Genomic DNA, 57,671 nt, shown 5'->3' with positions numbered 1-57,671 from the left:
CCTTCCGTGGAAGTCCCGCTGGGGGACTTTTTCTGCAACGGCTTCGGCACCCGCTGTCTGGTCAATTCCTTGCCGATTGTCGTCAATCCGACGGGAGGCATGAACTGCTATTTTCCGATGCCGTTTCGCCAATCGGCCAAAATCACCGTCGAAAATCAGCATGCGGCCGATATCGGGGGATTTTTCTATCAATTCAGCTATACCTTGGTCGATCAGCTTCCGGAGGAGGCCGGCTACTTCCACGCGCAATGGAGACGGGAGAACCTGACGACGGAAGGCAAGGATTACACGATTCTGGACAACGTGAAAGGCAAGGGGCAGTACGTCGGCACCTACTTGGCCTGGGCAGCTCTGGAGCGTTACTGGTGGGGCGAAGGCGAAATTAAATTTTACATGGACGGAGACGAGGACTGGCCGACGATCTGCGGCACGGGAACGGAAGACTATTTCGGCGGAGCCTGGTGCTTCTACGAGAAAAGGGATGGAAAAACCGTAGAGGTGCCTTACAACACGCCGTATTTGGGCTATCCTTTCTACTCCAAGACGGATCAAACGCGCGCCGAGCAGTTCGGGGAGGACGCCGTTCCGATGCACGGGCTGTACCGCTGGCACCTGATGGACCCGATCCGGTTCGAGGAGGAGCTTAAAGTCACGATCCAGCAGATCGGCCATAACAGCCGGGATTTGTTCGAACGGACCGACGACGTCTCCTCTGTGGCCTACTGGTACCAGGCGGAGCCGCATGCTCCGTTCCCGGTACTGCCGCCGGCCGAAAGACGTTGGCCGAGATAACGGCCGGCGGAAGGGTGTCGACAAGCCACTTGCTCCCCGACATCAAGCGGAAATAACGATTCGATTCGACCGGTCGCGAAGCACACCCGGCGGCGCCTGTTGGCGTTCGCGGGTGTGCTTTTTATCGTCCGGGCCAACGGATGGAATGGACGCGTCGATTCGCTGCGCTGCTTGCAAAGATGAGGTATAATGAATGCGGGATAAGAGAGGTGAGAATCGCTGACTTGCGAAGCTCCTGCGCCTGCGGAAAAAGCAAGGCGACCGGATGCCGGAAGAAAAATCTTAGAGTCTGAGCGAAGGGCGGATAAGAGATGGGGACAAGGCTTTTTCAAGGATCGAAGTCGGAGACGAACGGTTCTCGCGCGCGCGGGAACGCGCAGGGGGCCTCCTCCGCGTCGCACGGCTTGCCGGCGGATCGGCTGCTGGCCCTGCAAGCGTCGATTGGCAATCAGGCGGCGATGGGCATGATGGAACAGGGTTCCTCCGGGCTTCCGGACAACTTGAGGAGCGGGATCGAGAAATTATCCGGCTATTCCATGGACGATGTGAAGGTGCACTACAATTCCGATAAGCCGGCTCAGCTTAACGCTCTTGCGTACGCGCAAGGGAGCGATATTCACATGGCTTCCGGCCAAGAGCAGCATTTGCCTCACGAGGCTTGGCACGTCGTTCAGCAGAGCGAAGGCCGGGTCGAACCTCATATGTGACCGGCAGTCCGCCGCCGGACGAAACGGCCGTCAGGGAGAAGGTGTCCTTGACGTTTTTTTATTTTTGCCCGGGTTTTCGTCGTTGAAGAGAGCGTGAACGGCACGCATGGCAATTTGGGTTAAACATCCCGCCTCATCTGTTAAAGATCCTCGAGCCAACGTCTACTAAAATAAATGTAAGCGCTGTATTAACGGAGGGGGAGTCCGATGTTCTATTCCATTCGAACGCAGCTGATCGCCATGATCGTCCTGCTCATCGTTCCGTTTGTGCTGATGGGCTACTTTTTCTGGAATCAGGCGGCTGCCGCATTGAGGGACTCCATCGAGACGACGACGGTGCAGACGATGAACCAGTACGCCGATTTCGTGGAGAGCGCGACGTCTCAGGTGCTGAATACGGCTAACCAGATTTTACGGAACGACGCGACGCAGAGCTGGATTGGTTCGCGAATCGAGGCGGCAAGCCCGTCCGAGGCGATTCAAATGAACATCAAGATGAGAAAATATTTCGACGCCGTGCTGAGCAACACCCCGGCGGTGTTCTCGGTCAACTTGTTTTACGGGGAATGGGATCTATGGAATCTGGACGGGGAAGAGTACCTCGGCACCGACTGGTACAAGGATTACCGGAACGAAGGCGCGCGATGGTCGTCCGCCCATTCCGACGATCGGCAGAACGGCACCTATCAGAACAGCGAGAGGGTGAACGCCCTCGTCTACCCGCTGTCCGATCTGCTGAACCTGCGGGAGGCCGGCGTGCTGAAGCTCAACATGAAAACCGCCTCGCTCCAGGAGCCGCTGGACAGGCTGACGCTGGGCAAGACGGGCAAGGTGTTTCTCCTTGACGTCAAGGGCGCTCCCGTTCTCGATCAGCATGCGGAGGAAATTCCGTCCGAGCTGCTCGCGCGGATTCGCTCTCCGGACTGGAAGGGGCGTCCGGGCACGCAAGTCTACCGGGACGGAGAACGCAGCGCCATCTATTTCTACCAGCAGATGGAGACGACCGGCTGGATCGTGGCGGGGACGGTATCGGAGAAGGAGCTGTTTCTGGAAATCACCCGGGCGAGGCACAACGTCATTCTCGTCGCCGCCCTGTTGTTCATCGTGGCCGTGTCGCTGGCGTTCTGGTTTTCGTCGGGCATCGCCAACCCGATCACGCGCATAGTGCGTTCGATGCGGTTCGTCGAGGAGGGCGATTTTCTGAAGGGAAACGCGGTCATGGCGCCGAGCAGAAGCAGGCAGAACGAGATCGGATTTCTGACGGTCAATTACTTGAAGATGGTGCAGCGCTTGAAGACCTACATCGAGACCGAATTCGCGCAAAACCTGAGGAGGCGCAACGCGGAGTACAAAGCGCTGCTGCTGCAGATCAACCCCCACTTCCTGAACAACACGCTGGAGGTGATCTCCTCGCTCGCCGCCCAAGGGCGCAGCGAGCATATCGAGCAGGTGGTGAGCAACCTCAGTCTGATGCTGCGCTCCTCGTTGCGGACGGACACCGAGCTCATCTCCGCAGTCGAAGAGCTCCGTATGATCCGCGCCTATACCTCCATTCTCTCCGTCTGCTACGGGAGCCGCGTCCGGTTCGAGATCGCGGACGACTCCGTTGCCGAACAGGTGCGGATGCCGAAGCTGCTGCTCCAGCCGCTCATCGAGAATGCGGTCAAATTCAGCGTCGGGCTCGTCGAGGTCGCGGTCGTCTCCATTCGCATACGCGAAACGGAGGAGGAGCTCGTCACCGTCGTCCGGGATAACGGCGTGGGCATGCCGGAGGAGGCGCTGAGGGATTTGCGGGCGGCGGCCGAATTGAAGGTGCCGCAGGACGTGCTGGACATTGGCGAGAAAGGGATCGGCTTCAAGAACGTGATTGCGAGAGGGAGAATGCACTACGGCTCCCGATTCGTCGTCGACATTCGCAGCGCTCCGGGCCAAGGCACCGAAATTACGATGACTATCCCAATCCAGAGGTGATCCGAGATGTATAACGTCATGGTCGTCGACGATTCTGCCGAGATCCGAACGGGCCTGAGGCTGAAGCTGGACTGGCGGGAATACGGCTTCGAAGTATCGTCCGAAGCGGCGAACGGCGCCGAGGCTTTGTCTTTGCTGGCGGACCGGAGAGTGCCGATCGTCATTACGGACATCCGCATGCCGGTCATGGACGGACTCGAGCTGCTGCAGCAGTGCGCGCTTCGCTTCCCCGAGACGAAGACGGTCGTCCTCTCCGGCTACGACGACTTCCCGCTCGTTCAGACCGCCATTCGCAAAGGCGCCAAGGACTATTTGCTGAAACCTGTCGTCAAGACGGAGCTTGCCTCCACTCTGCTGAAATTAAAGAGGGAACTGGACGACGAGAGGGAGCGGCTGCTGGCGAGAATCGTCCGCGAGGAGCCGCTGCCGGCCGAAGCCGCGGCGATGATGGCCGCATACGGCATGCCCGAATGGTCGCAGGAGAACCGCCCCGTCGTTTTCGCGACCTCAGAGCTGCGTATTCCTCCCGGCCGCCTGTCCGGCAGCGGCGCGTACGGGGCCTCCTTCAAGGAGGCTTACCGGCTGCTCGCGCGGGAAGTCGTCTCCCAATGGGAAGGCCGCATCGTTGCCTTCGCGGACGTTAATCTACCGGATCGGGTTCATTATATCGCTTCATCCGCAGCGTCGCCGGAGGAGGAGGGGGAGTCTCTGCTCTCCCGGTTTGCGGCGGATTTGAAGGAGAAGGTCGTTCGCTTCTTGCGGCTTGAGGTGGTGGTAGGCATCGGTCATCCCGTGCTCGGACCGGCGGAGTGGAAGGCGGGACTGGAGGCGAGCCTGCTCGCATTAAGCCGAAGCAGGCCGGAGCGGGTGTCGCAGACGGTGTTCGAAGGGACCGGAGGAAAGGAAGAAGGGCCGTCGCCCGCGCTGCTCAAGCAGTTCGTCCTGGCGATCGGGCAGGCTGACGAAGGCGGCGCCTTACGGGCGCTGGAGGCCATCTCCGAAGCGGGCGAGCAGGCGTCGGTGCAAGCCTTCTCCTTGTTCCTCATCCAGCTGTGCCTGGCGCTCGACGAAACCGTGCGCGAGCACGGGCTGAAGGAGCTTGACCTGCAGCGGATGCTGTGGCCGTACATCAATTCCGCCTGGGGGTGCGAGGCGCTGGACCGAATCGTCGGCAATATCCGCGATGTCTCCCTGCAGGCGATCGCGTCGTTGAAGCGTCACAGGGGCAGGGGAGGGGCGGAGGAGACGATCGAGGCGATCCGCGGCTATATGCACGGTCATTACGCGGAGGAGCTGTCGCTGTCCGCCATCGCCGAACGATACCATTACAACGTCGCCTACCTGTCGGATCTTTTTCGCAAGCTCACCGGCTGCACCTTCAGCGATTATTTGCTGCGCATCCGCATGGAGCACGCCTCGCGTCTATTGCGGGAAAGCGAGCTCAAGATCGCGAGCGTCGCCGAGCTGACCGGCTTCTCCAGCCCCGCTTACTTCAGCAACGTGTTCAAAAGCTACTACGGCGCAGGCCCCAACGAATACCGCAAGCGAGCCGCCGATCCTTCCTGAGCGAAGTCCAAAAATATTGCATCCCATCGTCCAAAACGGCTGTATGTAGCCGCGACAGCCGCCGTGCTATCCTGAATTCGCAGTCATCAATCTGATCTAAAGGCGGGATAACATGCTTAGGTTGCGAAGAACCATGACCGCGCTGCTGATCGTTTGCCTCGGCCTCGCGCTGCTGTCGGCCTGCTCGACGAAGCGGGCGGGAGAAGAAAGCCCTGGCGCGGGCGCCGCAAGCCCGGGAGCGAGCGCGGAACCAAACAAAGGGGACGGCAAGAAAGTAGAAATCCGGTATTGGAGGCACGACTTCGCTCCCGAGGTCCAGGCTCTCCAGAAAATGATCCAATCGTTCGAGGCGGAAAATCCGAATATCAAAGTCAAGATGGAGGTCATTCCTTACGGCGATTACGAAACGAAGATTCGCACGGCTCTGGCCGCGGGCAACGCGCCGGACGTGATCGGCCTGGACGGTCCGACGCTGGCCGCCTACGCCCATCAAGGCGCGGTCATTCCGCTTGACGCGTACTTCGAGGCCGACGGGAACAAGGAGGACATTGCGGCTCCCGTTCTGGCCAGTCTGACGTACAAGAACCAGATTTTCGCCGCTCCGCTTAACGATGCGAGCATCGGAATGTTTTACAACAAGAAACTGTTCGAGAAGAACGGCATCGAGCTGCCCTCCAAGGATCCGAACCAGGCGTGGACCTGGGAGCAAGTGCTGCAGGCGGCGCAGAAAATCAACGATCCGGCCAACAAAGTGTACGGCATCGATCCGGGCTGGGGACTGGGCGAAGGGGAAGGCTCGACGTTCGTCAAGCTGCCCTTCATCTGGCAGGCCGGCGGAGAGATTCTCAGCCCGGACGGAACCGAAGTGAAGGGCTATCTCGATTCTCCCGAATCGAAGCGGGCTTTGTCCTTCTTCTCCTCGCTGTACAACGAATACAAGGTCGCGCCGAAGGAAATTCCGCCGGAAGCGTTCGAGACCGGCAAGCTGGGCATCGTCGTTAACGGCCCTTGGGCGATCTCGGGCTTCGCGACCTCGCATCCGGACTTCAAGCTGGGCGAAGACTGGGATATTGCGCCGCTTTGGAAGGACGCCAAGCAGGTCACGCCCAACGGAAGCTGGAACATGGCGATCACGAAGGACTCCAAGCAGCCCGATGCGGCATGGAAGTTCGTCAACTGGGTAACCGGCGTCGAAGGCGCGAAGTTCTGGTACCAGGAGACGAAAAATTTGCCGGCGCGCCTGTCCACGGCAAGCGCGATCCCCGAGCTGACCGAGTATCCGATGAACATTTTCGTGGAGCAATCCAGCAAGTTCGCCCATCCGAGACCGGTTACTCCGGCCTACCCGGTCATTACGACGGCTGTCTCCAAGCTGTTCGCCGATCTCGGCGTCGCCGGGCGCAATGTCGACGAAGCGGTCGCGGAAGCGGTAGCCGCCATCGACAAGGCGCTGGAGAAGTACCGGTAACACAGGACCGGCAACGGAAGGGCTGACCCAAGGGACAAGGCAAATCGGATCATCGAATGTGTCTTTTCGATCAGCCCTCCGCCATACGGAGAGGGGCGATGAGCATGAGAGCGAATTCCGCATTCGGCAAGCAGGAGGAGCGCGCGGCCTGGCTGTTCGTGCTGCCGGCGGCGGTCAGCCTGGCGCTGTTCACGTTCTACCCGATGCTGAACGCACTGACGATCAGCTTTAAGGAATACAGCCTGATCAATCCCGAAGCCGTTTTCGTCGGGCTGGCGAACTACAGCGGCCTGCTGTCCGATCCGAAGTTTATCAACAGTCTGCTTCATTCGTTTCATTTCGCGCTCGTCGTCATTCCCGTGCAGACGATGCTCGCGCTTGGGCTGGCTCTGCTGGTCTACCGCAGCTCGTGGGTGACCGGCCTGTTCCGAACGATTTATTTTATGCCGGTCGTCATTGCCATAGGCGTGGCCTCGACGCTGTTCAAGCTGATCTACAACCAGGACTACGGGCTGCTGAACAGCCTGCTCGGCTTCTTCGGGGCGGGGCCGGTGTCGTTCCTGTCCGACCCGGGCCTGGCGCTGTACGGCATTATGCTGCTCGGCATCTGGAAGTCGGCGGGCTTCTTCATGATCATTTTCGTGGCGGGACTGAACGGCATTCCGAACGATCTGTACGAGGCGGCGGAGGTGGACGGGGCGACCCGGACGCAGAAGTTTTTCAAAATCACGCTGCCGCTCTTAAGAAGAACGCTGACGTTTGTCATCATCATTACGACGATGGACGCCTTGAAAATTTTCGTTCCGGTCGCGCTCGTCACGGGCGGAGGTCCGGCGGATTCGACGACGACGGCCGTCTATTACATTTACAAAATCGCCTTCCAGCAGATGGAGATGGGCTACGGAACGGCTGCCGCATTTATTCTGTTCGTCATCGTCATGTGCATTTCCGTCGTGCAGCTGCGCCTGTTAAAAACGGACGTGGAATATTGAGGAGTGGATCGGCTTTGGAACGCATAGGACATCTTTTGAAATGGATCGTCATGATCGCGGTCGCCCTGATCTCGCTGCTTCCGATTTTCTGGATGATCATGGGGGCGTTCAGGCCGCGCCAGGAGCTGTTTCAATACGTCTCGCTCGAGTGGCATCTGTTCGTCCCCGTCGAATGGACGCTGCAAAACTTCATCGACCTGTTCGGCGATTCGACCAAGCCGCTGGGCAGATTCATCAACAATACGCTGCTGGTCGCCGTCTCGGTGACGCTGCTGTCCCTGCTGTTCAACTCGATGGCCGCTTTCGCGTTTTCCAAGCTCCGGTTTCGCGGCCGCGGCGTCGTCTTTGCGGTGTTCCTCTCCGCGCTCGTCATCCCCGGGGAGGTGACGATGGTGCCGACCTATTTGCTCGTGCACGCCTTCGGCTGGATCGACAGCTTTAAGGCGCTCATCGTCCCGGCCGCAGTATCGGTGTTCAGCATTTTCCTGCTGGTGCAGTTTTTCGCGGACGTGCCCAGGGAGCTGCTGGAGGCGGGCAAAATCGATGGCGCTTCATGGCCGGGCATCTATGCGAAAATCGTGCTCCCGTCAATGGTGCCGGCACTGATTACGATGGGGCTCATTACGTTTCTCGGGCAGTGGGACGCTTATCTGTGGCCGCTGATCGTCATTAACGACGAGAGCAAGCAGATGCTGCAGGTCGCCATCGCGACCTTCACCAACCTGCAGGCGACGGAATGGGGGAAAATCTTGGCCGCGGACACGGTGGCTTCCGTTCCGATCCTGATCCTGTTCTTGTTCCTGCAAAAATATTACGTGCAATCCATAGTGAACTCGGGGATTAAAGGCTGAGCCTCCCGGGAAGGAAGGAGCATCGGATGTGCAACCGGTTCACGAGTTGGTACTGTTGGACCCGGCGTTCAAGAAATGTATCGGGACTATAACCTGCGATTGGCTGGGCGGCGTGCGGCCCGACATCGAAGTCACTTACCCCCGGGCGGGGACGGCCAAAGTCCGCATCGGATTCGCGCTCGCTGATGAGGTGCGGCAGGACGATTGGCGGATCGAGCTGCGACCGTCGTTCGCGCCGTCGTTTCATTGGGCTCCCCATCTCGCTCCGACGGACCGGCACGTCATCGACCAGCACGTTTTCCGCGCCCCGGCGCTGATCGTGCACGACGGCTCGCGCAAGCTGACGGTCATCCCCGATCTGGACGCGCTGGCGGCCGCGGGAGCGGGCGGCGGCCCGGAGGAGCCGCGGTGGTATATGGACCTGGACGCTCCGAACAACCGCCTTGCGCTGGGCATGTGCCGCACGTCGGTGCGGGAGCATGTGCTGTTCGTGCGCGAGCCGGGCGCCGTATTCCCGAAGGGGCGCATGGAGTTTGGGTTTTACGTGCTGGCGTCCGAAGAGGCGGAAGGAATCGCCAATCCGTGGCGCGACGCGCTGGCGTTCGGCTGGGAGCGCTGGGGGCGTCCACTGCTGGAGAGGCAGGATGGAGGACGGTTGGACGTCTACGTGGAGCGCGCTTACCGGTGGGCGTTCCGGGAATGGGCCCCGGCCGTATGGCAGGCCTTCACGATTGACGGCAAGGAGGTCGGGGCTCCGGCGTTTATCGTCAACGTGACGCAGAGTCCGAACTACCCGGGGCCGTATCGCCAGAGAGAGACGCTTTCCGTATGGAATCAGGCGTGGTTCAGCTCCCTTCGCTCGGCGCACGGCTTGTATCGCTACGCGCGGCTGACCGGCCAGCCGGAGTATGAGGAACGGGCTAATCGGATGAAGGAGCTGGCGCTGGCGGCGCCGCAGACGGGAGGCTTCTTCCCTGCGGTCGCGGCGACGGAGACGGAGCAGGTCGAGATCGGCGGAGAGTCGTGCCGCCGTTCCAAGGGCTGGTCGACGCTGTATTGGGGCAACTCCGACCGCAACCCGTTCGGGCTCGGTCTTCGCGAGGCTCCGCTCCACGTGCTCGACATGAGCTGGACCGCTCTGCTGATGCTGCGCTGGCACGAGGAGTTGGAGCGCGACGAGCGGCTGCTGGCGTACGCCCGAGCTTACGGGGAAGCTTTGCTGAAGCTGCAGGACGAACGGGGGTATTTCCCCGGCTGGATCGATAAAACGGATTTCCGGCCGTGCGGCGTGCTCGATCAGTCTCCGGAGACTTCGCTTTCGGTCACTTTTTTGCTTAAGCTTCATGAGGGGACGGGGGAATCGAAATACGCCGAGGCGGCGTGCCGGGCGCTGGATGCGGTATGCGCGGAGATCGTGCCGGAGGGCCGCTGGGAGGACTTCGAGACGTACTGGTCCTGCAGCCGGTGGGGACAGGAAGGGCACGGGCGCAAAATCGAGCGAAACAACCTGTACAAGCAGTGCAATTTCTCCATGTTCTGGACGGCCGAAGCGCTGCTGGAAGGATACCGGACGACGGGCAGGGAGGCGTACCTGCGTCTCGGACGCCGCTGCCTGGATGAAATGCTGATGACCCAGGCGGTGTGGCAGCCGCCGTACATTCACGTGCCGGCGCTCGGCGGCTTCGGCGTCATGAACGGGGACGGGGAATGGAACGACGCCAGGCAGAGCCTGTTCGCCGAACTGATCGTCCAGTACGGCATGGAGCTCGATGAGGACGAGTACAAGGAGCGGGGGAGGGCGGCGCTGCTCGCTTCGTTCGCGCTCATGTACTGCCCCGAGAACGAAGCGGTAAAGACGAGATGGGAGCAGGCGTGGCCTTTCCTGAACGAAAGGGATTACGGCTTTATGATGGAAAACTACGGACACGGCGGAAGAACGAGCCCGACGGACGATCCGATGGGCGAATTCACGATCTTCGATTGGGGCAACGGCGCGGCCGCCGAAGGCTATCTGCGGATGCGGGAGCGGTTCGGGGAAGCGTTCTTGGCCGGAGAATCCAAGACGAGAGGCGGATGAACGGATGGCGAGAAGAAGCATGAAGTGGCTGCTGGCGGCCGCGCTTGCGCTGCTGGCGGCAATGCCGTCCGCCGGGCCGGCAGGCGCGGTAACCCCCTCGAACGTGACGAAAGTCGCGCGCGTGACCGGCGCGACGCCCGCAGGAGAGGCGCTGCCGAACCCGAACCAGACGCATTCCAATTACAAGGTGGAAGGTACGGATTTGGGCGTCATGTGGGACAAGGGCGGCGGGGAAGTTTTCGTGGCGTTCGGAGATACGTTCGGCCCCGGCTGGTGCGGCGACGGCGGCTGCGGCGCCGGATGGAGGAGCAACGTGCTGGCGAAGTCCGCGGATGCGAACTTGGCGGACGGGCTGACGTTCTCCACGATGATTCAGGATACGCCGGGGCACGCCAAGGAAATTTTATCGTCCAAGAAAATCAACAACGACGAGATCACCGTCATTCCGACGGCGGGAGTCACGGTCGGAACCCGACACTACATCCACTACATGTCCGTTCATCATTGGGGAGACCCGGGCATGTGGCATACGAACTATTCCGGTATCGCGTATTCGGACGACGACGGGCAGACCTGGACGAAGCATCCGACCGCGAGATGGCAGAACAACGCGGCCTGGAGCAGCAAGTTCCAGATGGCCGCGTTCGTCAAAAACGGCGGCTACGTCTACATGTACGCGACGCCGAACGGAAGGTTCGGCAGCATCTATCTGGCCAGGGTGCCGGAAGCCGACATGCTGAACATCGGCTCCTACCGGTATTGGGACGGCAACGCCTGGAGCGTCTCCGAGTCGTCGGCCGCGCCGGTCGCGATCGGGATTGCCGGAGAAATGTCGGTCGTCTACAACACGCATTTCAACCGGTATATCATGGCGTATCTGAATCCCTATACGGAGGCGCTGGTCATGAGGGACGCGCCAGCTCCGACGGGACCCTGGAGCGGGGAAAAAATCATTTTGCGCGGCAGCGATTATCCGGGCATGTACGGCTCGTTTATCCATCCGTGGTCGAACGGCGGAACGGAGCTTTATTTTCTGATGTCGGAATGGGGGCCTTACAATACGTTTCTGATGAAGGCGGATTTGAGCGCGGACGCCTTCGGCGCGAATATGGTCTCCGAGCCGGGCTTCGAGACCCAGGCGGAGACGACGCATATGGCTCCCTGGTACTTGCAGGGGCACGGGGGAATCGACCGGGGGCTCGGCTTTGCGAGAACCGGACAGAACAACGGGTTCGTCCGCTACAACAGCGGTTGGAACGCTTTGAAGCAGAGCGTCGCGGTTCAGCCTTATACCCAGTACACCTTAAAGGGCTGGATCCGGACGTCGGCCAACAACGACAGCGGCTATTTCGGGGCGCGCGGACCGCTGAACGGGCCGATCCGGAACGAAACCCGATTTTATGCCCTCGCGAACTATACGGAGCTTACCGTAACCTTCAATTCCGGCCCCGAATCGATCGTGGAAATCTACGCCGGAATGTGGGCCAGCGGGGATACGTGGATCCAACTGGACGATGTCAGCCTCGTGAAAAATTAGCGGCGTTTGCGGGCCGGGCTGCCGGCGTTCGTGCACGGGGGCCGGGGAGCTGTGCCGAGCGGAGAGGACGGAATGAGGCGGGTTGGCGGTGCGGAACAGAACCTAGGTTCCCCGTTTAGTCGCCCGGCCCCTTGGCGAAGCTTCGCGGACTTTGCCCGTACGCCCTCCGGAATAAAGCGGCGAAATGATTGTAGTTGTTGAAGCCCACGTCGAGAGAGGCTTCGGTAGCCGATCTGCCCATGTGGTGCATGAGCAGGGCGGCTTGCCGGAGCCTCATGCCGTTTAAATAGTCGAGAATCGGAGCGCCCATCTCTTGCTTGAACAAGTGCGACAGTCGGGAAGCGGACAGGCCGACCTCTGCGGCTACGCGGTCGATTCGGATGTCCTCCTGCATATTCTGCGATAGAAACTGCAGGGCTCGTTCGATGCGGGGGTCGAGGCGCTTCTCCAAGCGCTGGGCTACGAGCAGCAGCAATTCGCGGATCGCGTTCTCGAACAGCGCCTGCCAGTAAGCCGATCGCTCTCGGGAGTCTCGCAGCAGGCTGCGAAACGCGCGGAAAGCCCGTTTGCGCGTTTCACCCTCCGGAAGCTCGGCGACGACAACCTCATCGTCAGGTAAATAGCCGGTTTCCGGTAGTGTCCCGAAGTGTGCCCAGACGAAGTTCCACAACTGTCCCGGCATCGTTCCGTATTCATGCGGAATTCCGGAGCGCAGAATCGCGATTTGGCCGGCGGAGCAGCGCTTCTCTCCTGCCGGCGTGCGGAAATAACCCTCTCCGCCGAGCGTCATGGCGATGAGCCAGTCGCTTCTTCCTTCGGGTCTGCGGGTGACGTAGCGGTCGTTCTCGCGGAAGTGTCCGGCGAGCATGGGGCCGGTCGACGTATCGGCATCTTCCTCTAGACGTTTATTGCTCGGCATCGGCCATCTCCGTTCGATTGAGTTCGCAGCAGAATACAGGTACTTTACAGCAGCAATCTTACTTCATCCACGATACGAAAGCGGGTAAGCTGATGTCAAGAGCAACGATATTGCCGCCAAGGGAGCGATGGAGATGGGAACGAAGGGGAAGGCGTTGACCGACGAGCAGCTCGCTTTTTTCGAAAGGGAAGGTTATATCATCGTAAAAGGGTTGTTTTCCGAGGAGGAGTTGCGGGAGATCGACGCGACGTTCGAGGAGATGAGCAACAGGACCGTGCCCGGTTATTTCGAGCCGGTGCTGGACGGGGAGACCGCCGATCCGCTGAAGAGGTATCCGCGGGTCATGCACCCTCATCGGTTTAACGAGACAGCCAAACGGTACATGCTGCACGGCCCGGTGATGGAAGTATTGACCGATCTGTACGGAGAAGAGGCGCTGGCTGCGCAGAGCATGTTCTACTATAAGCCGCCGGGCTCGCGAGGCCAGGCGCTGCATCAGGACAACTTCTATCTCCAGGTGGAGCCGGGCAACTGCATCGCGGCTTGGACGGCCATCGACGCGGCGGATGAGGAGAACGGAGGGCTGCTTGTCGTGCCGAAGACGAGCGATTACGAGATTTCGTGCCCGGAGACAGCCGACTCGAACGAGTCGTTCACCACTCACTTTGTGAAGCCGCCTAGAGATCAGAAGGCGATTCCGGCAGTGATGGACCGAGGCGACGTGCTGTTCTTCAACGGCAATCTGATCCACGGCTCCTACCGGAACAAGACGAAGGATCGGTTCCGCCGCGCGTTCATCTGCCACTACGCCAATGCGTCGGCCACGCGCATCAACATGCACTATCGGCCGCTCTTCCGCGCCGACGGCACGGCCGTCGATCTCGAGCCGAACCCGGACGGCGGCCCGTGCGGCATCGAATTCGAGATGGCGTATCCTCATTAAAGCGCGTTCCAGTTCACCGGAGGCCAAGGCTCGTCTGGCGGGCTAATCTCCGGAGGACTCCCGCCGCCGGCGCAATAACGGTTCCGCAGACCGTTATCCCGCCAATTCCCCGCCGCCAGCCGCATTAACGGTCCCGCAGATCGCTAAAATCAAGAAAAAGGGGCCGCCATCCCGGCAGCCCACGCAGTCCCCGTTCGTTTACAGCACCTGGGCCAAAATGTCCTCCTTAAACTGCTGGACAGCCTCGTCGGTATCGATCGTGTAGCCGCACTCCAGGCCGACGAAGCCGGAGAAGCCGGTGTCCTTGATGGCGCGCAAAATGTTGACGTAGTTCAGCTCGCCGGTGCCCGGCTGCTTGCGTCCCGGATTGTCGGCGATGTGATAGTGGTTGATGCGGTCGATGTAGCCGGTCGCGTTGCGGATGACGTTGCCCTCGGTAATCTGCTGATGGTAGACGTCGAACACGAGCTTGACGTTCGGGCTGCCGACCTGGTCGATGACGTCGACCGATTCGTCGGAGCGCTGCAGGAAGTGGCCGGCATGGTCGACGAGCCCGTTCAGCGGTTCGACCTCCAGCACGATGCCGGCTTCCTCGAACAGAGGCGCGCAGCGCTTCAGCGTCTCCACCATCGTCTGCCGCTGCGTATCCCTCGGCACGCCGTCCAGCACGTTGCCCGTCTGGGAGATGACCGAGCGGACGCCGAGAATGCGGCACGCCTCGATCGTCTGGCGAACGCCCTCCAGATAAGCGTCGCGCAGCGACTCGTCCACCAGACTGATGAACTTCGTGCAAGTGGCGCTGAGTCCGACGCCGATGCGCTCCTGTTCCGCCGCCAGCTTCTTCAGATCGCCGAGCTCCCACCAAGCGTAATATTCCAGCCCTTGGAATCCGTGCTCTTTTACTTTTTCCAGATGATAGACGACGTCCTTCCCTTGATAAGCCCCGATGCACAGCGAAAATTTCATGTCAATTCAAACTCCTCTCTACTCTCTTCTGATGTGCGAACCGTTCAGCTCAGCTTGACCGGTTGTCCCGACAAAGCCGATTCGTTCGCAGCGATCGTAATTTCGTGCGTTTTCAGCGAATCTTCGTAGTCGGACAGAATGCGCGAAGCGTCGCCGGTACGCAGGGCGTGGAGGAAGGCTTCGTCCTCGACGAGGTAAGGGTTGGCGACGTTCGGGTGAACGGTCGTTCCTTCGGCGGCGATCTGCTTGAGTCCGTCGCTTCTCAGCTCCAGGACGCCGCTGCCGGTGTAGACGTCCAGCCCGACGTGATGACCGACCGGCAGCAGGCACGTATTCGAGATCGTCGCGACCATGCCGTTCGCCAGCTTCAGCGTCACGGTGCCGACGTCCGGCACGTCGGTGCCTTCGACCTTCTCTCCCATGACCCTCAGCGCGTAGGCGGCGTACACCTCCTGCACCTCGCCGCACACATAGCGGAGCAAGTCGACGATGTGCGTCGTCTGCTCGACGAACTGTCCGCCGGACCCGGCCTGCACTCTCCACCACGGAACCATCGGCATGCCGCCCATCCAGTAGCCAAGCGCCATGCCGGGCATGCTGTCCGCCAGCAGCTTCTTGGCGAGCGCCGCAGATTCATTATACCGCCAATGGTAGCCGACGGAGGTGATCAAATTGCGCTGTTTGATTTTAGCGCCGATTGCGCTCGGAATGTCCCGATCGATCCCGAGAGGCTTTTCCACCAGGAAAGGGATGCCGCGCTCGACGAGCCGCTCCTCCGCTTCTCCGTGGGCCATCGGAGGAACGCAGACGTATACGCCGTCCAATCGGGAGCCGTCCAGCATATCGTCCAGCTTTGAATACGCTTTCGCGCCGGCGTGCTCGGATGCGGCTTTTTGCGCCCGCTCGAGGTCGACGTCGCAGAAGGCCGCCAGTTCGACGCCTTCCATCTGCACCAAATTGCGAATGTGGTGATGGGCAATGCCTCCGGTTCCGATGAAACCTAGCTTTAGCGTCATGCGATAATCTTCTCCTTTGCCGGTTAAAATGTCGTATTATTCAACTTTCGCCCTTATTGTAGTTGAAGTCTGCGGCGAATGAAATATAATATACTTCCTATAACGTATCGGAAAATGAAACTAAAGGAGTGGAGCGGGGATGTACTATGGGAGGCATTTTGTCACGACGGAATGGGACCGGAGGCTGCCGCTGCATCTGACCAGCATCGGCTATACCGATCAGACTCCGATTCATCGGGAGCAGGGGTTTCAGGATTATCACTGGCTTCATACCGTGGAAGGGAGCGGGGAGTTTACGGTGAACGGAACGACATATCGGCTTCAGCCGAACCAGGGCATTCTGCTGAAGCCGCGCGTGCCGCACAGCTATGCTCCTGATCCGGACGGCTGGTCCACCTGGTTTATGACGTTCGACGGAGCGCTGGCCAGTCCGATTGCGTCCGCGCTGGACATTCCTGTCGGGGCGCCGATCAGTTGGGACGAGGATTGCCCGCTGGCCGTCAGCCACGAGCATTACCGGGAGCGGATCGGCCACAGCTTCGACTTCGCGGGCATCGGCGGCTCGCTCGAGGTGTACGCTTTTCTGTCTCGGCTGAAGCAGTACGGGCGGTCGAGCGGCCAGCCTTCTCTGTCCAAGGGCCACGAAAGGCTGACCCCGATCTACCTGCTCATCGAGGAGCGCTACGGCGACCCGGATCTCGGCCTCGGCCGCATGGCGGACACGCTGGGCGTCAGCCCGCAATATCTGAACACGCTGTTCCGCAAGAGCTGGGGGATCAGCCCGTATCAATATTTGGTCCGGTTCCGCATCCAGAAATCCAAGGAGCTGCTGATCGCCGACCGTTCCCGCACGGTCAGGGACATCGCCTTCGAGGTCGGCTTTCAGGACGACAGCCATTTCGTGCATACGTTTCACAAGCTGTCCGGCATGACTCCGGTTCAGTTTCGGAATCAGTATGGGGATTGAGGGGCGAAGTTTGTGGCGGGTGAAGGGAAGCGAGAGATTTAAGGAGAATTGGGATTAGTGGCGAAATTGCATTTGCTGGTAGAGGTTTATTGATGAGGATAGCTACCAGGGAGAGCTGACCAATCCGTTATCTCAAAACCTTTACACTTATGTTCATAATAATCCATTGAAATATAAAGATCCGACCGGGCACTTAGTAGAGATGATCGTAATGAAACATGGTATTCCTGAAACTAAAAACGATTACTTCTACGAACCCCCGCAGTGGTTGGATGAGTTATTTACAGAAATAATTTGCTAACGGAATATTCACAGTTTCAGGCAGAAAGCCTCTACAACAATATAATGATGTCTGACGAGGAAAAGCTAGAATATTTCATGAGCTTGTCACCTAGAGAAAAAGAATTATTTGCATTAGTTAGTTCTTTCAATGGGGACTTACGGTTCAATAAGAGGTACTGGTACTGTCAATAAATCACCAGTATTAAAAGATAGTCCGTACCATCCCGATGTAGTTTTAGAGTAAAAAGCAAACCCTGCTCATGATAGAAGAATCCTGTGTTTTAATCCTAATAAGACACCAGAACCCTTGGATGCATTAGATGTTTATAATAAATCTGTTCGTGGCGGTATGGGAACTTGGTATGGAGTCAATGATAGCGGGAAATCTGCCTCAATCTAAAAATTAGCGGTTGAACTTTTCAACTCGGTAAACGGAGTCGATTGCATTCAATTAAAATACCAGCTTTGTAACACTCACGATTACGTGTGAAGTAGTGCCGACGCTGGTAAGCCTTGATTCGATTATGGCGTCCTTCTACAGTGGCGTTCGTCCAGCGACAACGATGGTAGTTCACGATCTCATCCTGCCAATTGCACATGGTTTTCAAGGTGCTTCGCACGGCGTCATGGTCTATGTTCTCGCCTTGCTCCAACCAGCGGGTAAAACCCAGATGAGCAATGCAGACGTTTGATGAACAGTCATACCACTGAGAAAAAGCTTCCTTCCATTCCCATACTCTGCGCAGCAGTGGAGAGTATGCAAGCAGGACTTCTAACTGAGCCTGGCTCTTTTCAGGCAGACTGTCGAGGGGTGGATTCAGCAGTCGATGGTGACTTTTCAAGATTGCCTTGGCTCGAGGGGACAGGGTCTGCTGAACTGACTTGCGGACCTCCTGGACACTTTCGATGACATAGCCGTGAACATGAAATCGATCCGCAATGCGGATGGCATTGGGGAAGCACTCGCTGATCCATGTGTGATACGCCTGAGCCAAGTCCATGACAACCGCTTTGGGGTTCAGCGCCAGAAACTCGGGATGCTGGCAAGCATAGGCACGCAGGTCTTCAAGCTTGCGGCCAGTCAGCAGATCCAGCATTGTTTCGCCCCGAAGATTGTGGATGCCGATATTATAGGTGTGTCCTTTTTTGATCGCAAAGTCGTCGATCCCCAATATCAGGCCTGAAGTGTTCTGGGCTTCGTACCAAGCCTGCTTGGAAAGACGCTCACTCTCGGCTGGAAGAGCTTGTTGATGCATTCGCTGTACCGTACTGGCAGGCGCCTCTTGCATTCTGGCGCTATGTGCTGCCGTGGAACCGAGTGCCTGTTCTACCGTTTGGATACGGAAAGCTCGGCTGTACCGCTGTTTGGGGCCGACAAAGTCATACGTCCAAACAAAGCTGATTCGGCAATGAGTGCAAGCCAAGCGAAGGGATGGAACATGCACATAGCTTTTTTTGCCAAAGATGCTCAGATGTCGAATCTTACGCGGTTTGTTACGGCCGTCACGCTTCACATCTTGTTCGGAATGGCAGATAGGGCAAGGTTGTTTGTAGGCTACAGGCGATGCCTCCAAATGAACTTCCTGAGTATCCATTGAGATGATTTGTTGAAGTTGTAGCTCTGGTAATCCGAGCGCTTCGTTGATATACTGGAGTGGCATCTGTCATTTCCTTCTTTGTTGTTGGGTAGGACTTACAACAATACAGGATTTGCAGATGTTTTTCCATTTTTACCCCGTTCTTTGCTTACTTAAATTCGTCAACCGCTAATTTCGGTTTTGAACCGAAAATCTATCAATTTTTTTGTGATAATGCGGGTAGCGTTCATTTTGCAGGCGAGATCAAGAAAGATAAATTGACAAAAGATATCCGAGAGCAGTTAGGAATAAGATAAGGGGGAACTTATGCTAATAGGCAATCCAGAAAGTTTTGCTACGGAATTTGAACTCAATAATAATTACGGCGGCGCTTGGATGTTCGGTAGGTTTTGCTATTGGATTAATGGCGCTCGTATTGGAGATTATGAATCTGGAGCTTCGTTGCGTGATGTATTATTCTTAATAGAAGATTTAGTTAGAGATCAAGGGAATCGTTCGAACAAAAACTTATTTATGTTAGATTATAAAGAGTTCTTTAATCGTCTAAATGAGGCTTTATATGGTGATTCCAGTAAGTATGATAGCATTGCTATTGAGGAAACTTGGGCGCAATTCAATGTTTGTCCTCCTATCGATATTTTTGATAATTGGAAAATATTTATGGTGGAATACAAAAATAAGGCGCGTCTTGTTGTGAATAATCTAGCCTCAGAGGAGATTTGGGAAAGTACGATAAAAGCAGGGGAATTTGATGATGTAATATTTAGGACCTATAAAACTTTAGATGAAGTTTATGAAAAAGAATCCTTAAGCGAATAGAACCTTTAATTGCGTTTAACATAATCTTGAAACCACCTTGTATCCGTGCGCTATCATAGCACCGTGCAGCTCATGCTTTGAATGGCGTCACGTTTAGCCAGACTCTCCCGGAAAGTATGGCTCGTGAAAGCCGTCTAAACAAGGGACTTCGGTGATATCCGAGAGCCACTTTTGGTTGGGGCCGGGCAATATAGTAGCGGGACTATTCATGGCCATCCTATTACGGAAACCGAATTTAATAAGCTATATAAGATAGGAGACATCGAGTTGTTAAAAAATATAAACTTTGAAAACGGAATAATTGTCTACAACGACTTGGTCATTAATGTGAATGAATCCCTTGATAATCAATTTGAAAATTTAAAAGAAGATTTGCTACAAGTAAGTTATGAAGACAAACTGATTATTGATGTAGGATGGTTCCCGTCCTTCTCTAAAAATGGGTCATTTAGAGTAGTAGTTATTAAAGACTATGATTGGGAAAAGCCGATTTATCGAAACGCATGTCGCTCAGTAGAAGAGTTAATAAAACACTTAGAAGAATCAGTTTCTGTGGTTAAATCAAATTTGTAAGGGAAAATCATGTAAACTCTACGCCTAGCACCTCACAACATCAACACGTTGTGAACACGAATCAACGTCAGGAAACGGCACTGTTTGTGTGCAGCGGGCGGTTTGTGAGGTGAGGGTGGACGAGCCATATGGGGGATAAGCCGGTCTGGTAGGGCCGGCTTATCTGCTTCTTCTAGGTTCGGGGCGGTGTGTGTTATACTGATGATAAAAGAGCGGGAAAGCTTATGACAAGGGGGGACATCGAATGGAAAAGGTCAATTCACTGGAAGATTTGATGGAGAACATATCGAATATGAGCCGCGACAATTCCGTGTACCAATTTCAAATTCCAGGGAAAGGAAAGTTCACTCTCGTTTTGCAAGAGGAAGAGCAGAGGTCCATTCAAGCTGATGTTGAGGCTAGTCCGGAATTGAAGGCCATGATTGAACAAAGCAGGAAGGAATTCAAGCTTGGCAAAGCGATGAGTACATCGGAGTTACTGAACTCCTTATCTCCAGAGGACTTTCGGTCTTGAAACGTGTAGTTTTATGGTCTCCGACAGTAAGATACAAGCTCTCTCAATTTCGCAGCGAGCGATTTACCCCCGAGGAAACGTACGATTTCATATCTCAATTCATTCTAGAAACAGAAGCTATACTCACCAATCCTATTATAGGCAAAGCATATACAGAGGAAAATCTATGCCCCTGCCAAATAAGCCGAACCAACAAATGTCTGAGGACGATTGCTCCATTGATGATATCCTTGAATCGGCTGGAATTTTAACTCCGGAACAAGCTGCGCATTTGATCGATGAAATTAGAAGGATGCGTGAAGAAGAATGGGATTGAATCTAATAGCCAACCCATTGTAATTCCGCCAGGGTTACAGTGGGTTTTTGTATGCATGGAATACCACAAAGGAGAACTGACGATCATGGTTTATAGATGCAGAATCGAACTGAATGAGATCGCCCCGAAAATATGGAGGGAGTTTCAATATCATCCGGACGTGACGTTTCACCAGCTTCATAAACTCATTCAAGTAGTCATGGGATGGGAAAATTATCATTTGTACGAATTCCATGTGAATGGACAAGTTGTCGGGCTGCCTGATCCGACATTCGAGCATATGGAAGACCGTGAGGTGTTGAACGCACGTAGGGAAACCGTTAAGAAGCATGTTCAAGAGGAAAACAGCTCCTTTACCTACGTCTATGATTTTGGCGATGATTGGCAGCACACGGTTACGTTGATCAACATCGATTCAATGACATCGGATCCAGCACCCTTATGTCTGGATGGAGCCCGCAGCTGCCCGCAGGAAGATGTGGGAGGTGTCTGGGGGCATCAGCATCTGATCGAAGTCTTGCTCACTCCCAATCATCCGGAGCGGGAACATTTTATCGACTGGGTTCGCAAAGGTTATGATCCCGAACATTTCTCCAGCGAAGAAGTGAATCGGGAAATCCAGCGGTTGAAGGACAAGCTGATCCCAAAAGCACTGATTAAGCGGCCGGAGGGTAATAAGCCTGTAAAGCTGACGAAATCGGCGCTGAATAAGCATCTGAAGCAGCTAAATAGCGACCAGCTTATCGATTTGGTCAAGGCTTGTTATGGCGCCAGCAAAGATATGGAGAGGTTCCTTGCCGTAAGAATACTGGGCGATGAAGCGGTAGAATCCTTGTTTCAAGAATACCGTAAGAAGGTGGAGCAAGAGTTTTTCCCTGAACGTGGTCATGGGAAGCTAAGACTTCAAGAAGCGAAACAAGCAATATCAGAATTCGAAAGACTAACCGAAAGCGTCCCGTTCAGTCTGAAATTGAAGCTGATTTACGTGGAAAATGGAGTCGACTTCACCCTAAGCTACGGGGATATCGATGAACGCTTTTACTATAGTATGGCGTCCATGTATGCCGATATTATCGATCAAGTGAATGAAGATGAAACGGCCGTGTTGTTCGACGAATTCGAGGAGCGTCTTGAAGCCGTTGTTTCGAAAACAGAAGGGATCGGCTGGGGTTTTCATGACAACTTAGCTGAATTGCATGCTCAAATACGTTGGATTTAGGTGAGGGGCTTTATGCGCGTCAGGAAGCAAAAGATGCGGACTAATGCTAATTCGGAGTCCGCAGGGCTGTTGGAACAAGACGAGAATTTCTACTTTATCGAAGGATATACGGATTTGGGTTTCCCCTATGGTATCACGTGGAAGGAATATGAGGCGGAACAACGTGGAGAAGAGAAGAAAGTGACGGCAGTTGGAGGCAAATCTATGAAAGAATTAAACTTGAACAAGCAGCAGCTTCAGGAGATCGTAGATGCCTACGACATGTACGTAGAAGGAATAGAATTCTTCCTGAATATCGAAACGGGCGATGTTATCATGTTGCGGACGTTTGACATGGATGAAGAGGATGAAGAATTAAGCGAGATTATTGAAGAAGGCTTCAATGAAACATACTTTCGGATCCCGGAACGGGTGACGGATGAAGGGTACGCGGATATGATGGAGTTTGCAGCAACGATTGAAGACAAAAGGCTTCACTCCACTTTGATGAACATATTAAGCGGCGGCAAAAGAATGTTCCGAAGATTCAAGGATGCTTTATCTTCCGATAGCGAACAGCTAGAGCGGTATTACCAGTTTGTTGAAGAACAGAATCGTAAAGGGTGGACGAGCTTTCTGTGCAGATTCATTACCTGGTTGACCTTGCCCAATCAAAGTGAGCTAATTCGAAAGCGAGGAAGAACATGATATTTGAAATTACAGCAGTATGGAGAGGGAAATTAGAGAATGGGATCAATGTATCCCTGTTGATGTATCCGGCGCCAAGTTTGCCTACACTTTCATTCCGACTAGCCTTGGAATTGTAATCAAGATTCAGTGCGATGTTTGCAAAAGAGAATTATTGCTGAGTGATGTGGATTAGGGGGTTGTTTAATCTAAAATACTCGAGGTCAACAGACCATCATGGTGGAGTGAAAGAACGGCTAAGTTTCCTTAGTCGTTTTTCTGCATTTCGAACATTTGTTTGCTGACAGGTTATGGTCTATGGACTTTGATATAGTATTTATAGTGCCAATTTGGGAGTTGATTACATTGGAACAAAAGCTTCACCCGAATGTCATTCGACATTGGCAAATTAGTTACGGCTTACATACGTTCAAATGGATTCTGATCAGCTGCATCCCGGTCATGATCAGGATATTTTGGTTACCTGCCTGGGGTTGGTTAGCCTTGATTTCTTGTCTGGCGGTATCTTTTTTCTTCATCAAGGGACTTGCCTTCAGATAATTCGTCCATTATTCCGCTTAGCCGGGTGCAGCATGTGGATCAAGAACAAGACATGCTGGCCAAACGATGGGGATTATCGGAATTGACCATTACAACGGCTGGAGATCATCACTTTATTATGGGACTGATAGAAGAGGACGCCTCTCGGCTGCGCAGGCGAATCATTGAATTATCTAAGTTAGACAACAAGGATGCTTATTATGATTAAGCGGCATCATCCCATTACCGTCGTCTATAAAATATACAGTCAAATCCGGTATTCGATTATTCCTCTTGCCGCGTTTCTCTATAACGAGATTCGGGCAGGTACCGGACAACAACCTGATTGGGTATATCTCGCAGCCATAGTATATGGCGTTGTGACAGGAGGTTGGTCTATTCTTTCTTGGTTCAAGGAAACCTACCAACTGGATTCCAAGGTGCTGCATATTTCCAAAGGTGTATTTACCGTAACTCAAAGAACGATCCCGCTTAAGCAAATCAATAACATTAAAATCGAGCAAAGCTGGGTGTACAGGCTGCTCGGGATTGCTATTGTTGAACTTCAAATGATTCCAATGCTGATGCCGATGCCCGGTTGGTAACATCTCGAAAGATGGCGGACTTGCTCATGAAATCCATTGGGATGATCGAAAACCGAAGTGCGATTTCTTCAACTAAAGAACATCGTGTAACCAGCAAAGAGATCATGATGCTATCCATGAGTTCAAATACCTTCTGGCTGGGACTTCCTGTCGCGATCACCGTCATTCAATTTTTGTGGGGGTGGTTATTTCCTACACCGGAAGAGGGGCAAGTCAGTCTCATGGATCTTCTCAAGGAAGATACTTGGAGTGGGATAACCTTAGAAAACAGTATAGAAGTGTCACTGTATTTAGTAGCATTCTTGGGGATCTGCACAATGGTTACTTGGCTGTTCTCCATAGGGATGGCACAATTTCGTTACAAGGGTTGGCATCTAGTAAGAACCGGAGATGTCATTTCCATTCATCATGGTTGGATGAAGCGGAAATCAATACAGATTCAGGTGAAACGTATCCAATCCCTACGAATCAAGGAGCTGATGTTTGGGAGCTTGTACGGATATGCATCCGTATGCATGGATTGCGTTGGATATTCAGGAGAACGGAGCGTCAAATTGCTGATACCTTCCATCCGTACATCGGAACTGACCGAAGTGCTGGGCCGTTTGCTTCCCGAGTTCCAATTCCAAACGCCCACTCGAGCTCTACATCGAAACGCGAACTTTCTATAGCGATTTCAGTTATCTTGTTACTCGTAATCGGTATCTTAATAGGTTGTTATTTTACCATGTGGTTCCTGACAATCGTTCCGATTATTTACTTCGTCTACAAACATATTTCACACATCTATGTTCATACGAAATGGGAAATCGCTGCTAACTTGTTTATCTTGCGCAAAGCCGGCTTCAATCAGACGACTGTGTACCTCTTGAGTGAATCCATAGAGTCCATAAGTACCAGACAATCATGGTGGCAGCGGTTATTTCGTATTTATCGGCTGGAAATGGACATCGATTCTCCTGCTAACGTACGCGAATACCAAATGTCGGGGGTTACGAAAGAAGACTGCGATGAAATTCTAAGGTGGTATAAGAATAAGAACCATAAATCTTGAACCAGGTGGTGTTCAAATGGAAAAGGATCAAGCCGTAAGAGATTGTCTATTGAATGTAATCTCCGGGTTGGAACAATGGGGGAATGAACTCGGTGAGCCGCCGGCTCTGTTGCGTCAAGGGCATATGCAGTTTGTTTGCCTACTAATGTTGGAGGGAAAGGAAGCGCCAATCGATTTGCCTTCAGTTATTCAATTGTTGCAAAAACCGGCAGAAGAATGGGGAATTGTAGTAGCCGGCATCTATCCGGAGGACGCGCCGCTCTTGATTCCGGACCTGGGCCTGTCACCAGACGCACGTGAATTTAAAATCATGTACGATTCGCCTGAAGAAGCTCAGACACAAGAAATCGTAGAGATATTGCGCTATTGCCGAGGGACAAAGCCGATGCTAGAGGAGAAGTACCGAAAACTTCGAGAGTTTCTTATTACCAATCCGGTTGTATCTGCTTATCGTTTAATGGAGTTTGGGCTGGAGCTTAAGGATACAGAACTGATGAAAAAGCTTAGTCGCTGTTATGAAGAAATTTCGGACGATGTAGAACGATATCGCAAATGTCCACGATGCGGATGGACGCTAGAATTTCGTAACGATCACTGGCAATGCGGGGCAGAAGATCTTTGTGGGAAACTGGCCAGTCGCGGAGAGCTTAAGAAATGGGAAACCCATGAGCCCATGCATCGATTGCGTTATGGAATTTATCGGTACACGATGTTGCCAGGGTTGGCTGAACTTACAGCTAAAGATTGGCTGACGAGGAAAGGTTACAAAGTTGAACTCTTTCCGCAAGTAGACCGGTTTGATTTAGCCGTCGAATTGGATACGCATATCGTCTATCTGGATATGAAGGATTTTAAGCACCCTCTACACCTGGCTAACTTCTTCAATAAAATGCAACCCCACCAACTAGAGAAATATCGAGACCCACATGTATATATTGTCATTCCGCAATACCGAACGAAAATATACCCCGGTTACTCGAAGCTTGTTAAACAAGCACTTATGGCTCATGCAAGTCATCTGAAAATCATAAATGAGCGGGATGTGCAGAAGCATCTGGCTGGGGAGGCAACCGAGAGATGAGAGTATCGTATTGGACCTATTTTGAGCAGTTCCTTCCGCGTCTCTTGCCATCTGGATTGCCGCGGCAAAACATTGAAACCATTTATACTGTGGAATTGTTCGTTACAGGATGTTTGATGGTTGATTCTTCTATGGATATCCGCGAAGGTTATACGATTTTATCAGGTTACGACTCACCTATTCTTCCCAAGCATGCTCGGAAGGAGATAGCACACCGTTTAAGAGTTTTATATAGTGCTTTGCGCTCAAGGATGACATGGGACAACTTATTCGAACGATATGAAGAAGTTTCGGTTGAATATAGATTATATGAAAACGACGGTAGTCATTGGAGACTCCGGACTCCTGCCTTGTTCGCCGATCGCAGGAAATGGTACGAGCAATTATTAGAACAGCCTGTTGCGCATCAGTCAAAGGATATACGCTTTGCTACATCAGGCAAGTTCCACTATTACAAATATAATCAGGAACAAGAGTCCATTCGTTATGGCGGAGAAATTCCAACGCCGTTGGTTAATACGTCAACATTTTCGAGATATAGACCGAAGGGGAGATTTACACTTCATCTTGGAGATGAGCATACTTATCAGACAGAGGGGATGCTAGAAGCTTCGGCAGCCTTGGAATTGAAGGAACGGGCCGGAATTGGACTTAAACTAAAATCATTGACTAACCCTAGTATCCGACAGTTTGAGTATAAGGGACTACAGCATATCGTGGGGGGACTGGGATCCGGAAAATCCACATTTATGGTGTTGGAAACGGATCGATTAGTCCGAGCAGGAGCTCGTGTCGGATTCATTGAGAGCAGTGTCCCTCAAGTATTAAACCGAGTTAAGGAACTTCGTTTATTGGGAATTAACGCAGTTCCTGTAATTGGAAGATCGGGTCGCCGTAAACATCAGAAAGATTATATATCCGCCCGTCGCCATCGGATTCGGGATGTAACGGATTGGGGGCAGGATTCTTATCTGGAACTCCGTCATGTATCTGATTTTTGCATCATCCATGCCCTTGCCAATGACCATGAAAATACGACAGATTATCCATGTCGTCAGTTAATACAGCAGGAGAAAAGGTGCGTATGCCCCTATGCAGCCAGTTGCGGAATCTACCGCGATTTCGCAGCCCTGGTCCAGGCGGAAGTATGGGTTACAACCTCGGCAAGCATATTGAAAACAAAACTACCTGCTATGCTGGATCCTTATGAGAGAACAGTCTATGAAGCGATGTATGACTTGTTAGACATCATTTTCGTTGATGAAGCCGATGCGGTTCAGAAGCAATTCGACGATTCCCTCGTCTCCGAGATTGCATTGTTTGGTAACTCTCAGCATCTCTTTGAGAAGACCCTATTAGAATCATTTCGAAAAACGATAGGTTATTATGGTAAGTATGCACATGACGAGGTTGTACAAGACTGGATGGATGTTCTGAATCGCCTTGAAAGCACCATCCGCCGCGGTGTATATCGTACATTGAATTTAACGCCTGAATTCGCTCAGTTTTTGTACCGGAAGCTATTACGGCTCTCTACCGAAGCTTATCGCATCAGTAGCGCTTTCGCCAAGGACGAACAGAATCGGGAGAGAATTGAACAGGAATTACGCAACTATGCGGATCATCCGCTAGAACACCGTATCTATGCAGATGTAACGAAAATGCTGCAAGCTCGAACGAAGAAGGAGCGGGAACAAGCTCTAACTGCCATTCTCCATAAGTTGGGCGGTGAGACAAACCCTGTTGGAAGAATGAAATTCCCGGTTCATTCGTTGGAATTATATTTATGTCTGGCACTTATCGATCATGATATGCAAGTGTTCATGGATCTTTATCCGCTAGTTCAAGCCACATTAGGAAAATTATCTGAATTCGAGGGACTTTACACGATTCAACGTGAGTTTTCAGCAATTATGAAAGATGCGACGACAGGACGAATGACCGGATATCTGTATGAAGTAAAACCTGGGAATGACACAGGTACATTCAAAGCCGTTCAGTATTCAGGTGTCGGTCGGCTTCTCCTTGAAGACTGGCAATCGATCTACGCTGGAATAGATGGATATGAAGGTCCTGCGGTTGTTCTGCTTTCAGGTACAAGTCTGGCTCCAGGATCAGCCCATTATCATGTTGCATCGTTGCCTGGATGGCTGTTGGAATCCAATCTGGGTGTTCCAGTCATTCACCAGGAATATTATCCGATCTATGAGCACGGGAAGGAAACCCCTATCCAAATATCCGGTGAGATTGAGGATAGGAGAGAACGAAATCTACGTGCGCTAACCGCCAAGTTAATGCCCAAGATTGAACAAGAATTGCTGGAGTGGCGTAACTCGGGCACAAATCGTAAAGTGCTGTTGATTGTCAACTCTTATGAGGACGTTGCTGATGTCGGAGCCGTATTTGCATCACATTCTTCTTGGAAAAATAGATACCGCCAGTTAACGAGGGACCCGGATCCTTTTCATGAAGCCGAGTTTTCGAGAGCAGAGTTAGAGCGGTTTGCTAACGAAAACGCTGATGTGTTGATCGCCCCGTTACTTGCGATAAGTCGCGGTTATAACATTCTGGATGATACGAAAGGTTCATTATTCGGATCTGTGTTTTTTATGATACGGCCATATCCGATACCGCAGGACATGACCTATCTCATCCAACTTTTGCATGCCAAACTGCCTGACTTCATTGAACGAGCCGATTTTGAAGGCAAGCTTTATAGACAGGCACTGGATCTCATTCGCAGCGAAAGTAATCGCTTGCTCCACCGGATGTACCATAAACCAGACTATTGGTCCGTATTGAATCCTGCGGAGAGAAAGACTATAGCTTGGTATACATTTATTCCAGTCTGGCAAACGATTGGAAGGCTTCTTCGCAAAGGCACACCGGCGAGAGTGTTTTACTGTGATGGTAAATTTCTAGCTCAGCCCATGCGCACGGATGTTGGGGAATCAATGTTGGATTACTGGCTGAAGATCATGGTGGATCACGAATCAAATCCAGCATTTCGCAGTTTATATGGACCATTTATAGATAGTATGAAAGCCATGATGGAAAGGAATGAGGCCCATGAGTCGGACTGGTAAATTACTGCAACTGTATGCCTTTGAGAGCGATCAAGATGCATGGAAAAATAAACAGATCTATCTGCTGGATATACCAAGTGTTTGGCGAGAATTTATTCGTCAGTTTTATAATGGCGTTAAGCTGCCCTTTGCGACTAAGCCATTAGGTAAAAAACTTCAAAGTATATTTCCACAGATCGTCTCGGTCAATAACCAATTTTATCTGGATGAAAACCGTCCGTGGCTCATTGCAACGCAGCCAGTCCCGGTGGGAATGATTCTACTGCTGGCTAAGGGATGGATGAACCAAATAGCAACGAGGCAGGGCGTAGCTGCACCGGATGATTTGGATATGAGTACAATGGACTGGCGAAGCGATTCGGTAGATTCCATTTTGCATCGTGATTCAAGGTTAAAATATGAATTGCTGCCAGCTCTTGTTGCCCATCAATTTTGCTTGAGTCCGAAGCAACTACATCTTGAGCAACAGGATGAGCCGGTTGAGCTTACGTTCTCGCAAGTATATGCTACGCAAAGGGCAGAGTGCATGTCTGAGCCCATCACCACTAGATCCGGTACTTTTTCTTATGTCGTCCGATTTCGCTTACAATATCGAGCTGGGGAGCCGAGCCGCCTTCTATTGATGGTTTCGGCTGGAATAAGGCGGTTTATTACAAACTCTCAGGAGACCAAATATTTGAAGGGCGGTATTAATAGCACGTTACTGATTTCCATGGACAATCCCCTTATTAGAGATAAGGTAATGGAATTACGTTCGTATGCGAGTTTATTCTTCCGCAGAGAAGGTGGAACTGAGCCTTATACCCGTTGGTCTGAAGGGCTCGACGAACTGTTTAGTGATGTTTTATGGGGCAATTCATTATCGACAGAGGATATCTTAACAAATCCAGTCAAGTATCACTCAGGTAACTCTCCTAATATATGGATCGTTCATAATAATAGAGTCTTTAGCCAGTCCCCTTATATTGAAGCGGGTATCAGTATCCAGGAAAAAATGGGATTCTATGAGATGGTACAGAGAAACATATCCGACTGGAGACCGCTTGCGCCGCTGCCACTTGTCCCGAAACCGAAGCGGGAAGGGACAGGGAGGCGAAGGAAAGATCTGATCCCACCCGTTTACTGCGGGCATGATAAAGATTTTGTACTTGAAGTGTGGGGATCGGACTCTTTATATCAATGTGTCATTGAAGCATTGAAAGCTAAGAAATATAAAGGAAAGTTGCTGGCTGAACAAGTCGACGGAGATGTCTTTAGGTTGAACTCTTCCTCTCGAAACCGCATCATTGTGGTCAAGTGTGACAGGAAGGACTATGTAGATGGCTTGGATCGTGGAGCACTTAAGGACCTGGCGGATGAACATCGAACCAACAAAATCCTCCGAAGCATCGAACATGTTAAAGGGAATCAAGCCCTAACTTGCTCATTGATTGAAATATTACCTAAAGATGAATGGAAAAAGCTTGGCGAAGGAACCGACCCCAAGCAAGCGGTTCGTAAAGGGTTTCAATTAACAGGGAGGATGACTCAATTTGTCTATCCCGAAAGCGGGGCCAAGAAGTCTAAACGAAAGAAGGATAACCTAGAGTCAAATTATATTCACAAAGTTTTCAACAGTATTCTGGATTTATTGGGGGATGCGGGAATTATCGATTACAAGGCATATCTGGATGTCAATGAACAACGTCCCATCATAGCCTATGATCTGGTTTCGGGTGATAAAGGAACCTATGCGATTCTGACGAAATTCGAAAACGGTGTACTAATGGTAAAGAGCCGAGGCCTTGAGGAATGGGTGCCTTTGTCGGAAGCTGTGTTGCAAACAGATCAGTTTGATCCGCTTCCCAAAGCTCCAGATGCGCAGAAGAAGGAGATAGCCCGTTGGTTCGGAGAGCAGTTAAGAGTGGAGCGAATGATCGGCAAGGAGCCAGTCGTGTTAGTTGAAGCGGAGCTTCGATATAAAGGACTGGATGGGATTCAAAACAACAAAATTGTCCGTGGGAAGGACCCAGAATTACCTGGATGGATTCAAAACGAACGCGGAATGACTGTTATTCGTGTTAATTCCAACGATGATGTTCCAGCCTACGGTTTTATCCCTATGTCTTTCTCTATTGGCGTTTATTCTGATCACGAGTCCGGATTGTATTATGGTGTGGGGAACAAACCTAAGACCCAGATGAACATTGCCAAGGCCATGACCAAGTATGATAACTTGGGAACGGCTTTTCAACAACCTCGAGTTGTCGAATATATGCCATTAGGTCCGATGGATAGGCAAGACCGAGAGCGTCTAGCTTGGACGGTGCATCGCTTGCGTGAGGTATGCATTACCTTTGAATCGACTACTGCACAGCCTTATCCTCTGAAAATGACGGGGACGTTAAAGAAATATTTGCAATTCAAGGAATATGGGTTTTCTGAGGCAGAGGCAGAGTTTTTGGAGTTGTAGATGGGGGTTAAAGCATGACGTTGATTAAAGACCTGAGTACAAATGATGAATTTGTCGGCTTCTGTTTATTGAAGGAGCTGGAACTGAAGCAAACCAACACATCGCCGGCAAAGGACTACTTTGATTTGGTGCTGTGTGATTCCAGTGGACAGTTGCCTGCCAAGTATTGGGATGTGAAAGAAACGGAAAGAGACAACTTTTCTCCGATGACGCTGGTCAAGGTTCAAGGAATCGTTCAGTTATATCGGGAAAAACCGCAGCTTAAGATCATCAGGATTCGCAATATAAGGGAAGAAGACGGTGTGTCTCTAACCGATTTTATTCGAGCTGCACCAATGGGATCTACGGAATTATTAGAAGTCATAGACAGAGTCATTGAGAGTATTTCGGATCCGGTGATTCGCGATAGTGTAAGCTTTTGCGTCGATAAGGTGAGAGAGAAACTAGCTCATTATCCAGCGGCCAAAATGCACCATCATGCATACTTCGCAGGCTTGGCCTATCATGTCGTTCGTATGCTGGAGATTGGAGAGTTCCTTTGCAAGCAGAGACCATTTCTAAATGCGGACATGATCAAAGCGGGAATTATCCTGCATGATATCGCAAAGCCAGAGGAAATGATCGCTCAGCTTGGGGTCGTGACAGATTACAGCACCCAGGGTAAGTTGATCGGTCATATTGCCATGGCGGCTAGTTGGATCACAGAAGCGGCTTTGCGGCGGGAGCTTCCACTCGATTCGCAACAAGTGATCGGATTGCAGCACCTTATTCTCTCACACCATAACCTCGGGGAATGGGGAAGCCCGGTACAGCCGCAAACGGCGGAAGCAGTAGCGCTGCATCATATCGACGCACTGGATGCTAAGCTGCAGATGGCAGAGGATGCACTAAGTGCCACTTCTGACAAGGAGTTGTGGACACAGCCCATCCGAGGGCTGGAGAATAAAACGTTGTATAAGATGACATTTTAGAATTGAAATATACGAAGAAATGCAACAAAAAAACTTTGCGGCAAAATAGCGGCAATGGTATAATATTATTGAGGATGGTGATGTTATGTTTACACCTAAATATTCAATAACGGACGCCATTGCCCGCAGACTAATGGATATACAACGCGCCAGCGTTGTGGTGGATTTGCTTCCATTGCCCGCATCTATTCTGGATTTGCTTAAGAAAGAATCGATGGAAAAGACGGTCATCCTTTCAACGAAAATTGAAGGAAACACGCTTGATGAGGCGACAAAGCGAAAAGTTTTGTACCAAACCAGCAATGACAATGAAGAGCAGGAAGTTTATAACTTAATGAAAGCTTTAGAATACCTGGATGAAGCCGAAAAAAGGCAGCTTCCGGTCACAGAGGAATTGATTAAAAAGCTGCATGCCATTATCCGAATATCCCACGGACGAAGACCGCGTGTTAGCGAGTATCGCGAAGAACAAAATCAAGTTGGCAGCCGCAATGCTTCTGGTTTTTATTTACCGCCAGAATGGCAAGATGTTCCGGTATTAATGGAGGATTTGGTTGCCTGGGTGAACTCGCCGGAAACCTATTCGGTTCCGGTTCCGATCAAGGCTGGGATATTCATGTGGCAGTTTCTAACGATTCATCCGTATTTGGACGGTAATGGCCGAACAGCCCGGATGATTACGACCTATCTTTTACGCCGTGGTGGTTATGGACTGAAGGGTTTATTCGTACTAGAGAATTTCTACGACCGCAACTTAGCTGAGTATTATCGCCGACTCCAGTTGGGTCTCCATCACAATTATTATTTTGGGCGGAATGAGGCTGACTTGACGCCCTGGCTGGAATTTTTTATTGATGGTTTGGCGGAGGTTTTTCAAGAAGCCGCTGCCATTGTAACTGATAAATCTGCCCAAATGACCAAAATCGAACCGGATCTGATTCGCAAGTTGGATCCCCAGCAAAGAATGGTGTTCGCTCAACTAACCTTCAAACAAGACACCTTGACGACAAGTGAAATGAGGGACCTGCTTCGCTTGTCGGATCGTTCAATAAGGGAAAAAGTGAGCCATTGGAGAGAAGAAGGATTCATTGAGCCGCGCGATCAAGACGCCAAAAGAGTTCGTTCTGTAAAATTATCCGCGGAATACGAGAAGCTGGCTCAAGACATTCGGAGTGCCCCGGATAAGTTTGCTCATTTTCTGAAATGAATGCAGCACCGCGATCTCAAGATGAGATTTCGCGGTGCTTTTTTAATTGGCAGAACGTACATTCGCTGACAATCTATTGTCTCTGTGATCCGTCATAATGAAGGAAAGACATACGGGAGTGATTACAGTGGAACAACCGATATCGCCATCACAGGTACGCAGCATTACTACGGAGCAGCATTTCTAAAGCCGGGTCAGATCGTTCACTTAATCAAAGACCCGGATAATCCGCATGACCATGAAGCGATTAAAGTAGAAATGACCCCAATAGGCAAAATCGGTTATGTCGCCAACAGTCCGCATACCGTACCGAAAGCATGCCGCAGCGCCGGCCGGATTTATGATATGTTTGAGCATCATGTTGGCGGTATGGTGCGATTTGTCGTGAAGGATACAGCCATTGTTGAACTTACACCGGGCATAGAGGAAATGTACATCATCAAAACGACAGAGGACGTTTCGTTTTCTGCTTGTCTAGGCAGGAAGGACTAGGTAAAACGTAGAATCCCAAATATAATAAGAATTTACATTACATATGCCAAGATGGGAGATTTCGCATGACGGATAAAGTAATACGACTCTTTAAAATGCTTCTTGCCATTCAGGCTAATCCGGGGATTTCAGCCAAAGAGCTGGCAGATAAATGCGAGACAACGGATCGAACGATTTACAGAGACTTGAGGATATTGGATTTAATCGCACCGATCACGAACGAGGGGTATGGGAAAGGGTACCGTTTTGTCGGCAATTTCGCCATGTACCCGCTGAACTTCACAGAGCAGGAGGCGTTGGTATTTTCAGTCCTGCCATCCGTGCTCGACACCAGCAAACTGCCTCCAGGATTTGAATCCGCTTACGACAAGGTGATGGCTACGCATGTGAAGGAAACCCGGAAGCGGTACGATACATTAGAAAATGTCGCGGACATGATCCAAATGGGCACCCCGGCTTATCGGGAGAACAGTGCCAACTTTTTGCTGCCCATCATGGAAGCGATTATCGCCCGCAAGACGATCAGGGCTGTTTACCATACCCAGAGCCGGAATGAATTGACGGAGCGCGAAATTGATCCGTACTACCTGGTTCCAAGGGATCAGCGGTTTTATTTGATCGGTTATTGTCGTGCCAAGCGGGAGATTCGCACATTTCGCATCAGCCGTTTCCGACATGTAGAGCTGACAGGAAATCATTTTGACAAGGGTGATTTCAGCATCGCGCAGTACATGAAGCACACCTGGTCCATTGAACGAGGGGATTCTTTAATCACCTTCAAGATTAAATTCCATCCGGATGTTGCCCGCTATGTAAAGGAAGAAGAATTGTTCGTGAGACCGAAGATGACCGATCTGCCAGACGGCAGCTTATTATTCGAGGTCACCGTCAACCATGAGCGCGAATTTATGAACTGGGTGGTTCAGTACGGACCTTCGGCGGAGATCTTAGAACCTGCATCTGTCCGTGAGAAATTTAAGGAACAGTTGCAGCGTTGGGGGCAGATGTATGGAAAGTAAGGATGCGAATGTCGAGCGATAGACGAAAGGAGGGTGTCCCATATGAAAACAGAAGGCACGTTTCTAGAACGTTTATCTGATGCAATCCGTAAAGAGCCTTTTCGCCGCAAGATTGTGATTGCTCCTTCCTACATGGAAGGGCAGTCTTGGTTGATGCGAATATGTCGGGAATTAGGACCGGTAATGAACACGGAGGTTCATACGGTTCAATCCTTTGTTAAAAGAGAGGCTGAGTTCTCCCTGTATAAACAAGGGATGACCTTAATCGGGGATCAGCGGTCCTTTTGGATTGTACATCATATTATGGAACAAATGGCTTCCGATGTGGATACTTACATCTCCATGGATCAAGTAAAGCCTGGTATTGTGATGCATGTTCACCAAGCCATTATGGATTTACGCCGTGCCGGGGTAAAAGCAGAAGAACTGCGAAGCGATCAACTTTTGAGCCAGCAAAGAGGCATCTATGTCAAAAAGGTGCTGTCAGCGTATGAGCGCTTTCTAAATCAGCGGAGCTGGACCGATTTCCCCGGCCTTTTGTCGTATATACCAACCCAATTGCCGGAAAACGTAGAGCTTATTCTGCCAGACCCTATGCCGCTTCCACCGGTTTCCGCCCGGATGATGGAGCGGTTGTCAAACGGACGGATGACAAGGATTGTAGCGGATTCTTCCTTCACTGACGTTCAATCCACATTGCCGTTCGGAGAAGTTCAGTTCTATCATGCGACCGGAAGGATGGCGGAGGTTCGTGAAGCATTGAGTCGAATTATTCAGGGCCGGATGCCATTGGATGAAGTGGAGATGATCGTCCCGGATGAAGAATATACGCTGGCCATTTCGACCATGTGTGCTTCTCTGGGTCTTTCCTGTTCTTGCGCAGACGGGCTGCCTGCGATTACATCCGGAATGGGAAGAGCCGCCCATTTCCTGCTGAACTGGCTGGAGTCCGGTTATCAGGTGCGGCCGCTCGTATCGATGCTGCAGCAGCAATTGATTACGTTCTCCGATCGTGAGCAAGGAATAACGAATGCGGATTGTATTCGAACTCTGGAGAAAAGCGGAATCGGCTGGGGGAAAGAACGGTATATCAAGTTGCTAGGGTCAGAAGTTGTCCGGTTCCAAGGGGATTCAAATGAAAGACCCGAAGAACGGGAGCGAACGGAACAACAACAACGGGATGACGAGATCAAGAAGCATCTGACAAACTTTCTTGGAGAATTGTTTCCAGACGAAGCGGCGCTCTCCTCTCCTAAGGGAATCTGGGGATGGCTCGTGAACGTCTTGGATCGAGTTGGTGTCTCTGGAACAGAAGATGATACGATCGTCCTGCAAGAAATGAGAGGTATCGCTAATGAACTGCAGGAATGTCCTGTTCCGGACTTGATGCCATTTCAGCAAATGCTCTTGTATGCCCGAGACATGCTGCAGGAACTTCGAGTCGGGGTGCAGCGGTTACCCAAGCCCGGATCCCTGTACATATCGAGTTTGCCGAACGGGGGGATCAGCGGGAGGAAACAGACGTTTCTTCTCGGGATGGATGAACATTCGTGGTCCGGGAATATCAGGCAAAATCCTATGCTTCTCGATGAAGAGTGCAGACGGATCGGTGCCGGGCTTCAAACAGCCATGCAGAGACAAAGAGATCGGCAACGCCTTCGTGATGGTCGGCTTGGGATGATAAGCGGCAATATCACATGCAGCTTCTCGTCGTATGACTTGGCAGAAGGAGCGACAGCAAGCCCGGCTTTTCAACTTCTACAGGTCTTCCGGAAAGTATCCGGAGAACCGAATGCGGACTATGAGATGCTGCATCGGAGCTTAGGCGAACCTGTCGGGTATTTGGATGTAGAACAGCCATCCTCTACTGAGCTAAATGAATTGCCCTTAGACGGCTCTCATTACGTCTTCCGACAAATCCGTTCGAATGTAAACCTTATGAAGGACCGGCAATTCTTCATCGAGTCAGTCTATCCTTCTCTTCGTCAAGGCAGACTTGCACTCGAGGCGCGTACCAACTCGCAAGTGACAGAGCATGACGGATATATAGCGGGGGATGAATGGGCTGATTATTGCAAAGGCCGGGAAGAACGGACGCTTAGCGCAAGTCAATTGGAGAAGTACGCGGAATGTCCGATGCGTTACTTTTTCCAATATGTGCTCAGGATTCGCGTGAAAGATCAGGTGACTTTTGATCGTACCTCCTGGTTGAAGCCGAATGAAAGAGGCTCGCTGCTGCACGAGGTTTATCGTCGTTATATGACGGAAGTCAGCGCAAGTAAAGTCATGCCTATTACACACGATCATGCCCGTTTACTTCGTATTGCGGAGGAGACGATGCTCTTATATGCCGAGCGGATTCCAGCACCGAGCCCTCATGTGTTTGAGAGGGAGCGGCAAGCGATGCTTCGGGATATTGAAGTATTCTATCGCATGGAATTGCAGGCTAATACGGCCCCCCGGTTTTTCGAACAAGAGCTCATCGTAGACGGCCAGCCGTTGCATCTTGAGCTTGGCGAGGACATGGCGATTACGCTGCGCGGAATCGTCGACCGGATCGATCAAGTTGCGCCGCATCAATATCGAATTATTGACTATAAGACCGGCAGTCCTCGGTCTTACAAAGAAAATGGCATGTTCGCAGGCGGCACGCAGCTGCAACACGCTCTATACGCGATGGGGACAGAGCTGTGGATGCGGCAAACGGGTGTGGATTCAGAAGCAAAAGTGCTTGAAGCGTCTTACGTCTTTCCAAGTGAACGGGGGCACGGGCAAGTGATTGCGCGCTCGCAAACCGAGCGGGATCGAGTCACCGAGGTGATCCGGGGAATCCTTTCGTCGATGGAACAGGGATTGTTTATTCCCGCTTCAAATCCCGCGATCTGCCGGTATTGCGACTACGCGGCTGTATGCGGAGAGCACGCAGAACTGCTGGCCGATAAGCGAAAGGACGAAGTGAATTCGGAACTGTTGCACACGCTGCTGGAGGTGGAGAACATTGAATGAAGCATCCGATCAACAAGCTAGAAAGAGGATATTAGAGGAACTGAGCACGACCTTTCTGGTAGAAGCCGGCGCAGGATCAGGCAAGACAACCAGCTTGGTCGGCCGATTGCTGGCGCTCATCGAGACCGGAACGGCTAAGATCGAGCAGATTGCGGCGATCACCTTTACGAATAAAGCGGCGGATGAGATGAAGGAGCGTTTCCGTATTGCTTTGGAGCGGAAAGCGGCTGATGCTGAAGGCGAAACTAGAGGACGATTGGAAGAAGCCTTGGCCAATTTGGACCAAATCTTCATCGGAACTATCCATGCGTTCTGTTCCTCCATGCTTCGGGAGCGTCCGATTGAGGCCGGATTGGACCCTTCTTTCGAAGAAATGGTTGATGAGATGAATCGTGCGTTCCACGATCAATGCTGGGACGAATATCTGATTCGGCTGCAGGAGAGAGATCCTGAAGCCCTAGCATCCTTTGGCGAGGTGGACATTGATGTAAGCATTCTTAAGGATGTCTATGATCGGGTATCCTTTTTTACGAACCTCCAAATCCCTTGCGAACTGGTCCAACGTCCTGAATTCAACCTGATCCGTCTCTCGCTGCTTCCCATGATGGAAGAAGCAAGCCGATTTATGCCGACAGTTGAACCGGAGAAGGGTTGGGATAATCTTCAGGCCAAACTGCGTGCTGCTAATCGTATGCTGCGGTTGTCGGATGAGCAGGACGATATGCTGATACTAACACTTGCGAAGATGTTTGACTTCAAACTGGATGTGAAGCAATACAAATGGACGGATAAGAAGCAAGCCAAAGCCATCTCCGAACGATTTCATGAATGGCAGATCACGGTCCTGTTCCCCTTTCTTCAATCGTGGCGGGAATATCTGTATCCGAAGGTCATTCAATTTGTCTTGCCTGCATTGGAGTATTGCAAAGAACGGCGATTGCAGGAAGGGAAGCTGAACTTTCAGGATCTTCTGATGAATGCATGCCGTCTGCTGCGTGATTACCCGGAGGTTCGAGCGTTTTTCGCCGGGCGATACCAACGGGTAATGGTCGACGAATTTCAGGACACCGACCCGGTCCAAGCGGAAATGATGTTTCTCTTAACGGGGGCCGGGGATGATCCGAACGAACGGAATTGGCGGAAGCTTACTCCAAAGCCGGGTTCCTTGTTCCTCGTAGGAGACCCGAAACAGTCCATCTATCGTTTCCGCCGCGCGGATATTTCCATTTATAACGAGGTGAAATCGAGGATTCACGCATGTGGAGATGTTCTTCACTTAACCAGCAATTTCCGATCCGTCGATGCGATCGGCGATTTTGTGAATGGGCAATTCGTCGGCAAGCTTCCCGTTCGGGAAAGCGAGGTGCAAGCGGCGTATGTTCGGATGGAAACGAATATCCCCAATCCCAAAGCAAACAAGAAATCGAATCACGGGATCTATGCGCTTACGTATCCGAAAATTCCGGGAGGCAAGGATGCAGTAGCGGCGGTTGACGCAGAGCGTATAGCCACAACTATTGCGTGGGCTTGCCGACAAGGGAATATGCACATTCAGGAGCGGGATGGCGCAGCTTGGGTGTATAGAGAGGCGCGGCCCAGTGATTTTCTGATTTTGACAAGAACAAGGCATTATTTGCACCTATACGCGGAGGAGTTGGAGAAGAGGGGCGTAGCCGCGGAAACGGTCGGAAGCTCCGCCTTATATCCCGAGCTTCATACACTTGGACAATTAGCTCTCTATCTGGCCGATCCGTCTGACCAAGTGACGATGCTGAGTGTCTTGCGCGGGCCTCTATTCGGTATTAGCGACAAGGAACTGATAGCGTATCGTGCTCAAGGAAATGCATGGTCAATTTATCGGCTGCTGGAGGAAACAGAAGAACGGGGCAATCCAGTTACCGCTGCATTATGGAAATTGCGGGAATATGCCGGCTGGGTCAAGGAAATGCCTGCATGGGCAGCCCTACACCGCATTATAGAGGACACCGGTCTTTTACCTTATTCTAGTATACAAGAAGCTGGTGCCAATCGTTCTGGAACTCTTCTCAAGATGCTGGAGCTCTTGCAGCGTGGCGCCTTGCTTGCTTCGGATTGGCATGAACTGGCGCAGGCGATATCGGCCATTCGGGAGAGCAAAGGGATGGAAACTGCGAGTCTCTATACGGGGAAAGGTCAAGCGGTACGGATCATGAACGTCCATAAGGCAAAAGGCCTGGAAGCGCCTGTCGTGTTTCTCGCTTGTCCTTGCGGGGACAAGGATCATGACGCTGACCAGTTTGTTGATCGTTCGGAGACAGAGGCAGCGGGCTATTTCCTGATCCAACAATCGAAAGGATTTCAGAAAGAAACGATTGCCCAGCCGGTAGGTTGGGAATCGATGAGCGTGCGGGAACGAGCCTTCATGCATGCGGAGCGGGATCGTCTTCTCTATGTCGCGGCGACACGAGCCAAACAAATGTTGGTTGTCAGTCTCTACCCTGAGCAGCCGGCAAAGTGCCCGTGGAGTTCGCTCATGGATGGGATGGATCATATCCGTGAGCTGGATGTCCCTGAAACGGATGCCGGGACCGGTGAGTGTGAGAAGGAATTAGCACGAGATATCGCATCTATTGATTTGGGGGCTTTCTTGGCTCAAAGGGAGCAGGTGTTCCATCTGCTGCGCCAGCCTACTTATGTGGAAGCAACCGTTACCGGACTGACGAAGAACATGGACGAAACACCGGAATGGTCAGCCAATGGGAGAGGACAATCTTTTGGTAGTGTAATCCATAAGGGACTTGAAGCCGTTGGAAAAGGTCTTCCGATAAACGAACTTCCTGTATACGTTCAATACCTCTGCCAGGTCGAAGGGGTTGCAGAGAAGATTGCTGGGGATGTTCTTCCTATACTCCGAGAAGTGCTGGATAGCGAACTCTGGCAGCGAAGTCAGCGAGCGAAACAGCGGTTGTTTGAGATCCCGATCATGATGCATCAGAGAAATGGGGGGCCAACGCCATTTCACGCAACCGAACAGGCAATATCCGAAACAGCCGCCGCGGCATTAACGCAACAATCCAATAACAGCTTAAATCTCTTTGTGAAAGGTGTAATAGATTTCGCCTTTGAAGAAGAGGATGGCTGGGTGATCGTCGACTTCAAGACCGATCAGCTTGACGAAGGCAAATTGCAGCAGTTTGTCCATTTCTATGCGCCTCAAGTTCAGGCGTATGCTTTGGCTTGGTCTGAGACGTTCGGATATCGGGTGAAGGAAGCAGGATTATATTTTATTAGTCTGCAGAAACATGTCGCACTAGGGCAGTCTGTAGTATAATTAGACAAGAATCTACGTACAGAGGAGAACGTTATGATTACAGGTGAATTAAGGCAAAAAGTAGACCGGATCTGGGAGACATTCTGGACCGGCGGCATTACCAATCCATTAAGCGTAATCGAACAGTTTACATATATGTTATTCATTAAAGGTCTGGATGAAGCGGAGACACGTAAGGAAAATGAGTCCATGCTGCTGTCGGTACCGTTTACCGGACTATTTCCAAGTGATAAACAGTATTTACGCTGGAATCACTTTAAGAATCTTGATCCGCAGCGTATGTATGATGTTGTTTCCAATGAAGTGTTTCCGTTCATTAAGTCACTTCATGGAGACAAGGATTCAGCCTATGCTAAATACATGGGCGATGCCATCTTTATGATTCCGACTCCCAATATGCTTGTACGCATTGTCGAGGGCATTGATACGATTGATATGAAGGACAGGGATACCAAAGGGGATTTATATGAGTATCTATTATCCAAGGTAGCTACAGCTGGAACGAACGGCCAATTCCGTACGCCAAGACACATTATCGAAATGATGGTCGCTTTAATGAAGCCTACTCCGGAAGATATCATTTGTGACCCGGCTGCAGGATCAGCAGGTTTTCTAGTTGCTGCAGGAGAATATTTGCGTGACCATCATGCCGATCTATTTCTGATTCAGGGTTTGAAGGAACACTTTAATAATCATATGTTCTACGGATTCGATATGGACCGTACGATGTTGCGCATCGGGGCCATGAATATGCTGCTTCATGGAGTGGATAATCCGAATATCGAATATCGCGATTCCCTGAATGAAAATAATACCGACAAAGACAAATATACGCTAATCTTAGCCAATCCGCCGTTTAAAGGGTCGCTTGATGCGGATGCGGTAGCAGCGGATCTATTGCGTGTGACCCGCACAAAAAAGACGGAATTGCTGTTCCTTGCTCTATTCCTGCGTATGCTCAAAGTTGGGGGACGCTGCGCTTCCATTGTGCCGGACGGTGTCTTATTCGGTAACAGTACAGCTCATAAAGATATTCGCAAGGAGATCGTCGAGAATCACAAGTTGGAAGCTATCATTTCGATGCCGAGCGGGGTATTCAAGCCTTATGCTGGGGTTTCGACAGCTATTATGATCTTCACCAAGACAGGTGCGGGTGGGACAGATCACGTTTGGTTCTATGACATGAAGGCGGATGGTTTCTCGCTAGATGATAAGCGGAATCCGATCGAGGTGAATGATATCCCCGACATCGTGGAACGGTTTAGCAATAAGGATGCAGAGAAGGAGCGTAAACGCACGGAGAAATCGTTCCTGGTTCCAATTGATGAGATTCGGTCCAATGCCTATGACCTCAGCATTAATCGCTATAAGGAGACAGAGTATGAGGAAGTTCAATACGAGGACCCGAAGGTGATACTTACTTCAATCAAGTTGCTAGAGGATGAAATTGTTGAGGGGCTTGAGGAACTGGAGGCGTTATTGGGGTGAAAGTTGTATCAGTTAGTGAAGTTGCAAAAATAACTTCAGGGTTTGCTTTTAAGTCTGAGATGTTCAATGAAGAGAATAATGGTTTTCCATTAATCAGAATTAGAGATGTTGGCCAGAACAACCCAGCCACTTATTATAGTGGTGAATACAGAGAAGAATATCTTGTCTCAAAAGGTGATTTATTAATAAGTATGGATGGAGAGTTTAAAATTTCGGAGTGGCTAGGACCTGTTTCATTGTTAAATCAACGTGTATGTAAAATTCAATCTAGTTCACCTGAGTTACTAGAAAAATACTTATTATATATTCTACCGGATGCCTTAAAGAGAATTGAAGATGCCACTCCATTCGTTACCGTCAAGCATCTCTCTGTTTCTGATATAAAGAAGATACAAATTATTCTTCCAACTATTAGTGAACAGAAACATATAATAGATATTTTAGCTAAAGCCCAAGCCTTAATCGACAAACGCAAACAAGCAATAGCCAAGCTTGATGAATTGGTTCAAGTTGTGTTTATGGATATGTTTGGGAATCCGGTTACGAACCCTATGGGATGGGAAGTACAAAAATTAAAAAGTTTATCGACAAGGATCTTAAGTGGCAATACTCCGAAAGGTGGAAGCCAGGTATATGTTGAAACAGGTATTATATTTTTCAGAAGTCAGAATATATGGAAAAATAGAATTGAGTTAGATGATGTTGCTTATATCGATGAGCAAACCCATAGGAAGATGAGTCAGACCAGTTTAAAAAACAGGGACATATTAATAACAAAAACTGGTCGAATTAATACTGAAAATAGCAGTTTGGGGCGAGCAGCCCTATTTTTAGGCGAAGATGATAGTGCAAATATAAATGGACATGTATACCTAGTAAGGCTGAAAAAAGAGGTCATACATGAATTTGTTCTTTATATTCTGATTTCAGACGAGTATAGGGATTATATAAGGGAAGTATGTGTTGGAGGAATAGACAAAAGGCAAATTAACAAGGAGCATTTGGAAGAGTTTCCCATTATAATGCCTCCGATTGAACTCCAGCAACGCTTTGCCGACTACGTGCGCCAAATCGACATATTGAAGTCCAAGATGCAGCAAGGATTGAAGGATCTAGAATCCAACTTCCAAGCACTTCTCCAAAAAGCCTTTAAAGGCGAATTGAAAGTGAAGGACGGTGTAGCAGTCTAGATGAGTGATGTACAGTTATCAAATTTTGGATTTCTCAGTGCAAATAAAACATATGCCAGCTTTGCAGGTGCATGTGTAGAGGCAGAGAAAGCACTGGTTGTCAGTCCAGCGACCAGTGCTATCCTGTGCCGACGGGCTTTGGAGCTTGCTGTAAAATGGCTGTTTACCTATGATAGCGACTTGAAGGTTCCCTATCAAGACAATCTGTCAAGCTTGATTCACGATGTAACTTTTCTCCGCGTAATCGATCAATCCATGTTACCTCAGCTGAAATATATCACGAAGCTAGGCAATGCCGCTGTACATTCGAATGCGACGATCAGCCGCGGCGAAGCAATTCTGTCACTTCGTAACCTACATAACTTTATCTGCTGGATTGATTATTGCTATTCGGTCGATTATACCGCGAGAAGCTTTGATGAACAACTCTTGTTGGAAGAGAACAAGCACCAAGAGAAAGTAAGACCTCAGGAACTGCAGGATTTATATGACCGTTTAGGTTCAAAGGATCGTAAGTTGGAAGATCTGATTAAAGAAAACGAAGAGCTTCGGAAGCTGCTGACAGAACGCAAAGCACAGAATACTCAGGAATATGACTTCGCGCCGGATCAAATCAGTGAGTATGAGACCCGCAAACGTTATATTGATCTCGAGCTAAAACTTGCAGGATGGACATTCCGGCAAAATGTATTGGAAGAGTTTGAAGTCCAAGGTATGCCAAAAGGACAAGGGATCGGTTATGTCGACTATGTGTTATTCGGTGAGAACGGGAAGCCCCTTGCCGTTGTGGAAGCGAAACGGACGAGTTCTGACCCAAATATAGGCAAGCAGCAAGCGAAACTTTATGCGGATGGTTTGGAGCAACGGTACGGACAGCGTCCGGTCATTTATTATACGAACGGTTTTATAACGAACTTTTGGGATGATCTACACTATGCCAGTCGGCAAGTATCCGGTTTCGCCAGTCAGGATGAGCTGCAGCTGCTCGTAAACCGACGCTCGATCCGCAGGCCGCTGCAGGATGTACAAATCAACAACTCCATTGTAAATCGTCCTTATCAGCATGAAGCAGTCCTCTCGGTTTGTGATGCATTAAACAAAGGACAGAGGACCGCTTTACTTGTCATGGCGACAGGCAGCGGTAAAACACGTACCGCGAGTGCTATTGTTGATGTGCTTAGCCGATATAACTGGGTGAAGAATGTGTTGTTTCTTGCTGATCGTACAACGCTTGTTCGTCAAGCCAAAAACAGCTTCAGCCAGTATATGCCCGATATGACACTATGCAACTTGCTGGACAGCAAGGATAATCCGGAAACGGCGAGAATTGTTTTCTCTACTTACCCGACGATGATGAACGCAATCGATGAGGCCAAGCGAAAGGACGGCAAAAAGCTGTTTACGGTTGGTCATTTTGATTTGATTATCATCGATGAATCGCATCGAAGCGTCTATAAGAAATATAAGGCCATATTCGATTACTTTGATGCTATCCTCTTAGGGTTGACAGCAACTCCTAAAGATGAAGTTGACAAAAATACATACGACGTGTTCCGTCTGGAAAATGGTGTTCCGACTTTTGCCTACGAACTAGAGCAAGCAGTCAAGGAAGGACACTTGGTGGATTACCGTACAGTGGAAACAACGACCAAGATTATGGACGATGGCATCCGCTACGATGATCTATCCGATGAGGAAAAAGAGCAATATGAAGAAGTGCTTCTGGAGGATGATGAAGAGGAACCGCGGGATATTGACAGTGCAGCGATCAATGAGTGGTTGTTCAACCAGGATACCATAGATCGGGTGCTGCAGTTAGTTATGGAGCGGGGTCTGAAGGTTGAAGGCGGAGACAAGCTGGGCAAGACCATCATTTTTGCCAAAAACCATCGGCACGCGGTTGCGATCGTGGAGCGATTCGATAGCCTGTATCCGGCATTGAAGGGGCATTTTGCACGTGTTATTGATATCAAAACGAATTATTATCAATCCTTGATTGATGACTTTTCCATATGGAGTAAGCTTCCTCAAATTGCTGTTTCTGTAGATATGCTGGATACTGGGGTAGACATCCCTGAGGTTGTCAATTTGGTGTTTTTTAAGAAAGTACGCTCGAAGTCAAAGTTTTGGCAGATGGTTGGTCGTGGGACGCGGTTATGTAAAGATCTTCATGGTATTGGTGAGGACAAGAAGGAATTCTTGATCTTTGATTTTTGTCGCAACTTTGAGTTTTTTCGGGTAAATCCAAAAGGGAAGGATACCACTATTACCGAGACTTTATCGGAGAAATTATTCAATGTTCGTACCCAGATTGTACGTGAACTTCAGCAACTGCGTTATCAAGAACCAGAGTATATCGCACATCGCACGGACTTGGTGAATCGTCTGAAGGAAAGCGTTAGTGCATTAAATGAGGAGCATTTTCGCATCAGGCAGCATATTCAATATGTCCATAAGTATAAAAATGACGCTGCATGGCGCTCCCTAACCGATACAGATATGGGAGATTTGAAAGAGTATATAGCTCCTCTTGTCGTTTCTTTAGACAATGACGAATTAGCAAAACGGTTTGACTATATGATGCTGATCATCGAATTGGCTAAGCTTCAAGGAACACAATCGGTGAAGCCAATTCGCAAAGTCATGGAGACGGCAGAAAAACTCTCCAAGTTGGGAACGATTCCTCAAATCGTCGCTCAGCGAGATGTAATAGAGAAAATCCAAACGGCAGAGTTTTGGGAAGAAGCGGACATCTTCGAAATGGAGAGAGTACGTGAAGCGCTACGGGATCTTATTAAGTTCCTGGAACGGGAAACGCAGCAGATTTACTATACGAATTTCAAAGATGAATGGCTTGCTGTAGAGGAGAGCCGCGGCTTTTATAATACCAATGACCTGCAAAATTACCGCAAGAAGGTTAGCCAATATTTGCAAACCAATAAGGACCAACTAGCAATCTATAAACTGCGCAACAACAAGCCGATCACCAAACAGGATCTGGAGACGCTCGAACATATACTGTGGGGAGAACTCGGAACCAAAGAGGATTATGAACGGGAATATAAAGATTTACCGGTAACTAAGCTTGTGCGTACGGTTGTGGGGCTTGATCAGGAGGCTGCGAATGAAGCATTCATGATATTTCTCCAAGAAAATCGCTTGAATGTCAATCAACTACGGTTTGTGAAGTTGGTTATCGACTATGTAGTTAAAAACGGTATCATTGAAAAATCTGTACTCCAAGAGGAGCCGTTCCGCTCGGTTGGCAGTATAACGGAACTGTTCAGTAATAATCTGGACGATGCACGAGCAATTATCGGTGTTATTGATACGATTAATAAGAATGCGGAGATTGTTGGGGCTTAGTTTTTACGGATTCTAGACACTAATAATTTAATTACTTGCATCTGGGCGTAACTAAAATGGACATCTATTTTAGTTACGCCTTTTTTAATTAATTATTACGGGGTGAAAAAGCAATGATTAAAGAAATTTCCATTAAGAAGATAGCGACTTATAATAATACAGGTGTTGTCTTTAGTGGTTTAAAGAAAATTAATTTTTTTTACGGTTCCAATGGAAGTGGGAAAACATCATTATCAAATGCTATGAAAAATATTGAGAATTTCCCGGATTGTAATATTGATTGGACTTCACAGCCATTAAAGACATTGGTCTATAACCAGAAATTCGTTGAGGAAAATTTCCATCAGGATTCGAACATAAAGGGTATATTCACATTAGGTAAGGAGTCAACTGAAATAAAAAATGAAATTGCTGAAAAGAAGAGGCTTGTTGATAAATTAGACGAAGAAATTCGTAGACTGCGCACTAACTTGTCCAATAAAGAAGAGGAATATAACGAGAATGAAAATGAATTTATAGATGATTGCTGGGAATTAAAAAGAAAATATGATAACGAGTTTTTGCAAGCTTTTTCAGGTGTCAGAAATAATAAAATAAACTTTATGAATAAATGCAAACAATCACATTCCCTTGAAAATAAGTTATGTGATTTAGAGGATTTACGTGCTCGTTCAAATAAATTATTCAATGGTAGTTTAGTGAAAATCCAAACGTTTCAATCAATAAAAAGTGATGAACTAAATGCTGCTTGTTCAAGCGAGATATTCCAAAAACAAATTGTTGGTAAGCAGGAGGTCGATATTGCTGCTCTCATTTCTAGACTGGCTTTAAGCGATTGGGTAAAAAAAGGATATGACCATGTACATAATTCAGAAGGAATGTGCCCTTTTTGTCAACAGTCATTGCCGGATGGTTTTATACATCAATTAGAAGAATATTTTAATGAAACTTATGAGAATGAAATGAAGGAACTAGCAAATTATGTTGATCAATACATGGAATCTTATAGCAATCTCGAATCTTCAATCCAGGACCTATTGTTAAATGAATTACCGTATATCGATAAGGAGAAGATTAGTCAACAATTTGATCTAATCAGATCGAAAAATGAAATCAATCTCGAATTAATTGAACAAAAACGAAAAGAGCCGAGTAAGGGAATTGTTTTAGTTCCTGTTCATGAGTTTATAAAAAATATAAATCTGGAGATCGAGAGAATAAATCAGGAGATCCAAGCACATAACAGGTTGGTTGATAACCGAGCCCAGGAAGAACAACTACTAAAGGATGAGATATGGAGATTCATAGCAAATGAAAATCTGCATAATCACGAAAAATATGTACGAAAAGAATTTAGTATCAAGAATGCAATAACCGGGATAAAGGACGGTATCACATCAAAAACATCTGAGAAAAATAGATTAATTTCCGAAATCGAAGGTTTAGAGGCACAAATCACAAGTGTAACTCCATCTATAAATGAAATGAATCGTCTGTTAAAGGCGTATAATTTTACAAATTTCAAATTTGCGCATACTCAAAATCAGGGGAATTATCGTTTGATACGATCTACTGGAGAAGATGTAAATCAGACTTTAAGTGAAGGAGAAAAAACATTCGTAACATTCCTATATTTTATGCATCTGTTGAATGGAAGCAATAACAGAGACCTTATTACAGAGAATAAAGTAGTTGTGATTGATGATCCAATTTCTAGCTTAGATAGCAATGTACTTTTTATCGTTAGCAATCTCATTTTGAAGCTTATTGATGATATCAGGAATAATCGAAACAATGTCGTTCAATTATTTGTTTTAACCCATAATGTTTACTTTCATAAGGAAGTAACTTTTCATAAAAAGCGTTCAAAAGGCGGAAAATTAAACGATGAAACCTTCTGGATTATTAGAAAAGTTAATAATATTTCAGATGCTCAGTTCTATGATACAAATCCAATAAAAACTTCATATGAGTTAATGTGGCAAGAACTTAGATCCGCAACACAGAGCAGTTCCACAACAACGGTACAAAACTTGATTCGTAGAATTATAGAAAACTATTTTAAAGTATTTGGAAATATTAGTGAAGATGATATTCTGAATAAATTCGAAGAGGAAGAAAAGGTATTATGTAAATCGCTTTTATCCTGGGCAAATGATGGATCCCATTTTGCAAGCGATGATATATATATTGAACATCCGCTAGATACAAATGCAAGGTACCTTAATATATTCGAGAAGATATTCAAGGTTACAAACCATCATGCACATTACAAAATGATGATGGGTATTGAGGAAGCGAATGAGATTCCTCAAGCGCAGGTATCATGATCGATTCAGTCTTTCTCGTAAAAAAATATTCAATGATACTTACCCAAACAAAGCGATTATTTTTGGCTTTGTTTGGGTTTTTTCGTATTTTCACAGGACTTAATGCCTATATTGTCGAATTATCAATAAAGGGATTTTATTCCACAAGAACGTATATTCGATGACAACCTATTGTCTAATCATTATGTTTAAATAGGTTCAACAGACATTAACGATGGAGGGATTGGGAATGGCATTTCTAAAATGTTCGGAATGCACCAATATGTTGAAGGCGATTCAAATTTCCAATAAAATCAGCCTAGTTGGGGAGCAACGATTACTTGAATATTCGCCAACGGGGATTAAATGCTCAGACTGGACTCCCGTAATTGAAAACCTCCGAGGATTTGCAGAAGGAATTTACTGTCCGTCTTGTTTTGCTATCGTTCCTCTAGAGAAAGAAGAATTTGTACTATGTGAGGATAACCGAATTCCTGGCGTCGTAAGTCATGAATTTTCATCAGAAGATGTACTGGGTAAGCTGAAGAAGTTGGCCGAGGAAGAGGCCGCTGAGATTTATGTACATACACATCCTGCCAAAGAAGCAACTTTTGCAGATATTCCTGAATCTACACCGGAGCCCATTAAGGACGCCTTACATCGAATGGGAATTAAGCAGTTATATTCACACCAAGCAGAAACGGCTGATGCAGTCCATTCAGGTTCAAATGTTGTCTTGGTCACTTCAACGTCATCCGGAAAGACGTTGTCCTATAACCTGCCGATTCTTAGTCGTTTATATAACCATCCCGAAGAACGTGCGTTATACATATTTCCAACAAAAGCGTTAGCAAATGATCAGTTGGATCAAATTAGGCGTTTTGGCTTGCAACTTACGGAGAATCCTTCTTCCTTGGATGAGTGGTTTGAGACCCAGTTGCATTTGGGAGATCGTCTGATTCATATTGGTCGGCTGGATGGGGATACCGAGAATGGGCCGCGGCATCGTATCATGGAAAAAGCACAGGTATGGATGACGAATCCGGATATGATTCACTACTCCATTCTCGGGCAAGTTCAGAAGGTGAAGTACGCAACCGCACACCACATTCGGAATTATTTGCGGAATCTCAAATTTATCGTGCTTGATGAGATGCATATGTACCGCGGCACATTCGGAAGTCATGTCGCATTAGTACTCAGACGTCTGCTTTTGGTTTGCCGAGAACTTGGTAATGCACACAATATCCAGATTATCACGAGCTCAGCAACGATTGAGAACCCTGCTAGATTAGCAGAGGATCTTACGGGGCTAAGTGGCTTTACCCTCATCAATACAGATGGTTCCGCCCATCAGAAGAAGGGGATCGTCCTCTGGAATCCTGGCATGTCTGCCGACGAACAGGTCCGCCGCGCGCCTTCTACCGATGCGATTACGATGGCGAAACAAATTATGACTGTGGATCAGAAGGTGATTAAGAGCATCATTTTTCAGCCATCTCGCAGCCAGACGATGGTCTTTACTCGTTATATCAAAGACGTATTACGCCAGCCTCTCCGGCTGCCCAAAGAAAAAGTGGACGGGGAGAAACTCGCGGCTTTTTATACTGGAATCCTACCGAATGACACCCGGAAACGGATTATTGAGCGGCTCAAGTCCCACGATATTCATGTCATTATTACAACTAATGCCCTTGAAGTCGGGATTGATATTGGTGATTTAAGTCTCGCCGTTCTTGTTGGTTATCCCGGATCGAAAGCGGCATTCTCCCAACAGATTGGGCGCGTAGGCCGCAAAGGCGAGGGAGTCGCTGTCTTGATCCTGCAGGACGAACCGCTTCAGCAGTATTACATGCGAAACCCACTGGAGTTTATTCACAAGGCTCCGGAAGTAGTTCGAATTAATCCAACAAATTACAAGTTGTTGGCTTTGCATATTCCTCTACTGAGAGAAGAACTCGGGAGAGAAGTCACGAAGGAAGACTTGCAGAACATCTTCCCCGGGTTAGTTGAAGACTATATCGAGACTGTTCTCCAAGTTGCCGCATCAGCGGATCAAGAGGAAGTCGTTGATAATAAGTTTAGCCTTCGATCCATTTCCGGGCAAAACTACAGCGTCACGATTCGGGGGCAGGATCAAACGATCGTTGACGGTCTGGATGAATGGAGTGCTCTTCGTGACTTTCATGAAGGCGCGATCTATTGGACTCCTGGAGAAAAAGGCTATCGAGTAGACTCTATCAATCGCAGAAAAGGCGAAATCATTCTATTGCCCATTCAAGAACTAACCTATTACACCCAATCTACTTATCGTGATGCTATCGATATTATGCAGACTTACCAGAAGCAAAATATCGAAGGAATCGATATGGCCTATGGTGAACTGGAGATCAAGCGGAGCGTATTCGGTTATAAAAAAGTTTACTTCGGACAGAAGCATGAATCGGAGCAGGTTCAATTGGACCATCCGTCTGTCACCCGATTTACTCCCGAAGGAATGTGGGTTACATTAACGGATTCCCAATGGGGCCACTTGAAAAATAATGTCCAGGAATGGGTAGATGAAGGCAGACCCGTTGATCTGTTGGCCGAAGGCTCTCTTCACGCTGCAGGTCACGCTATGACTTCCGTTATTCCTGACCTCATTATTTGTGACGCGAATGACTTTACAGGTTTTTCGGCGAGTGCAATGACGGCTTTTGCTAATCGACCTGTTATCGGCTTCTATGGCGAGAATGGCTCCGGCCTCGGAACCATCGAGGCGATTTACGATAAACTCCCTCATGTGATACGAAAAGCGCTTGAGATTATTGAAAGCTGCCCTTGTACTGAAGGATGTCCTAGTTGCGTGCAGCTTCCTGGTAAAGGAAATATTGAATTGTTCAAACCTGGAGCCAAAATGCTGCTGAAGATACTGATTGAAGGGAACGATTAAGAATGCCTGTAATCTGCTCTTCTTGTGGAGGCCAACGGCCATATGGAGACTTTGTCCAAATCGGTTATAAAGCTGATCCGAAAGGATATTACCGTTATATCCATCAACGTGCAAACGGGATTCGAATTTCGGAGTGGCGCTCCCTTGAACCCGATATGGAGTCCTATATAAACAAAAAAGCCGGCGTTTATTGTACGCATGATGGGGACTTGATCTTGGACGGGATGTTGACACCGGAAGAAATGGAAATGATCTCCGACCGAAGACTTCCCGTGCAACAAGCATTCGATAGTGATATGCTCGTCCAGAACTTGCTTGAAGTCGGAACTCGTGTCCGAAGCGAAGTGCATGTGCATCAAATTGACGCCAATCAAGGCGCTTATGCTGACCAAATCCTAATGCCCAGTTGGCTGCAGCGGAAGCTTCATTCTCTGGGGATCAATAAGCTGTATGAGCATCAAGGAGAAGCCATACAGAACATCCGGGAAGGACGCAATGTCGTTCTCTGTACGAAAACCGCATCGGGAAAATCATTGGCTTACAATGTTCCCATCATGGAAAAATTGGTATCTGATCCGGATGCGTGTGCGCTATATTTGGCTCCGTTCAAAGCATTGGTCGAAGATCAGTTTACCCATTTGAAAGAATGGGCCGATGAGATAGAAGAGCAGGGAAATAAAATTTCGCTTAATGGATTTTCGCGGTTCACTGTGAATAGACAACAAATATCTGTTGGACTTCTTCATGGACAACGTAACGTTCCAGAGCATATGAGAAAAGATCAGGCATCAAGCTTCGTGTTCTCTGAAGGACGTTATTGGCTGACCAACGTCCACTATCTGCACTTAATTCTTCAAGGTGCAAGTTCACCTAAGGGGAAAGGCCCTGGGCTGTTGCGCTTTCTGCAAAATCTTCGGTTTGTTGTTATTGATGAGCTTCATCAATACTCAGGCTTGTTAGGTTCAAAGGTTTCTTTGGTCCTTCGCAGATTAAGAATGTTATGTGACAGGTTGGGGAATAAAAATGTCCAGTTTATTGCCTGCTCGGCTACCATTGCTAATCCAAAGTATCTAGCTGAAGAATTAATAGGAATGCGTGGACTGAAAGGATTTCATGAAATCTCGGGTGTACAAGCGCCAGTAAAGAAGAAAGCGATTTTGATGTGGAATCCTGGCTTATCAGACGATGAGCAGAAGAAAAGGGCTGTTGTTTCCGATCTCTATGAAATTCTGCGCACGATCTACATGGATGGAAGATGGCCCAGAAGTATCATTTTCACAAGCAACCGCCAGCAAGCTCAGCTTTTAAGTCGTGAATTAAACATGATCTTGCGCAGCCATCTTCATGATCGTGGCGGGCTTTCGGCAGACGAACCACATGAGTTTTTTCTGCCGTACCATGCGTACCTTACGCAAGAAGTTAAAGAACGAACCATACAAAAACTTGAGCAAGGCGAGATCCTTGGAGTGGTCACTACTAGCGCCCTAGAGGTCGGAATTGATGTGAAGTGTCTGGATGTATGTATATTGTTGGGGTATCCAGGTTCTCAGGCCTCCTTTTGGCAGCAGGCTGGTCGTGTGGGGCGCAGCAGAGACGGTGTGGTGATTATGATGGTTCAGGAAGAGCCATTGCAGCAATACTTTGCCCGCAACCCTGAAGAATTCTTTACGCTTTCGCCTGAATCTGCGGCGATCAATACAACGAATCCCAAGCTATTAAAGGAGCATCTCGCATACGCAGCTCACGAACTGGGAGGGACGTTGACGAATGCTATGAATTATGTTCGCTCTTCGGCGCTTCGCAAGGTGGTTGCGGAAGAAAGCGACCAGTGGCAGCAGATTGAAGGGAAACTACACTATAAAGGAGAAACACCCCGGTATCAAACTTTGTTCACAATGGGCGATACCTATACGGTTGTAACCAAGAACGGGTGGAATGAGGACATCCTATTTCAAGGTGTGGATGGACGTTCCTTGATTCGAGATTATCACGTAGATGCCGTATTTCTGGGACCTGACAATCGTACCTTCTATAAGGTCAAGTGGGTCAATAACAGGCAACGCAAAGTGGTTGTAGAGCCAGTAAGAACGGATTATCATACTCGCGGAATTGTTCGTGATAGCATTGAAATCCATGGTATAACCCATCCTCTGATAAGTGAGGCGGCGATCAAATCTAATCTTGGAAGCATCATCGTAAAACGAAGTACATTTGGCTACAAAAAAATCCATAATCACGGCGCAACGCCTCCTGAGACCGTGCAATTAACAAACACATACCCTGTCAGTTTCCAAACCGAGGCGTTTTGGCTGATGTGGGATCACCAAGGAAGGGATGAACATAGAGGTCTGCTTAAGGATGTGCAGAATCGCGAATCCTTTGACTTGGAGACTTTGATTGAGGGAAGCCTTCACGCCGTTGAACATGCCATAGCTTCGGCGATACCGGCCGTTGTAAGGTGCAGTATGGCTGATTTTCAGCACACTTCTTTTTATTCTGGCTCAGCCTTGTTTGGAATGCCCGGAATGTTTTTCTACGACAGCCAAGCGGGAGGCGGTTCGGGTATAGTCGAGGTCGTCGCTGAAAAGTTCGGGGTTCTCTTGGAAAAAGCACGACAGATCATTAGCAGCTGTGGTTGTTCGGAAGGCTGCCCATCGTGCATTCAGTTATTTCATTGTGAAAAGCAGAATGAGCCGCTGCACAAGGCTGGGGCCTTATTGGTAATCAACCATTTACGAAAATTTTTCGGATAAAGGGAGCTTAAAGCCATCTTAGTCGCGGCACATTAATCCCAAGGAGTGAGGAATATGGATAAATTCCGGGCTTATGGCCGGTTTCTCAAACGAGGTGAACATATATATCGTACATCCGCCCATCTTCAGTGGGGAGACTCAACGAAATCTTTAGGATGTTGTGTACTACTTAACCCGGGTTCAGCCACGTTGGAAAAAGTCGCTCCTGAACTATACTCTCGTTTATTAGCAGATGGAAAGGCACATGGCCAAGTTATTCCTGATCCAACCATGATTCAATTGGCCACGTTATTGGAACGAATTTATGGACAATCCCTAGAGTGGCAGTTTAAGATATATAATTTGTTCTGGCTGCAAAATACAGACGATCAAGATGCAATAGAGCAATACGTTGAACTTGTTGCAAGAGAGGAATTTCAATTTGATGAGTCATTGATTGAATTGGTCGAGCTGGAAAAACATCCATGGGTTCTCCTAGGTTGGGGAGTGAAAAAGCACAAGAGACATTGGCATCCTTTTGTCCGAATAAAAGAACAATGGGTCTCCTTAATTCAGACCTCGGGCGTCCCATACTTTGGAAAGGCGCACCCCAAACAAAAGTCAGGATATTACTACTATCATCCGTGCCCTCAGATTCCAACCTACCGGCCACAGATAATAAATGATTTGGAAGAGATATATAATCGCGATGTACGGCATTTAAAAATCAACAATAGTGAGGATGAAATTCATGGCACAATGGAGTGCTACGATAAAAATGCAGTCGAAAAACACCCTCATATGAAATAAAATGAAAGCTAACGAGGGGACGGGAGACAATGAAACGGTACGACAAAGCATTCAAAGAAGAAGCAGTCAGATTAAGCGATGAGATTGGACTGCAAAAGGCTGCCGAGCAGTTAGGCGTAGCCTACTACACCCTGCAGGGATGGAGAAAGCAACGAACCCTGCATGGCGACGGCGCGCATATCGGGAGCGGACGGGCTTATGCATCCGCCGATAAGACGGCGCGGGAAATCGAACTGGAGAGAGAAAACAGCGAGCTGCGCCGCGCGAATGAAATTCTCAAGGACGCACTCGGTTTTTTCGCAAAAGACCGGAAGCGGTAAAAGCATGCAAGCTCTATGCTTACATCCGTGAACGACGGGATTGATGGACCGTCAAGGAGATGTGCGAAGCGCTTGCAGTCAGCGAGTCAGGCTATTACCGTAGCCTGAGGCCTGCACCCATGCAGAAGAGACAGCAACGGCTTCTGGTCAACATGAAAGCAATCATCAGTGAACATGAAGACAATCAAAGTTACGGTGCCCGGCGTATGCTGTGGGCGCTGTCGCAAATAGACATCCACACCAGCTACAGCACCGTCTATCGCCTCATGAAGAAGCACGGGCTGCTGCAGAAGGCGAAGCGTCACCCGAACGGCATTACACGCGAGGATGCCGCAGCTCAAAAGAGCGAGAACCTGATCCAGAGAGACTTCAGCGCCTCGGCACCGAACCAAAAGTGGCTATCGGTGTATTTCGTCAAGCAAAAATCCCCCAAAAAATCGTGCATTTTTCCCCATCCTAGTCGTGGGGAATTTTTTAGCGGATGAACAGCTAAAAATCGGGGGTCGTCAGCTTCTTGTACAACTCCAAATTTCCTTGCTCAAGGGCGTCGCGTTCTTCCTTGAGCTGCTGGATTTCATTCCTCAGTCGCTCAATCGCCGCTTCCATCTCCGCAAGCTGGATTTGTTCCGTCATGGTCCCATCGCCTCCTCGTTTATCGCGCCTTCATCAGCGCGTTCTTCATCCGGTAGCTTTCGCCTTCAAATACCAGCAAGTGTCCGTGATGTGCCAGACGGTCAATCATCGCAGCCGCCATTTGGTCATCGGTAAACACGGATCCCCATTCGTCCAGAATAAGCAACTGCGTTCGCCGGATCTCGCCAAGCAGCCGCTCGAGCGTGCCGGCACGTTTGGCCTCGCCCAATCGCATCACGAGTTCCGCAACCGTATAGAACTTTACCGTCATGCCCAGCTCGCAGGCGCGCAGGCCGGCGGCAATCG

Annotated in this window: 44 protein-coding genes (1 of these 44 running past the window's edge); 38 read left to right on the top strand and 6 right to left on the bottom strand. The window is 49.5% G+C overall.

Annotation, left to right across the window (positions count from 1 at the left end; translation table 11 throughout):
- From ACFO3S_RS23185 to ACFO3S_RS23145, 9 genes are all read left to right on the top strand, one after another.
- Positions 1 to 792, top strand: the 3' portion of a protein-coding gene (locus ACFO3S_RS23185) for a glycoside hydrolase family 172 protein (RefSeq protein WP_378100902.1). It extends 315 nt beyond the left edge of the window; 792 of the gene's 1,107 nt are visible here — the last part of the coding sequence; the start codon falls outside the window, past its left edge; the stop codon is at positions 790 to 792.
- A 311-nt stretch (positions 793 to 1,103) separates the two neighbouring features.
- Positions 1,104 to 1,499, top strand: coding sequence for an eCIS core domain-containing protein (locus tag ACFO3S_RS23180; RefSeq protein ID WP_378100900.1), 396 nt, complete (start codon positions 1,104 to 1,106; stop codon positions 1,497 to 1,499).
- A gap of 207 nt (positions 1,500 to 1,706) precedes the next feature.
- Positions 1,707 to 3,470: a cache domain-containing sensor histidine kinase gene (locus tag ACFO3S_RS23175; RefSeq protein ID WP_378100898.1), complete on the top strand. Its 1,764-nt coding sequence runs from the start codon at positions 1,707 to 1,709 to the stop codon at positions 3,468 to 3,470.
- Positions 3,471 to 3,476: 6 nt separating this feature from the next.
- Positions 3,477 to 5,036, top strand: coding sequence for a response regulator transcription factor (locus ACFO3S_RS23170; RefSeq protein WP_378100896.1), 1,560 nt, complete (start codon positions 3,477 to 3,479; stop codon positions 5,034 to 5,036).
- Between the two features lie 112 nt (positions 5,037 to 5,148).
- On the top strand, positions 5,149 to 6,504 hold the full coding sequence (locus ACFO3S_RS23165) for an ABC transporter substrate-binding protein (protein ID WP_378100894.1): 1,356 nt from the start codon (positions 5,149 to 5,151) through the stop codon (positions 6,502 to 6,504).
- 104 nt (positions 6,505 to 6,608) lie between these two features.
- The gene (locus tag ACFO3S_RS23160; protein ID WP_378100892.1) at positions 6,609 to 7,496 is read left to right on the top strand and encodes a carbohydrate ABC transporter permease; all 888 of its coding nucleotides are present in this window, start codon (positions 6,609 to 6,611) and stop codon (positions 7,494 to 7,496) included.
- A gap of 14 nt (positions 7,497 to 7,510) precedes the next feature.
- On the top strand, positions 7,511 to 8,347 hold the full coding sequence (locus ACFO3S_RS23155; RefSeq protein WP_378100890.1) for a carbohydrate ABC transporter permease: 837 nt from the start codon (positions 7,511 to 7,513) through the stop codon (positions 8,345 to 8,347).
- A 28-nt stretch (positions 8,348 to 8,375) separates the two neighbouring features.
- Complete coding sequence (locus ACFO3S_RS23150) at positions 8,376 to 10,424, top strand: hypothetical protein (protein ID WP_378100888.1); 2,049 nt, start codon at positions 8,376 to 8,378, stop codon at positions 10,422 to 10,424.
- A gap of 4 nt (positions 10,425 to 10,428) precedes the next feature.
- A complete protein-coding gene (locus ACFO3S_RS23145; protein ID WP_378100886.1) occupies positions 10,429 to 11,961 on the top strand; it encodes a DUF4185 domain-containing protein in 1,533 nt (510 codons plus the stop codon).
- A 115-nt stretch (positions 11,962 to 12,076) separates the two neighbouring features.
- Here ACFO3S_RS23145 and ACFO3S_RS23140 read toward each other — a convergent pair whose 3' ends face one another.
- Positions 12,077 to 12,880, bottom strand: coding sequence for a helix-turn-helix domain-containing protein (locus ACFO3S_RS23140; RefSeq protein WP_378100884.1), 804 nt, complete (start codon positions 12,878 to 12,880; stop codon positions 12,077 to 12,079).
- 133 nt (positions 12,881 to 13,013) lie between these two features.
- Between ACFO3S_RS23140 and ACFO3S_RS23135 the strand changes: the two genes are divergently transcribed.
- A complete protein-coding gene (locus ACFO3S_RS23135) occupies positions 13,014 to 13,823 on the top strand; it encodes a phytanoyl-CoA dioxygenase family protein (RefSeq protein WP_378100882.1) in 810 nt (269 codons plus the stop codon).
- Positions 13,824 to 14,021: 198 nt separating this feature from the next.
- On the opposite strand, the gene ACFO3S_RS23130 is transcribed toward ACFO3S_RS23135, so the two are convergent.
- Together ACFO3S_RS23130 and ACFO3S_RS23125 are read right to left on the bottom strand one after the other, a co-directional pair.
- Entirely contained in the window at positions 14,022 to 14,789 is a 768-nt protein-coding gene (locus tag ACFO3S_RS23130) for a hydroxypyruvate isomerase family protein (protein ID WP_378100880.1), read from the bottom strand.
- Positions 14,790 to 14,833: 44 nt separating this feature from the next.
- On the bottom strand, positions 14,834 to 15,805 hold the full coding sequence (locus ACFO3S_RS23125; protein WP_378100878.1) for a Gfo/Idh/MocA family protein: 972 nt from the start codon (positions 15,803 to 15,805) through the stop codon (positions 14,834 to 14,836).
- Between the two features lie 139 nt (positions 15,806 to 15,944).
- Here ACFO3S_RS23125 and ACFO3S_RS23120 point away from each other — a divergent pair, with 139 nt between their 5' ends.
- Positions 15,945 to 16,772, top strand: a complete 828-nt coding sequence (locus ACFO3S_RS23120; protein WP_378100876.1) for an AraC family transcriptional regulator — start codon at positions 15,945 to 15,947, stop codon at positions 16,770 to 16,772.
- 701 nt (positions 16,773 to 17,473) lie between these two features.
- On the opposite strand, the gene ACFO3S_RS23115 is transcribed toward ACFO3S_RS23120, so the two are convergent.
- Complete coding sequence (locus ACFO3S_RS23115) at positions 17,474 to 18,715, bottom strand: ISL3 family transposase (protein ID WP_378100874.1); 1,242 nt, start codon at positions 18,713 to 18,715, stop codon at positions 17,474 to 17,476.
- Positions 18,716 to 18,958: 243 nt separating this feature from the next.
- On the opposite strand from ACFO3S_RS23115, the gene ACFO3S_RS23110 reads away from it, so the two are divergent.
- From ACFO3S_RS23110 to ACFO3S_RS22980, 27 genes are all read left to right on the top strand, one after another.
- Positions 18,959 to 19,471, top strand: coding sequence for an immunity 42 family protein (locus tag ACFO3S_RS23110; RefSeq protein WP_378100873.1), 513 nt, complete (start codon positions 18,959 to 18,961; stop codon positions 19,469 to 19,471).
- 267 nt (positions 19,472 to 19,738) lie between these two features.
- Positions 19,739 to 20,044 carry a hypothetical protein gene (locus tag ACFO3S_RS23105; RefSeq protein WP_378100871.1) on the top strand — a complete coding sequence of 102 codons (306 nt, stop codon included), beginning with the start codon at positions 19,739 to 19,741 and terminating at the stop codon, positions 20,042 to 20,044.
- 244 nt (positions 20,045 to 20,288) lie between these two features.
- Positions 20,289 to 20,558, top strand: coding sequence for a hypothetical protein (locus ACFO3S_RS23100; protein ID WP_378100869.1), 270 nt, complete (start codon positions 20,289 to 20,291; stop codon positions 20,556 to 20,558).
- Between the two features lie 401 nt (positions 20,559 to 20,959).
- Positions 20,960 to 22,093: a DUF6155 family protein gene (locus ACFO3S_RS23095; protein WP_378100867.1), complete on the top strand. Its 1,134-nt coding sequence runs from the start codon at positions 20,960 to 20,962 to the stop codon at positions 22,091 to 22,093.
- A 12-nt stretch (positions 22,094 to 22,105) separates the two neighbouring features.
- Positions 22,106 to 22,780 (top strand): UPF0158 family protein, encoded by a 675-nt coding sequence (locus ACFO3S_RS23090; protein WP_378100865.1) that lies wholly within the window; start codon positions 22,106 to 22,108, stop codon positions 22,778 to 22,780.
- Positions 22,781 to 23,306: 526 nt separating this feature from the next.
- Entirely contained in the window at positions 23,307 to 23,528 is a 222-nt protein-coding gene (locus ACFO3S_RS23085) for a PH domain-containing protein (RefSeq protein ID WP_378100863.1), read from the top strand.
- Complete coding sequence (locus ACFO3S_RS23080; protein WP_378100861.1) at positions 23,521 to 23,904, top strand: PH domain-containing protein; 384 nt, start codon at positions 23,521 to 23,523, stop codon at positions 23,902 to 23,904. The genes ACFO3S_RS23085 and ACFO3S_RS23080 overlap by 8 nt, the downstream gene beginning before the upstream one ends.
- Positions 23,905 to 23,930: 26 nt before the next feature.
- Positions 23,931 to 24,575: a PH domain-containing protein gene (locus tag ACFO3S_RS23075; RefSeq protein ID WP_378100859.1), complete on the top strand. Its 645-nt coding sequence runs from the start codon at positions 23,931 to 23,933 to the stop codon at positions 24,573 to 24,575.
- A gap of 56 nt (positions 24,576 to 24,631) precedes the next feature.
- Complete coding sequence (locus ACFO3S_RS23070) at positions 24,632 to 24,958, top strand: PH domain-containing protein (RefSeq protein WP_378100857.1); 327 nt, start codon at positions 24,632 to 24,634, stop codon at positions 24,956 to 24,958.
- Between the two features lie 16 nt (positions 24,959 to 24,974).
- The gene (locus ACFO3S_RS23065; protein ID WP_378100855.1) at positions 24,975 to 26,039 is read left to right on the top strand and encodes a restriction endonuclease-related protein; all 1,065 of its coding nucleotides are present in this window, start codon (positions 24,975 to 24,977) and stop codon (positions 26,037 to 26,039) included.
- Positions 26,036 to 29,125: a pPIWI_RE_Z domain-containing protein gene (locus ACFO3S_RS23060; protein ID WP_378100854.1), complete on the top strand. Its 3,090-nt coding sequence runs from the start codon at positions 26,036 to 26,038 to the stop codon at positions 29,123 to 29,125. The genes ACFO3S_RS23065 and ACFO3S_RS23060 overlap by 4 nt, the downstream gene beginning before the upstream one ends.
- Positions 29,109 to 31,577 carry a pPIWI_RE module domain-containing protein gene (locus tag ACFO3S_RS23055; protein ID WP_378100852.1) on the top strand — a complete coding sequence of 823 codons (2,469 nt, stop codon included), beginning with the start codon at positions 29,109 to 29,111 and terminating at the stop codon, positions 31,575 to 31,577. The genes ACFO3S_RS23060 and ACFO3S_RS23055 overlap by 17 nt, the downstream gene beginning before the upstream one ends.
- 14 nt (positions 31,578 to 31,591) lie before the next feature.
- A complete protein-coding gene (locus ACFO3S_RS23050; RefSeq protein WP_378100850.1) occupies positions 31,592 to 32,548 on the top strand; it encodes a 3'-5' exoribonuclease YhaM family protein in 957 nt (318 codons plus the stop codon).
- A gap of 85 nt (positions 32,549 to 32,633) precedes the next feature.
- The gene (locus ACFO3S_RS23045; protein WP_378100849.1) at positions 32,634 to 33,755 is read left to right on the top strand and encodes a Fic family protein; all 1,122 of its coding nucleotides are present in this window, start codon (positions 32,634 to 32,636) and stop codon (positions 33,753 to 33,755) included.
- An 84-nt stretch (positions 33,756 to 33,839) separates the two neighbouring features.
- Positions 33,840 to 34,247 carry an HIRAN domain-containing protein gene (locus ACFO3S_RS23040; protein ID WP_378100847.1) on the top strand — a complete coding sequence of 136 codons (408 nt, stop codon included), beginning with the start codon at positions 33,840 to 33,842 and terminating at the stop codon, positions 34,245 to 34,247.
- 65 nt (positions 34,248 to 34,312) lie between these two features.
- A complete protein-coding gene (locus tag ACFO3S_RS23035; RefSeq protein WP_378100845.1) occupies positions 34,313 to 35,266 on the top strand; it encodes a helix-turn-helix transcriptional regulator in 954 nt (317 codons plus the stop codon).
- A 42-nt stretch (positions 35,267 to 35,308) separates the two neighbouring features.
- Positions 35,309 to 38,272, top strand: coding sequence for a PD-(D/E)XK nuclease family protein (locus ACFO3S_RS23030; RefSeq protein ID WP_378100843.1), 2,964 nt, complete (start codon positions 35,309 to 35,311; stop codon positions 38,270 to 38,272).
- Entirely contained in the window at positions 38,265 to 41,582 is a 3,318-nt protein-coding gene (locus ACFO3S_RS23025) for a UvrD-helicase domain-containing protein (protein WP_378100841.1), read from the top strand. The genes ACFO3S_RS23030 and ACFO3S_RS23025 overlap by 8 nt, the downstream gene beginning before the upstream one ends.
- Positions 41,583 to 41,615: 33 nt before the next feature.
- Positions 41,616 to 43,070, top strand: coding sequence for a type I restriction-modification system subunit M (locus ACFO3S_RS23020; RefSeq protein ID WP_378100839.1), 1,455 nt, complete (start codon positions 41,616 to 41,618; stop codon positions 43,068 to 43,070).
- Positions 43,067 to 44,260, top strand: coding sequence for a restriction endonuclease subunit S (locus tag ACFO3S_RS23015; RefSeq protein WP_378100837.1), 1,194 nt, complete (start codon positions 43,067 to 43,069; stop codon positions 44,258 to 44,260). Before ACFO3S_RS23020 ends, ACFO3S_RS23015 begins: the two co-directional genes overlap by 4 nt.
- Positions 44,261 to 47,626 carry a DEAD/DEAH box helicase family protein gene (locus ACFO3S_RS23010; protein ID WP_378100836.1) on the top strand — a complete coding sequence of 1,122 codons (3,366 nt, stop codon included), beginning with the start codon at positions 44,261 to 44,263 and terminating at the stop codon, positions 47,624 to 47,626. It begins immediately after the preceding gene.
- A gap of 113 nt (positions 47,627 to 47,739) precedes the next feature.
- A complete protein-coding gene (locus ACFO3S_RS23005) occupies positions 47,740 to 49,956 on the top strand; it encodes an AAA family ATPase (RefSeq protein WP_378100834.1) in 2,217 nt (738 codons plus the stop codon).
- A 229-nt stretch (positions 49,957 to 50,185) separates the two neighbouring features.
- Complete coding sequence (locus ACFO3S_RS23000; RefSeq protein WP_378100832.1) at positions 50,186 to 52,870, top strand: DEAD/DEAH box helicase; 2,685 nt, start codon at positions 50,186 to 50,188, stop codon at positions 52,868 to 52,870.
- 224 nt (positions 52,871 to 53,094) lie between these two features.
- Positions 53,095 to 55,623, top strand: coding sequence for a DEAD/DEAH box helicase (locus ACFO3S_RS22995; protein ID WP_378100982.1), 2,529 nt, complete (start codon positions 53,095 to 53,097; stop codon positions 55,621 to 55,623).
- Between the two features lie 54 nt (positions 55,624 to 55,677).
- Positions 55,678 to 56,412, top strand: a complete 735-nt coding sequence (locus tag ACFO3S_RS22990) for a hypothetical protein (RefSeq protein WP_378100830.1) — start codon at positions 55,678 to 55,680, stop codon at positions 56,410 to 56,412.
- Between the two features lie 29 nt (positions 56,413 to 56,441).
- A complete protein-coding gene (locus ACFO3S_RS22985) occupies positions 56,442 to 56,732 on the top strand; it encodes a transposase (RefSeq protein ID WP_136368971.1) in 291 nt (96 codons plus the stop codon).
- A gap of 119 nt (positions 56,733 to 56,851) precedes the next feature.
- Positions 56,852 to 57,217, top strand: coding sequence for an IS3 family transposase (locus tag ACFO3S_RS22980; RefSeq protein WP_378100828.1), 366 nt, complete (start codon positions 56,852 to 56,854; stop codon positions 57,215 to 57,217).
- Positions 57,218 to 57,221: 4 nt separating this feature from the next.
- Here ACFO3S_RS22980 and ACFO3S_RS22975 read toward each other — a convergent pair whose 3' ends face one another.
- Positions 57,222 to 57,365: a hypothetical protein gene (locus ACFO3S_RS22975; RefSeq protein ID WP_378100826.1), complete on the bottom strand. Its 144-nt coding sequence runs from the start codon at positions 57,363 to 57,365 to the stop codon at positions 57,222 to 57,224.
- Positions 57,366 to 57,384: 19 nt separating this feature from the next.
- Positions 57,385 to 57,671, bottom strand: a 287-nt coding sequence (locus ACFO3S_RS22970; protein ID WP_378100824.1) for an ATP-binding protein, incomplete at its 5' end; no start/stop codon positions are given.

The organism is Cohnella hongkongensis (assembly GCF_042654645.1).
Taxonomy (GTDB): Bacteria; Bacillota; Bacilli; order Paenibacillales; family Paenibacillaceae; genus Cohnella; species Cohnella hongkongensis.
This window is presented reverse-complemented; position numbering and strand designations above follow the sequence as displayed.

Excerpts from the sequence above, each read along its gene's own strand:
- ACFO3S_RS23180 (WP_378100900.1), top strand. The coding sequence starts at position 1,104 with ATGGGGACAAGGCTTTTTCAAGGATCGAAGTCGGAGACGAACGGTTCT.
- ACFO3S_RS23175 (WP_378100898.1), top strand. The coding sequence starts at position 1,707 with ATGTTCTATTCCATTCGAACGCAGCTGATCGCCATGATCGTCCTGCTC.
- ACFO3S_RS23170 (WP_378100896.1), top strand. The coding sequence starts at position 3,477 with ATGTATAACGTCATGGTCGTCGACGATTCTGCCGAGATCCGAACGGGC.
- ACFO3S_RS23165 (WP_378100894.1), top strand. The coding sequence starts at position 5,149 with ATGCTTAGGTTGCGAAGAACCATGACCGCGCTGCTGATCGTTTGCCTC.
- ACFO3S_RS23160 (WP_378100892.1), top strand. The coding sequence starts at position 6,609 with ATGAGAGCGAATTCCGCATTCGGCAAGCAGGAGGAGCGCGCGGCCTGG.
- ACFO3S_RS23145 (WP_378100886.1), top strand. The coding sequence starts at position 10,429 with ATGGCGAGAAGAAGCATGAAGTGGCTGCTGGCGGCCGCGCTTGCGCTG.
- ACFO3S_RS23140 (WP_378100884.1), bottom strand. The coding sequence starts at position 12,880 with ATGCCGAGCAATAAACGTCTAGAGGAAGATGCCGATACGTCGACCGGC.
- ACFO3S_RS23135 (WP_378100882.1), top strand. The coding sequence starts at position 13,014 with ATGGGAACGAAGGGGAAGGCGTTGACCGACGAGCAGCTCGCTTTTTTC.
- ACFO3S_RS23130 (WP_378100880.1), bottom strand. The coding sequence starts at position 14,789 with ATGAAATTTTCGCTGTGCATCGGGGCTTATCAAGGGAAGGACGTCGTC.
- ACFO3S_RS23125 (WP_378100878.1), bottom strand. The coding sequence starts at position 15,805 with ATGACGCTAAAGCTAGGTTTCATCGGAACCGGAGGCATTGCCCATCAC.
- ACFO3S_RS23120 (WP_378100876.1), top strand. The coding sequence starts at position 15,945 with ATGTACTATGGGAGGCATTTTGTCACGACGGAATGGGACCGGAGGCTG.
- ACFO3S_RS23115 (WP_378100874.1), bottom strand. The coding sequence starts at position 18,715 with ATGCCACTCCAGTATATCAACGAAGCGCTCGGATTACCAGAGCTACAA.
- ACFO3S_RS23110 (WP_378100873.1), top strand. The coding sequence starts at position 18,959 with ATGCTAATAGGCAATCCAGAAAGTTTTGCTACGGAATTTGAACTCAAT.
- ACFO3S_RS23100 (WP_378100869.1), top strand. The coding sequence starts at position 20,289 with ATGGAAAAGGTCAATTCACTGGAAGATTTGATGGAGAACATATCGAAT.
- ACFO3S_RS23095 (WP_378100867.1), top strand. The coding sequence starts at position 20,960 with ATGGTTTATAGATGCAGAATCGAACTGAATGAGATCGCCCCGAAAATA.
- ACFO3S_RS23090 (WP_378100865.1), top strand. The coding sequence starts at position 22,106 with ATGCGCGTCAGGAAGCAAAAGATGCGGACTAATGCTAATTCGGAGTCC.
- ACFO3S_RS23080 (WP_378100861.1), top strand. The coding sequence starts at position 23,521 with ATGATTAAGCGGCATCATCCCATTACCGTCGTCTATAAAATATACAGT.
- ACFO3S_RS23075 (WP_378100859.1), top strand. The coding sequence starts at position 23,931 with ATGAAATCCATTGGGATGATCGAAAACCGAAGTGCGATTTCTTCAACT.
- ACFO3S_RS23070 (WP_378100857.1), top strand. The coding sequence starts at position 24,632 with ATGTGGTTCCTGACAATCGTTCCGATTATTTACTTCGTCTACAAACAT.
- ACFO3S_RS23065 (WP_378100855.1), top strand. The coding sequence starts at position 24,975 with ATGGAAAAGGATCAAGCCGTAAGAGATTGTCTATTGAATGTAATCTCC.
- ACFO3S_RS23060 (WP_378100854.1), top strand. The coding sequence starts at position 26,036 with ATGAGAGTATCGTATTGGACCTATTTTGAGCAGTTCCTTCCGCGTCTC.
- ACFO3S_RS23055 (WP_378100852.1), top strand. The coding sequence starts at position 29,109 with ATGAGTCGGACTGGTAAATTACTGCAACTGTATGCCTTTGAGAGCGAT.
- ACFO3S_RS23050 (WP_378100850.1), top strand. The coding sequence starts at position 31,592 with ATGACGTTGATTAAAGACCTGAGTACAAATGATGAATTTGTCGGCTTC.
- ACFO3S_RS23045 (WP_378100849.1), top strand. The coding sequence starts at position 32,634 with ATGTTTACACCTAAATATTCAATAACGGACGCCATTGCCCGCAGACTA.
- ACFO3S_RS23035 (WP_378100845.1), top strand. The coding sequence starts at position 34,313 with ATGACGGATAAAGTAATACGACTCTTTAAAATGCTTCTTGCCATTCAG.
- ACFO3S_RS23030 (WP_378100843.1), top strand. The coding sequence starts at position 35,309 with ATGAAAACAGAAGGCACGTTTCTAGAACGTTTATCTGATGCAATCCGT.
- ACFO3S_RS23020 (WP_378100839.1), top strand. The coding sequence starts at position 41,616 with ATGATTACAGGTGAATTAAGGCAAAAAGTAGACCGGATCTGGGAGACA.
- ACFO3S_RS23010 (WP_378100836.1), top strand. The coding sequence starts at position 44,261 with ATGAGTGATGTACAGTTATCAAATTTTGGATTTCTCAGTGCAAATAAA.
- ACFO3S_RS23005 (WP_378100834.1), top strand. The coding sequence starts at position 47,740 with ATGATTAAAGAAATTTCCATTAAGAAGATAGCGACTTATAATAATACA.
- ACFO3S_RS23000 (WP_378100832.1), top strand. The coding sequence starts at position 50,186 with ATGGCATTTCTAAAATGTTCGGAATGCACCAATATGTTGAAGGCGATT.
- ACFO3S_RS22995 (WP_378100982.1), top strand. The coding sequence starts at position 53,095 with ATGTTGACACCGGAAGAAATGGAAATGATCTCCGACCGAAGACTTCCC.
- ACFO3S_RS22990 (WP_378100830.1), top strand. The coding sequence starts at position 55,678 with ATGGATAAATTCCGGGCTTATGGCCGGTTTCTCAAACGAGGTGAACAT.
- ACFO3S_RS22985 (WP_136368971.1), top strand. The coding sequence starts at position 56,442 with ATGAAACGGTACGACAAAGCATTCAAAGAAGAAGCAGTCAGATTAAGC.
- ACFO3S_RS22980 (WP_378100828.1), top strand. The coding sequence starts at position 56,852 with ATGCAGAAGAGACAGCAACGGCTTCTGGTCAACATGAAAGCAATCATC.
- ACFO3S_RS22975 (WP_378100826.1), bottom strand. The coding sequence starts at position 57,365 with ATGACGGAACAAATCCAGCTTGCGGAGATGGAAGCGGCGATTGAGCGA.